Genomic DNA, 57,671 nt, shown 5'->3' on the forward strand with positions numbered 1-57,671 from the left:
CGAGCTCCTTGCGGCCGTAGCCGACGTTCACGCACCAGAGGCCGGCCATCCCGTCGATCACCTTGTTGCCGTCCGAGTCCCACAGGTAGACGCCGTCGGCCTTCACGATCACGCGGCTGCCCGCGCGATTCAGCGCGCCCATGTCGGAGAACGGGTGAATGTGGTGCGCGGCGTCGAGCGCGCGGTATTCGGCGGTCGTGCGCGCCTGCGTCGCACGGGGCGCTGCGGCCGTGGCGCTCGGTGCGGCCGGCTGGATCCAGGCAGATTCGTTGCGGTACGTCATGTTTCCTCCGTGATTCCGTATTCGGTCGGGTGCACGCTCACACGTGCAGCAGCAGATGCCTGCGTTCCCACGAGCTGATCACGCGGAAGAACGCTTCGTATTCAGTGTCCTTCAGCGCCAGGTACGCTTTCACGAACTTGTCGCCGAGAATGCCGGCCAGCGGCGTGCAGGCCGCCATCAGCGAGATGCCCTCCTCGAGATTGCGCGGCAGCTGGTACGGCAGGTTGTAGCCGTCCGACGCGATCGGCTCGGTCGGCGCGAGCTGCTGGGTCAAGCCGAGATAGCCGGCCGCGAGCGTCGCCGCGAACGCGAGGTACGGATTGCAGTCGACACCCGGGATCCGGTTCTCGATACGGCGCGCCGACGGGCCCGACTGCGGAATGCGGAAGCCGACCGTACGGTTGTCGTAGCCCCACTGCACGTTGATCGGCGCGGCCATGAAGCGCGACAGGCGGCGATACGAGTTGATGTACGGCGCGAAGATCGGCATCAGTGCGGGCGTGTACTTCTGCAGCCCTGCGAGATAGCTGTGGAACATCGGCGACACCGCACCGTCCTCGCTGGAAAACAAATTGCGCCCCGTGTGCGCGTCGGCCAGGCTCTGGTGGATGTGCATCGCCGAGCCCGGCTCGTCCTGCATCGGCTTCGCCATGAAGGTTGCATACATGTTGTGGCGCAGCGCCGCCTCGCGCACGGTGCGCTTGAACAGGAACACCTGGTCGGCGAGCGACAGCGCATCGCCATGCACGAAGTTGATCTCCATCTGCGCCGCGCCGACCTCGTGGATCAGCGTCTCGATATCGAGCCCCTGCATCTCGCAGTATTCGTAGATGTCCTCGAACAGCGAATCGAACTCGTTCACGGCCTCGATCGAATACGACTGCCGGCCGGTCTCCGCACGCCCGGTGCGGCCGACGGGCGGACGCAGCGGCAAGTCGGGATCGGCGTTCATGTCGACGAGATAGAACTCGAGCTCGGGTGCAACAACCGGTTGCCAGCCTTTCGCCTTGTACAGGTCGAGCACGCGGCGCAGCACGTAGCGCGGCGAGATCTCGACCGGTGAGCCGTCGAAATGCACGCAGTCGTGGATCACCTGCGCGGTCGGGTCGACGGCCCACGGGATCAGGCAGATCGTCGACGGATCGGGCACGCACACCATGTCGGGATCGGTCACGCCGGTCAGCGTACCGTCCTCCGGATAGTCACCGGTGACGGTCTGCACCATCACGGCCTGCGGCAGGCGCATCGATTCGCCGGATTCGAACTTGTTGCGCGGAATGATCTTGCCGCGCGCAATGCCGGCCATGTCGGGAATGATCGCCTCGACCTCGGTGATGCGGTGCTGTCGCAGGAATTCGCTCAGTTCGGGTTGCATGATCGGCCTCTATCAGTCGACGTCGGATGCGGCCGGTGACGGCATCGCGCCGCCGGCCGCATGAATGCGATGCGTCATGCGCGCGCGACATGCCGCGCCGAATGCCGCGAAGATGTCGCGCGACAGCGGCTGTTCCGCGTAGCGCCATTCGGGATGCCACTGCACGCCGAGCACGAACGCGCGCGCGCCGCGCACGCTGACGGCCTCGACCAGCCCGTCGGGCGCACTGGCTTCGACGACGAGCCCCACGCCGAGTTGCGCGATGCCCTGGTCGTGCAGGGAATTGACCGTCGCTTCCTGCGCGCCGCGCGCGACCCGCTGCAGCAGGCCGCCCGGCGCGAACTGCACGACGTGCGCGGGGCCGTACTGCCGTTCGAGCGGATCGGCGGGCCGCTCGCGGTGATCGTCGAAGCCGGTCGTCGCGTGCAGCCGCTGATGCAGCGTGCCGCCGTAGGCGACGTTCAGCTCCTGCATGCCGCGACAGATCGCCAGCACGGGCACGCCCGCGTCGATTGCCGCGCGGATCAGCGGCAGCGCGGTCGCGTCGCGAGCGGGGTCATGCAGCGTGTCGGGTGCGCTCGCGTCGCCGCCGTAATGATGCGGCTCGACGTTCGAATAGCTGCCGGTCAACAGCAAGCCGTCGATCGCCGCGACGATCGCATCGGCCGGCTGACGCGCGCCGAGCGCGGGCAGCACGAACGCAAGCGCGCCGGCGCCGTCGACGAGCGCGGCCAGGTACTTCTCCCCCGCCGAGTGGTTCGGATGCGCACCGCGCAGGATGCGGTCGGCGGTGACGGCTACGATCGGGCGCGCACGCATGGGCGGCTCTCCGGTAATCGCGCGCGATGCGTCTGCACGCGGGACGTTGAAGGTTCATGCCGACGCCGCACGCATGCGCCACGACGCGGCGCATGACCATGCGCGATCCTGCCGCGCGGACGATGCGGCAACAGGCGGTGCGACCCGGAACGGAAGCGGAAAACGACGCTAGGGCAACAACGATGCGCTGCCGTCGCACTGCACCGCGCTGAACACGTGCGCGGACACGAGATTGAAGCGGCGCAGGCCGCGATGGGAAATGGCGAAGAAACGAGGCGCGCGTAAAAAGGCGGCACGCGTGCCGCGATCAGCATGCCGGAACGGCCCGGCCTGAGGCGGCGCGCCCGCCGACGGACTTCGCGTCCGGCGTATCGAAGGGCTGGCGGCTTTCACGATCGTACTCGACTGACTGATGAATGCAGGACACGTGTCGCGATCAAGCGCATGCGGCAATGCCGCGCGGCGACACGTCGGCAAGGTGTCTCGCAGCGCATTCCGGCGCGGTGCGGCCACGATCGATGGCCCCGCCGCACGTGCGCGCGTGACGACTTCCTGACATTCAGCTTATATCAACTAAAAATTGCGTCAAATTTTCAGGGGCCGATGACGACATCGATCAGACGAAAGCCAAACGAAAAAAAACGGCATCGATCCCGTGGATCGATGCCGTGTTGTGCATTGCATCGGTGCGGCATGCTGCGTGCCGGCGGGCCACGACGCGCCTGCTCCGCCGCGCTGCCGCATCCGTGCGGCCCGCGTTCAACGATGCGCGAGCGCGGTTTCGACGAGCGTCTGCAATAGCGGCACAATCCGCGCCGCACGCACTTCGTCATACGCGTAAGGACGCGTCTCTTCCATGTAGGTGATCTGCGAGAGCTCGAGCTGCAGGGCCTCGACGCCGGTAGCCGGCACGCCGTAGTGACGCGTGATGTAGCCGCCCTTGAAGCGCCCGTTCGCGACCGCCGTATAGCCGCCATGTTCGAGCACGCGTGCGGCCAACGCCTCGGCCAGGCCCGGCGCGGCACTCGCGCCGCTCGACGTGCCGAAGTTGAAGTCAGGCAGGCGACCGTCGAAGAAGCGCGGCACGTGCGAGCGGATCGAGTGCGCTTCCCATACGAGCACGCGGCCGTGCTCGCGCTTCAGGCGTGCCACCTCGCCTTGCAGCGCCTCGTGATACGGCAGCCAGTAGCGATCGCGGCGACGCATGATCTCGTCGTTGCCGGGCAGCGCGTTCGCCGGATACAGCGGCGCCTTGTCGAACGTATCGACCGGCACGAGCCCCGTCGTGTCCTGCCCCGGGTACAGGTTCTCGTTGTCGGGCGGCCGGTTCAGGTCGACGACGTAACGCGCATGCGACGGTACGAGGATCGATGCGCCGAGGTCGGCCGCGAATCCATACAGCCGTTCGAGATGCCAGTCGCAATCGTCGACGAAACGCGCGTCGTCCGTCATCGTCGCGGCGATGTCGTCGGGGATGTGCGTGCCCGCGTGCGGAATCGAGATCAGCAGCGGCAGCGTGCCCTGCTTCAGCGTGAATACAGCCGGTTGTTCAGTCATGTCGCATCACCGTTGGAGGTCTGCCGGCGCACGCTTGCGGCGTGCGCCGGTTGCGCGCATCAGCGCAGCAGTTGCGCCAGTGCGGCGCGGTAGTCGGCATACGCGACGGCTTCGTCGCGATGACGGCGGCCGCTCACGACGCGCTCGCCGCCCGTGTAGACGTCGAGCACCGGCGTGTCGCCGTGCTCCGCGAACACGATACCCGACAACCACGACGTGTTGTCGTGTTCGGCGATCGCCGGATGATCGGGATCGAGCACGAGCCAGTCCGCGCGGCACCCTTCTTGCAGCGCACCGACGCGCCGCCCGCTGGCCTGCGCGCCGCCCGCGAGCGATGCGTCGAACAGGCGATCGGCGACATGCGCCTGCGTGTCGCTCGCCAGCACGTTGCGCGCGCGGTGCACGAGCCGTTGCCCGTATTCGAGCAGGCGCAACTCCGAGCGCCAGTCGACCGACGCGTGGCTGTCCGAGCCGACGCCGATCACGCCGCCTTGCGCGAGATAGTCGACGGCCGGGAACACGCCGTCGCCGAGGTTCGCTTCGGTCGTCAGGCACAGGCCGGCAACCGCGCGACGCTTCGCGAGCGCCGCCGTTTCAGCCGCGTCGACGTGCGTCGCGTGCACGAGACACCAGCGCGCATCGACGTCGAAGCGATCGAGCAGCCATTGCACGGGGCGCGCGCCGTACGCACGCACGCAGTCGTCGACTTCGGCCGTCTGCTCGGCGATATGGATATGCACGGGTGCATCGTCGGGCAGCCCGTCGAGCAGCACGCGCAAGCCGTGCTCGGATACCGCCCGCAGCGAGTGCGGTGCGACGCCGTAGCGCAGCCCGCCGTGCTCCGGCGCCACGCGGCGCATCGCGTCGAGCAGTTCGAGCAGGCCGTCGGGCGTATTGATGAAGCGGCGCTGGTCGTCACGCGGCGGCTTGTCGCCGAACCCGGCGAACTGGTACGACACAGGCAGCATCGTGATGCCGATACCGGCGGCGCGCGCGGCGTCGATCACGCGCGTGCCGAGTTCCGCGATCTGCGGATAGCGCGAGCCGTCCTGCGTGTGATGCACGTAGTGGAATTCGCACACCGACGTGTAGCCGCACTTGAGCATCTCGACATACAGCCAGCGCGCGATCGCGGCGAGCGCGTCGGGCGTGATCTTCAGCGCGAAGCGGTACATCAGGTCGCGCCAGCTCCAGAAGCTGTCGGACGGATTCGCGCGATATTCGGTGAGCCCCGCCATCGCGCGCTGGAACGCGTGCGAATGCAGGTTCGGCATGCCGGGCAGCACCGGCCCGGCCGCATGCGCGGCGCCAGCCGGTGCGTCGGTGTCGGGCGTCACGCCGGTCAGCGTGCCGGCCGCGTCCCACCGCAGCAGTACGTTACGGCGCCAGCCATCGGGCAGGTACGCATGGTCTGCGAACAACAGGGTGTCGGTCATGAGGCTATCCATTCATCCGGCGAAACACGGTCGTGCCGCCGCGTACGACCTGCTCGCACAGCGGCCGGCCGATCCAGTAGGCGAGCTCCGCCAGCGAGCCGACCGACCACGCGGCGAAGTCGGCCTGGCGACCGACCTCGAGCGCACCGTGGCGATCCGCGCGGCCGAGCGCCGCCGCCGCATGGCGCGTGACGCCCTGCAGCACTTCGGGCACCGTCATGCGGAACAGCGTGCAGCCCATGTTCAGCGTCAACAGCAGCGATTCGAGCGGCGACGTGCCGGGGTTGTGATCGGTCGCGAGCGCGATCGGCACGCCGTGCTTGCGCAGCAGCTCGATCGGCGGCAGTTGCGTCTCGCGGATGAAGTAGTACGCGCCGGGCAGCAGCACGGCAACCGTACCGGCTGCCTTCATCGCCTCGATGCCCGCTTCGTCGAGAAATTCGAGGTGATCGGCGGACAGTGCGCGGTAGCGCGCGGCGAGCGCCGTGCCGCCCGCGTTCGACAGTTGCTCCGCATGCAGCTTCACGGGCAGCCCGCGCCGCGTCGCGGCCTCGAACACGCGTTCGGTCTGCGCGAGCGAAAAGCCGATGCGTTCGCAGAATACGTCGACCGCGTCGACGAGCCCTTCGTCGGCCAGCGCCGGCAGCATCCGGTCGCACACTTCGTCGATGTACGCATCCGCACGGCCCGCATATTCGGGCGGCAGCGCGTGCGCGCCGAGGAAGGTCGTGTAGACGGTGACCGGAAAGCGCTCACCGAGCTGCCGCGCGACGCGCAGCATCTTGCGTTCGCTCGCGAGGTCGAGCCCGTAGCCCGACTTGATCTCGATCGCGGTCACGCCTTCGGCGAGCAGCGGCTGCAGGCGTGCCGCGGCCTGCACGAACAGCGTCGTCTCGTCGGCCGCGCGCGTCGCGCGCACCGTCGATACGATCCCGCCGCCCTGCCGCGCGATTTCCTCGTAGCTGACGCCCGCGAGGCGCTGCGCGAATTCGTCGGCACGCGTGCCGCCGTACACGAGGTGCGTATGGCAGTCGACGAGGCCCGGCGTCACCCACGCGCCGTGCAGATCCTCGCGCCGCCAGTGCGCATAACCGTGCGGCAGCGCGGACATCGCGCCGAGCCAGACGATCGTGCCGGTTTCGTCGACGGCGATCGCCGCGTCGTCGATCGTCTCGTCAGGATGGCCGTGCGGACACAGCCTCAGGTGATGCCAGACAGTCGGTTTCATGCGTTCAGTCTCGTTCGCCGATGGCGAGCGACACGGCGAGCAACGCGCCGCTCCCGCTCACGACGACGTCAAACGCACGCCGCGGCCCGTCGAGCCGCAGCGTGTCCATTTCTTCCAGGGTGTAACGCGTGCCGTCGATTTCGACGGCGGCTTCGCCGGCCGCGCAATACAGCAGCACGGTATCGGCATGCTCGATGCGGTGCGCGCCCGCGCGCCACACGTCGAGCGCACCGCGCGCGGCCGAACGGCGCGTCATCAGATTGAAGTCGCGCGTCGCGCCGTCGTGCAGCGTCGCGTCGATCGCCGCTTCACCCGCAAAATCCGCGCGCGCCAGCGGTGCGTCGAGCACGTGGCGTGCGCCGCCTGCCTCGGCGAGCGTCATGCCCGCGCCGGACAACAGCACGAGCGTGCGGTCGATCCCGTCGAAACGCGAGAACGGCCCGGCCGTGCCGACGTCGGCGACGCTCACGCGCCACGCGAACGCGTCGAGCGCGGCGCCCGGCGGGAACGCGCCGATTTCGCGCGTCACGCCGCCGCCGTTCTTCCATGGCGACGCGACGAGATCCGCTGCGCGGATCATCGTCGCAATCGCCGGCGCCTGGTGGAGCGCCGTCATGCTCAGCGGCCGAGCATCGGCAGCTTCAGGCCGGCTTCGCGGGCCGTCTGCTGCGCGAGTTCGTAGCCGGCATCCGCATGGCGCATCACGCCCGTCGCCGGGTCGTTCAGCAGCACGCGGCCGAGACGCTCGTGCGCGTCGGCGGTACCATCGGCGACGATCACGACGCCCGAGTGCTGCGAGAAGCCCATGCCGACGCCGCCGCCATGGTGCAGCGACACCCACGATGCGCCGCCTGCGGTGTTCAGCAGTGCGTTCAGGAGCGGCCAGTCGCTCACGGCGTCCGAACCGTCCTTCATCGATTCCGTCTCGCGGTTCGGGCTGGCGACCGAGCCGGTGTCGAGGTGGTCGCGGCCGATCACGATCGGGGCCTTCAGTTCGCCGTTCTTGACCATCTCGTTGAACGCCTGGCCGAGGCGATAGCGATCCTTCACGCCGACCCAGCAGATCCGTGCCGGCAGGCCCTGGAACGCAATGCGTTCACGCGCCATGTCGAGCCAGTTGTGCAGGTGCGGATCGTCGGGGATCAGCTCCTTCACCTTCTGGTCGGTCTTGTAGATGTCTTCCGGATCGCCGGACAGCGCGACCCAGCGGAACGGGCCCTTGCCTTCGCAGAACAGCGGGCGGATGTAGGCCGGCACGAAGCCCGGGAAGTCGAATGCGTTCTCGACACCCATTTCCAGCGCCATCTGGCGGATGTTGTTGCCGTAGTCGAGCGTCGCCGCGCCGCGTTCCTGCAGCGCCAGCATCGCGCGCACCTGGACGGCCATCGACTGCTTCGCGACCTTCACGATGCTCTGCGGATCGACCTTCTGCGCTTCGCGCCATTGCGCGACGGTCCAGCCTTGCGGCAGGTAGCCGTTGATCGGGTCGTGCGCGCTCGTCTGGTCGGTCACGCAGTCCGGCGTGATGCCGCGCGTGACGAGTTCCGCGAACACGTCGGCCGCGTTGCCGAGCAGGCCGATCGACACCGGCTTGCCGGTGCGCTTCGCTTCCTCGATCATGCCGAGCGCCTCGTCGAGCGTCGTCGCCTTCTTGTCGACGTAGCGCGTCTTCAGGCGGAAGTCGATGCGGGTCTCGTCGCATTCGACCGCGATCATCGAGAAGCCGGCCATCGTCGCGGCCAGCGGCTGCGCGCCGCCCATGCCGCCCAGGCCGCCCGTCAGGATCCAGCGGCCCGACGGATCGCCGTTGAAGTGCTGGTTCGCGACCGAGAAGAACGTTTCGTAGGTACCCTGAACGATGCCCTGGCTGCCGATGTAGATCCAGCTGCCGGCCGTCATCTGGCCGTACATCATCAGGCCCTTGCGGTCGAGCTCGTGGAAGTGATCCCAGTTCGCCCAGTGCGGCACGAGGTTCGAGTTCGCGAGCAGCACGCGCGGCGCATCCTTGTGCGTGCGGAACACACCGACCGGCTTGCCCGACTGGATCAGCAGCGTCTCGTTCTCTTCGAGATCCTTCAGCGACGCGAGGATCTGGTCGTAGCATTCCCAGTTGCGTGCCGCACGGCCGATGCCGCCGTACACGACGAGCGCATGCGGATGCTCGGCGACTTCCGGGTCGAGGTTGTTCTGGATCATCCGGTAGGCCGCTTCGGCCAGCCAGGTCTTGCAGACTTTCTCGCTGCCGCGCGGCGCGCGGATCGTGCGCGTCGGATCGAGACGGGGATCGATGTGTTTCGGATGGTTCATGACGACTGCTCCCGAAGGAAAATGACTATCAAATAGGAATCAGAAATGCCCGGTGAAGCGATAACGGCTGCCGGGATGCCACAGATTCGCCACCGAGGCGACGACGCCCTGCGACCAGGTGCGTCGATGTAAAACCAGACACGGCTCGACGTCGTCCATCCGCAGCTGCTCGCGCCGCTCGGGCGCCGGGGCCGCCGCTTCGATCCGGTACTCGACGCGCTGCAGCGGCGCCGCGCGCATCAGGTACAGGTTCGGCGTCGTGTTCGTGAAATCCTGCTCGGCGTAATCCGGCGCGACCGCCGGATTCACCCATCGTTCTTCGAGCTGGACGGGCTCGTCATTCTCGAAGTGCAGCACCTGCGAATGAAACAGCTTCGTGCGCACGGCGACCTGCATCTCGTCGGCGAGCGCGTCGTCGGCGCGGATCGTGTCGAGGCCGAGCACGCTGGCGTGATACGCATGCCCGCGCGCACCGACTTCCTCCGAGATGCTGCGGATCGCGACCAGCGTCGACTCGTACTTCGGCCGCGCGACGTAGGTGCCCGCACCCTTCATGCGCGTGAGCACCTGCTCGGCCGTCAACTCGCGCAGCGCGCGGTTGACGGTCATGCGCGCCACCTTGAATTCGCGCGCCAGCTCGTTCTCGGACGGCACCTGATCGCCCTCCTCCCACTCGCCTGCGTGGATGCGGGCCAGGATGAAATCCTTGATCTCCTGGTAGACCGGCGCGCTCATGGGCTTACTGTTCCGACGCGAACGAGAACGGCGCGACCTTCGCGAACGCGCGCTCGCCGACCAGCTTGGCGATCACGGCGATGTCCGGTGCGAAGTAGTGGTCGAGCTCGTAGTGCGCGACCTTGCCGCGGATCGTTTCCATCACCGGCGCCAGCTTCGGGCTCGTGTGGTACGGCGCGCGCAGGTCGACACCTTGTGCGGCGGCCAGCAGTTCGATCGCGAGGATGTGCTTCGTGTTGTCCGCGATGTCGGCGAGCTTGCGCGCGGCGAACGTCGCCATCGACACGTGGTCTTCCTGGTTCGCCGAGGTCGGCAGCGAGTCGACCGACGCCGGGTGCGCGAGCGTCTTGTTTTCCGACGCGAGTGCGGCCGCCGTCACGTGCGCGATCATGAAGCCCGAGTTCACGCCGCCGTCCCTCACGAGGAACGGGGGCAGGCCCGACAGCGTCGCGTCGATCAGCAGCGCGATGCGGCGTTCGGCCAGCGCACCGATTTCCGCTGCGGCAAGCGCGAGGTTGTCGGCCGCGAACGCGACGGGTTCGGCGTGGAAGTTGCCGCCCGACAGCACTTCGCCGGTATCCGGGAAGATCAGCGGGTTGTCCGACACGGCGTTCGCTTCGACCAGCAGCACGTCGGCCGCATGGCGCATCTGGTCCAGGCACGCGCCCATCACCTGCGGCTGGCAGCGCAGGCTGTACGGGTCCTGCACCTTGTCGCAGTCGCGGTGCGACTGGTTGATCGGCGAGCCTTCGAGCAGTTCGCGGTACGACGCGGCCGCGTCGATCTGGCCTTGATGGCCGCGCAATTCATGAATGCGTGCGTCGAACGGCTTCACCGAACCGGCAGCCGCGTCGACCGACAGCGCGCCGGCGACGAGCGCGGTGCGGTACAGGTCTTCGATCGCGAACATGTTGTCGAGCGCCAGCGCGGTCGATGCCTGCGTGCCGTTCAGCAGCGCGAGGCCTTCCTTCGCCTGCAGCGTCAGCGGCGCGAGGCCCGCGACGCGCAGACCGTCGAGTGCGCTTGCACGCTCGCCGCGGATGAACACTTCGCCGACGCCCAGCAGCACGGCCGACATGTGCGCGAGCGGCGCGAGGTCGCCCGATGCGCCGACCGAGCCCTTCACCGGGATCAGCGGCAGCACGTCCGCGTTGAACAGCTTGATCAGCGCGTCCATCACTTCGCGACGGATGCCCGAGTGGCCGCGGCCGAGGCTCGACAGCTTCAGCGCCATCAGCAGGCGCACCGACGAGCGTGCCATCGGCTCGCCCACGCCGACCGCGTGCGACAGCACGAGGTTCTTCTGCAGCAGTTCGAGCTGGTCGTGCGGGATGTGCGTGCTGGCCAGGCGGCCGAAGCCCGTGTTGATACCGTAGGCCGGCTCGCCCTTCGCGGCGATGTCGGCAACGGCCTTCGCGCCGGCGTCGATCTTCGCGAAGCTGGCCGGGTCGAGCGCGAGCTGCACGGATTCGCGTGCGATCTGGCGCAGTTGCGGGAGGGTCAGATGGCCGGGGGTCAACGTAATCATGTGAGCAATCCTGTCTAGACAAGTTCGGAATGGATTGAAGTGTAGCCACGCCAACTTGTCTAGACAACCCGTTTTTCACCGATTTCGACTTGGGAGTTTCCCTGATGCCCGGCGCGGCCCGCCGCATCGGCCCGTGTGATCCTGTTATTAACAATTGTTGCAATTATTTTTTCTTTGGCAACATACGGATCACCATTCGCCACGGAGACCGCCATGCCCTTCCCGTCACGACTCGCCGCCCGGTTCGGCCGCCCCCTTCTGTTCGCCGCGTGCGCACTCGCCGGCGGCGCGTCGCTCGCCGCGGAGCCGCTGTCGGGCACGCTCGAGAAGATCCGGCAGAGCAACCTGATCTCGATCGGCCACCGCGAAACGTCGGTGCCGTTCTCCTACGCCGACGCGAACGGCAAGGTCATCGGCTTCTCGCAGGACCTGTGCGACCGCGTGATCGCCGCCGTGAAGGCGCGCACCGGCAAGCCCGACCTGCAGGTGCGCTTCATTCCGGTCACGTCGCAGAACCGCATTCCGCTCGTGCAGAACGGCACCGTCGATCTCGAATGCGGCGTGACGACCAACCTCGCCGCGCGCCATGCGCAGGTCGCGTTCTCGACCACCTTCTTCGTCGCGACGACACGCCTGCTCACGCGCACGACGTCGGGCATCCGCGACTTCCCCGATCTCGCCGGCAAGACGGTCGTGACGAACCAGGGCACGACGTCCGAACGCCTGTTGCGCAAGATGAACGAGGAAAAGAGGATGAACATGCAGATCATCAGCGCGAAGGACTACGGCGAAGGACGCCTCACGCTCGAATCGGGCCGCGCGGCCGCGTACATGATGGACGACGTGCTGCTCGCGGGCGTGCGCCAGCTCGCCGCGAAACCGGCCGACTGGCAGCTCGTCGGCACGCCGCAATCGTCGGAAGCCTACGGGTTCATGCTGCGCAAGGACGATCCGCAGTTCAAGGCGCTCGTCGACGGCGTGCTCGTGCAGCTGATGAAGCGCGGCGAGATCAACGCGCTGTACGACAAGTGGTTCATGAAGCCGGTACCGCCGAAGGGGCTGTCGTTCGACTTCCCGATGAGCGACGTGATCAAGGCGCGCTATGCGGCGCCGAACGACGCGCCGCTCGAATGAGCGCCGCGCGCTGACCGCGGCTCACGCACGCGTCCACGCGACGCACGCCGCATAGCCGGGCGCCGCGTCGAGCCACGCCGCATCGAACGCCGCGACGCCGGCGGCGGGCGCGGCCGGCTCGACGATCGTCGTCGCGGGGGTCGCGACATCGCGCGGCGGTACGACCGCGAACGCGCTCAGCCCGCCGACGATGCCCGTGCCGAGCGCCTTGAGCAGCGCCTCCTTCGCACTCCAGACGCGCATGAATGCGCAGGCGCGTTCGGCCGGCGGCAGGCTGTCGAGATAGGCGGACTCGGCAGGCGCGCAGACTTCGCGCGTCAGCGCCCGCCAGTCGGTCGCGCGGTTGCAGCACTCGATATCGACGCCCACGCGGCCCGCGGGGGCCCACGCAAGCAGCGCATGGTCGCCGGCATGCGATACGTTGAAGTCGAGCGACGCACGATGCGCGCCGTCCAGCGACGGTCGCCCCGATGTATCGACGACGATCGCCACCGCCTGCGGCGCGATGCCGAGGGCCGTGCCGAGCACGTCGCGCAGCGCGGCACGCGTCGCGGCGCTGCGCACCGCATCCTCATGCCGCATGAAGCGTGCGGCCCGCGCGCGCTCGCCGTCGCTCAGTGCCGCATACGCGGGCGACGCAAGCGGCACGCGCCAGTCGAAATCGACGCGCGCGATCTGCACGCCGGCGCGGGCCGCGGCGGGCGGCGCGTCGAGCCGCTGCATGCGCCAGGCGCGGGGGCTTTCAGACGGAGAAGCGGATTCGGGGTGGACGAGCATCGACGTGCGGCGGCCTGTGGAAGGAAACGTCCGATGTTAATCGATCAGGCGGTATGGCGAACCGTTGCAGCCCGCCGGCGTCAATGCCGCTGGCACTGGACGCCGCGCTGGCGCTTGTCGTTCTCGCGACAGGTGCGTGACGTGTCCGCCCTATCACCCGTTCGCGGCAACGCCCGGCACGCCGCTGCCGGACCCACGCCCGCGCGATGCCGGGTGAATCGCATGCACTTTGCCCGGCGCATCGGCCGGCAACGCGCCGTGTTGCAGCCAGTAGAGCGCGAGCGGCCACAGTGTTTCGGCGAAGCGGCTGTGGAAAAACGCGAAATGGCCGATCGCGTCGACGCCGATGTCGGCCGGCGCGATCCGCAGATGCGTGACGTCGCTGCCCGTGTAGTAGCCGACCAGCCGCTCGATCGCCTCGACCGTGCCGAACCCGTCGTCGTCGAGGCCAATCGCGAGCATCGGCGCCGACAGCCCCGCGAAGCGGGCAGGCAACGCGACGCGGCTCGCGGCGGGTTCGGCGAGCGGGCCGCTCGTATAGCCCTCCTCGAAGCGCGCCTGCGAGCGCACCCACGACAGCGCGACGCCGCGCGGCGTGTCCTCCATCCAGCCGAGCCGCTTCGCGGGCACGTAGCCGAACACGGCCGCGAGCACCGGCATCGCGACGTGCCACTTCCACCACATGCGCCGCCGTTCGGCCGGCAGGTAATCGCGCCAGTACGCGTACTGCGCGCCGACCGTCACCGCATGCCGCACGTGGACGTTCGATGCGGCGAGCCCGAGCACGAACCCGCCGATGCTGTGCGCGACGACGTCGATCGGCTGGCCCGGAAACGCGTCGCGTGCGTAGTGCAGCGCGGCCTCGCAATCGAGCCGCCCCCAGTCGAGCCAGTTCGCGCGCAGCTTCGCGAGCTGCGCCGGGCGCGACCCGCCGATGCCGCGATAGTCGTAGACGAGCACGTCGCGCCCCTGTGCGAACAGCCAGGCCGCGAAACGGAAGTAGTAGTCGCAACGCACCGACGTCGCGCAATTGACGACAGTCACGGGCCGCACGACACCGCCGCCGCGATGGCGCCATACATGGCCGCGCAATGCATAGCCGTCGGCCGCGCGCAGCGTCACCGGCTCGGGGGGCAATGCGTCCGCCGCGCGGGTGCCCTGCGTCATTTCGCTGCCTTCGTTCGAAATCGTCATCGTGTCTCCGGTCCCATGCTTCGCGGCCCGTCCGGGTTAGCGTGTCAGCGCCTGCTCTCGCCCATGCTTCGCAGCCGGCCGGGGCGTCGCAAGCCCTATCCTTCACCGCCCGCGCCAGCCTCCATTGAACTTGACGCGCCCCGCGTTCTCAACCAATCTTGCTGCTCCGTTCGCATGAGTCACGCGCATGTCAACGCCGCTCGTCCGCCTCCCGTCGCTCGACCTCGTCCGCGGTTTCGTCGCCGTTGGCCGCCGCATGAGCATCACGCTCGCCGCGCAGGACCTGTGCGTCACGCAATCGGCGGTCAGCCGCCAGGTACACGCGCTCGAAGCGCACCTCGGCGTCGCATTGCTGCAGCGCGGCTACCGGAAGATCGCGTTCACGCCCGAAGGCGAGCGGCTGTTTCGCGTCGCGGATGCGGCACTGCACGGGCTGCAGGACACCGTCGCGTCGCTCGCGGCCACGCGCGAGCGCCAGCCCGTCACGATCACCGCGAGCATCGGCGTCACCGCGCTGTGGCTGCTGCCGCGGCTCGGGCGGCTGCAGGCGCGCCTGCCGGAGATCGACCTGCGCGTCGCCGCGAACGACAAGGTACTCGATTTGCGCGCCGAAGGCATCGACCTCGGCATCCGCTATTGTCCGCGCGACCGCGCGCCGGCCGGCGCGCTGCGCCTGTTCGACGAGATCGTCGTGCCGGTCGCCCATCCGGCGCTCGCGGCGCGGCCCGTCACGAACGCGGCCGCGATCGCCGACCACGTGCTGCTCGAATTCGACGGGCCGCCGCAGCCGCAATTGCAGTGGCGCGCGCACCTGCACGCGGCCGGGCTCGGTGACGCGCGCCCGAAAGGCGTGCTGCGCTTCAACCAGTACGACCAGGTGATCCAGGCGGCGATCGCGGGCCAGGGCGTCGCGCTCGGCCGGCTCGCGCTCGTCGCACCGATGCTCGCGGACGGGCGGCTCGCGGTGCTCGGGCCGCACACGCAGGCGCTGTCGGATACGTACGGCTACTGGCTGTTCCAGCACGATCCGGCCCCGCGCCGCGAAGTCGCCGACGTGCGCGACTGGATGCTCGCCGAAGCGGCCGAATGCGATACCGCGATGCGTGCGCACGGCACGGCGTCGGCGTAAGCCGGCGCGGCCCCCGCGTACTGACCTGACCGCTGCCGGGCACGCCCGCTCCTCCTCCGCGTGCGCCTCATCGCATTCCTGCCACGCATGCCAACCTGACCGAATGATCGCTTGAGCGACGGCGGCCCCGATCGTCTAATCGGATCGAGCGCGGCCGTGTTGCCGCGCGCCTTCATTCGGAGACACGCATGACCCCGATCGAGCACGAAGCCCGCCGCCGCTGGCTGCCCGTCCTGGCCGGCGGCCTGATCATGGGCGCCGCGCTCGGCATCCGCCACGTGCAGGGCCTGTTCCTCGCGCCGGTGTCGCTCGACCACGGCTGGTCGCGCGAAGCGTTCGGGCTCGCGCTCGCGCTGCAGAACCTGATCTGGGGCGTCGCGCAACCGTTCATCGGGATGGTCGCCGATCGCTTCGGCTCGCTGCGCGTGATCGTCGCCGGGATGCTGCTGTATGCGGCCGGGCTCGTCACGATGGCGCATGCGGCGACGACCGGCATGTTCACGGTCGGCGCCGGGCTCGTGATCGGCATCGCGCTGTCGGGCTCGGCGTTCGCCTCGATCTATGGCGCGCTGAGCCGCCTGTTTCCGCCCGACCGGCGCGGCTGGGCGCTCGGCGTCGCGGGCGCGATCGGCGGGCTCGGACAGTTCTGCATGGTGCCCGTCGCGCAGACGCTGATCGGCGGCATCGGCTGGCGGCACGCGTTCATCGCACTGGCGCTCGTCGCGGCGCTGCTTGCACCGCTCGCCATGCTGCTACGCGACCGACCCGCGCAGGCTGCCGGCGCCGCCGGCCCCGACCAGTCGATCGGCGAAGCCGTACGCGAGGCGTTCGCACATCGCGGCTTCTGGCTGCTGAACGCGGGCTTCTTCGCATGCGGCTTCCAGCTCGCGTTCGTCGCGACGCATCTTCCCGCGTACCTGCTCGACCACGGGCTGCCGGCACGCCACGCGAGCATCGCGCTCGCGCTGATCGCGCTGACCAACGTGGCCGGCACCTATGCGTGCGGCCATCTCGGCGGGCTGCTGCGGCGCAAGTACGTGCTGTCGGTGCTGTACCTCGTGCGTGCGCTCACGATGGCCGTGTTCGTCGCAGCCCCCCTGTCGCCCGCGAGCGTCTACGTGTTCGCGGCCGTGATGGGATTCACGTGGCTCGGCACCGTGCCGCTGACGAACGGTGTGATCTCGCAGGTGTTCGGCGTGCGCTACATCGCGACGCTGTTCGGCTTCGTGTTCTTCGGGCACCAGCTCGGCAGCTTCTTCGGCGTCTGGCTCGGCGCGGTGGTGTACGACGCGACGCATTCGTACATGCCGCTGTGGATCGGCTCGATCGCGCTCGGCGTACTCGCGGCGTTGCTGCACCTGCCGATCAACGATGCGCGCGTCGCACGCCCGGCATCGGGCAACGCGGCATGGGCATGATCCGCGCGGCGCTGGCTGCCGGCACGCTCGCATTCGTCGCGTGGTGCGGCGCGGCCTATTTCAGCTCGGACGTCGCGTACGCGCTGCTCGAACACGTCACGTTCTGCAATTGATGCGGCAACCCGGAGCGTACGGTCAGCGGCGCTTCGGCAATGCCGCCAGCGCATCGAGCGCGCGGGCACGCGCGGCCGCATGCTCGACGAGCGGCACCGGATAATCGACCCCGAGCCGCACGCCAGCCGCATCGCGTTCCAGCGGCGACGCGTCCCACGGCGCATGGATCGATGCGTTGTCGAGACCGGCAAGCTCGGGCACCCAGCGCCGCACGTACGCGCCGTCGGGATCGAACTTCTGCCCCTGCGCGACCGGATTGAAGATGCGGAAATACGGCGCGGCGTCGGCGCCGCACCCGGCCACCCACTGCCAGCTCGCCGCGTTGTTCGCGGGATCGGCGTCGACCAGCGTGTCCCAGAACCACGCTTCGCCCGCACGCCAGTCGATCAGCAGATGCTTGATCAGGAACGACGCGACGACCATCCGCACGCGGTTGTGCATCCAGCCGGTCGTCCACAGTTCGCGCAGGCCTGCGTCGACGAGCGGATAGCCGGTCAACCCGCGCTGCCATGCGTGCAGCGCCGCGGGATCGTCACGCCACGGCATCGCATCGAACTGCGCGCGGAAGTTGTCGGTCGCGAGCGCCGGGAAGTGATACAGCAGCGTGTAGCTGAACTCGCGCCAGCCGAGTTCGCTCAGGAATTTGTCGGCGTCCGCGGCAAGCGCCGCGCCGCCTGCGCTCGCGGCACCCTGCACGGCGTGCCACACCTGTCGCGGCGACAGGTTGCCGAAGCGCAGGAACGGCGACAGCCGGCTCGTCGCGGGACGGTCGGGAAGATCTCGTGCATCTACATAGCCGGCAAGCGATGTCGTCAGGAACGCGTCGAGCTGCGCGTGCGCGCCGGCTTCGTCGGGCATGGGCCACGCATCGCGCAGGCCGCCGGCCCAATCCGGCGAATGCGGCCGCAATGCAAGCGCGTCGAGCGCCAGCGCGCGGTCGCGCACGGCCTTCGGCCACGGATGAAACGCGATCCGCTCGGGCTCAGGCAGCGGCACGGCGACCGTGCGATCGCGGCGCGCCGCACGCCAGTACGCGGTGAACACCTGATACGGGGTGCCGCCGCCCGTCAGCACCTCCCACGGCTCGTTCAGCAGGCTGCCGTTGCTGCTCTCGACCGTGACGCCGCGCGCCTTGAGCGACGCCTTCAGCGCCGCGTCCGCGTCGCGCTGCGGTTGCGCATAGCGGCGGTTCCAGTACACGGCTTCCGCACCCGTGTCGTGCACGAGGCGGGCGATCTCGTGCTGCGCGTCGCCGCGCAACAGCAGCAGGCGCCCGCCATGACGCGCGAGCGCCGCATCGAGCCCGGCCAGCGCCCCGTGCAGCCACCAGCGCGCCGCGCCGCCGAGCGCTCGCCCTGCGCCGTCGCCCGTGTCGTCGACGAATACGCACACGAGCGGCCGGCCCGATTCCACCGCGCGCATCAGCGCGGGCTGGTCGGTCACGCGCAGATCGTCGCGGAACCAGACAATCGCGGGAGCAACGGACGACTTGGCAGGCACTGGCACCTCGATGACGAAAGCGGAAAGAGACACGTATTGTCGCGGCTGCGCTGCGTGGTGTCGACGTTCGGCGCGCATGCCGCGCCGGCGCGCCCGTGCCGCCGACCGTCACGGCGATCGCACCACCCTGCCGCCCCGGTAAAACGCCTTAGTCCATTCCGACGATTCTTCGCCGCGTGCGCCGGCCTACGCTCGATGTCGGGTGCGCTGCGCTACGCGGCACGTGCGGGCCGCAAAGGCCCCCGCACGTCCCGATCCGCACCCGTCACGCGCGCCGACCAATGCCGGCGCGGCTCCTTCCGACCGCCGCGACGCTTCCCGCCACCCGGGTACGTGTGGCTTCATCCGATACGCCGTCATGACCAAACCCTCGAATCTCGTCACCTCGATCACCGTCGACATCGACGCACCGGCCTCCGTCGTCTGGGAAGTGCTGACCGATTTCCCGCGCTACGGCGAATGGAACACGTTCTGCGTCGGCTTCGAAACGACCGGCAGGCTCGGCGATGTCGTGCACATGCAGGTGCGCATCCCGGGCACGGAGACCGTGATTCCCGTCAACGAGATCCTCGTCGCGTACGAACCCGAACGCCTGCTGTCGTGGGAGCAGCGCCCGACCGACGACAACAAGGACGCCGCGCGCCGCGACCAGTACATCGATGCGATCGGCGCGGAGCGCTGCCGCTACTTCACGACCGACCAGTTCCTCGGCGTCAACGCGGACACGATCATGCAGCACCACGGCGGGTGGGTAAAACAGGGTTTCGACCAGTGCGCGCGCGACGTGAAGCAGCGCGCCGAAGCGCTCCACGCGGCACGCCGGCGCAACGGCGCGTGACCGGGACCCGCCGATGCCCGATCTGCAAACGCTGTCCGACCATCACGACATCCGCGAGTTGATCGTCGCGTATTCGAGTGCGATCGACACGCGCGACTTCGACGCGCTCGACGCGGTGTTCACACCCGATGCGGCAATCGACTATCGCGCGATGGGCGGCATCGCGGGCCGCTATCCGGAGGTGAAGGCCTGGCTGCGGACCGTGCTGCCGCAGTTTCCGCAGTACCAGCACATGGTCGGCAACCTGTCGATCCGGCTCGACGGCGATACCGCGCGCAGCCGCACGATCTGCTTCAATCCAATGGAAGTCGCGCTGCCGGACGGCGGCACGCAGGTGATGTTTCTCGGGCTCTGGTACGTCGACCGTTTCGCGCGCACCGCGCAAGGTTGGCGCATCGCCGCGCGCGTCGAGGAGCGCTGCTACGGTCACAACGTGCCGGCCGTGCTCGCGGGCGCGACCGGTTGATCCATTCGCGATGCGCGCGTCGTGCGAAGGTGCACGGCGCACGCATCGTCGCAGCCCGCTGCGTCAATCGAGCCGGAACGCGGCCTCGAATCGCTCGGCGAATGCGTCGAACTCGGTTTCCGGCAGATGGTTGATGCCGCCCGCGCGCTTGCGCCCGCCGCCGGTCGGAAAGCCGCGACAGAACTCGTCGGCGCCGAGCGGTCGGCCATCGGGCACGCGCACGCTGACGACGAGCCCGCCGTCCGCGCGCGGCGACAGCACCGCGAGCGCCGCATGCGGCGCGTTGCGCATCCGTTCGTTCGCGAGCATGCCCGTCGCGCGCCGCGCCCACGGATGATCAGGCATCCGGACCAGCGTCGCACCGGGCACCTCGCGCAGCGGCGCGAGTGCGCACGCGCGCGCCATGTCGTCGCGGTAGCCGTCGCGCAGCGCGGCGAACACAGTTGTCTCGCGCACGAAATCGAGCGGGTCGACGCACGGCAGCATCGCATCGGCGAGCGCGGCCGGGTCGAAATGCAGATCGCCGACACACTCGCCGTACGCGTTGTAGTTCAGGTAGAGCCCGAGTTCGGCCAGCGTGTCGCGTTCCGCGTCGTCGATCCCATGCTCGCTCGCAAGCGCGTTCCCGAGCGCCGGCAATTCGTCGCCGAACGCCGCGACGATCGCCCAGCGCACGTGCCGGCCGCCGAGATAACGGTTCACGATCGCGCTCGTGCACACGTCGGCCGCCGTGTCGATATGCGCGTCGAAGCGCGGATCGTCGGGCAGTTCGCCCGCGAAGTGATGGTCGAAATAGCGGACCGTCACGCCATCGCACAGCAGCCGCGCGCACGCATCGCGATTCTGGTCATGCGACACGTCGAGCACGGTGACGATGTCGCCCGCCCGTGCGTCGATCCGCTCGAGCAGCCTGATGTCGCGTTTCACGCCGGTCACGAGCGTGCCGTGCACGCTCTCCGCAAGCCGCAGTTGCTGAAGCGCGCACAGCCCGTCCGCGTCGCCGTTGAATGCAAAGAAGTGTTGTGTGTCGTGGTTGTCCTGCATGATCCTGTGCTCCATCGTCAGGGCATGAAATCGCCGCCGTTCGCGTCGAGCGTCGCGCCCGTCACCGCATTCGCGTAGTCCGACGCGAGGAACAGCGCGGCCCGCGCGCAGTCGTCGTCGGTCGGCAGCTTCGCGAGCGCGATGTTCGATGCGATCGGCGCGATGATCTGCGCTTCCGTCATCCCGTACTCGGCGGCCGCCTGCCGGAAATACGTCTGGGTCGGCACGCCCCACATCCACCCCATGTGAATGCTGTTCGCGCGAATGCCGTGCACGCCGAGTTCGCGCGCCAGGTATTTTGCCGCAACCGCGAGCGCCCCCTTCGATACAGCGTAGCCGCCTTCCCCTGCAAACGGCTTGCGGGTCGCCTGCGTGTTGATCATCACGATCGCGCCGCGCTTGTGCCGCTTCATGTGCGGCACGACTTCCTGCGTGAGCGCCATCGTACCGAACACGTTGGTGTCGAACACCGCGCGCCAGCCGTCGAGATCGGCTTCCTCCACCGGTTCCGGAAACGTGCCGTGCACGAACGCGCTGTTCACGAGCGCGTCGATCCGGCCAAAGCGCTCGACGGCCTGCGTCGCGAGCTGCCGGCATTGCGCGCGGTCGGTGATGTCGGTCTTCACCTTCAGCACGTCGCAGTCGACGCCGAGCGCACGGATCCGCGTGTCTGCGTCGTCGAGCTTGTCCATCGTGCGCGCCGCGACGACCACGCCGCGCGCGCCCTCGCGCGCGGCCTCGACGGCGAGCTTCACACCGAGCCCCGGCCCGATCCCGGAAATCACGACGATCTTGTCCTTCAGCAACATGGGTTGTCTCCTGGTTGTCGTGGGTCTCGCGAGCCCGGCCGTCAGCCGGCCGCCCGCAGGTGCCGCGCGCGATACGCGGCGAAGTCGTGCGCGAGCTGCGCATCGGTGAAGCCGAAGCGCGCGATCGAATAGTCGTGTGCGGCGCGCTTGTCGCGGCCGTTGCGCGCCATCCAGTCCGTCATCGCCGTGCGCTGCCGCGCATCGAGCGTCATCCCGGCAAACGCGTACACGGCCTCGGCAACGCCGAGCGGATTCGACACCGTGTCCTCGAAGCGCACGTCGAGGAAGCGGTCGGCCGGCAGCGCGTCGCGCGCCGCCATCGCCGCGCCGATCGCGCGTGCCATCCCCGCGTTCCACTGCGCGCCGACGGCAAGCGGATCGGGATCGTCCGCATACATCTGCCACAACGTGTGCGCCATGCTCGCCATCGACGGAATCGTCTGCGCCGGATCGCGGTGCGTGAGCACGACCTGCGCACGCGGAAACACCCGGCACAGCACGTCGAGCGCATGCAGGTGCTGCGGCGTCTTCAGCAGCCAGCGCGCGGCCGGCGCGACGCCGCGCTGCGCCTTCTGCCATTGCAGGAACTGCAGCATCCGCTTCAGGTACGTATAGACCGGCGTGAGATCCTGCCGCGCGAGCCACGCCGTGTAGCGCGGTACGTTCGCATACGAATCCATCGCGCACACGAACGCATGCTCCATCAGCATGAACTCCTCGTCGGCGAGCATCGCATCGAGCGGATGGATCGTCAGGATCTGCGGAATGCAGTCGATCATCGTCGCGACCTCGGCCTGCGCACGCGCGATGCGCAGCGTCGGCTCGGCGAGCGTCTCGCCCGCGAGCGGCGCCGGGTAGCGGGTTTCCCACCACGCGGCAGCATGGAAGCGCGGGTCGACGGCCAGCAGGCGCTGCAGCAGCGTCGTACCCGTGCGCGGCAGGCCGACGATCACGAGTGGATCGTCGATTTCGATCTCCGCGATCTCGGGATGACGCCGGAAGTAATCCTCGATGACGAGCCGGTTCGCGAGCTGGCCGACGAGCTTCTCGCGCATCATTTCCGCGCCGCGTGCGGACAGCTTCGCTTCGTCGATCAGCGACGCGCACATCACGTCGAGCGCTTCGCGGTACGGCCCGTCGCCGAATGCGGTCAGTCCACCCGTGCGCGACACGGCTTCGGCGATCAATCCGTCGGGCGCGAGCAGCGTGCGGGTTCGATCCAGCGGCGCGTTCATGCGGCCTCCTTCAGCGTCGCGAGCTTCACGACCCGCGTGCGCGGATGCACAGGCTGCGCGGCGCCGACCCAGCGCCAGCAGATCGTGCCGGTGCGATGTCCGGCCGTATCGAGCCAGTTCGCGTCACCCGGCCGCGCGGCCGCGACGACCACCGTCACGCCGCCGTCCGCATTCCGCCGCGCGCTGTGCTTGTTCACGCAGATATCGAAGTGCCGGTAATCGAGCGATTCCATCCAGTAGTTGTTGAGCTGCACGTTCCAGAAGTCACAGTCGGGCACCGTGTCGACGTCGATCACGAGTGCTTCGTCGTCGGCCAGCGACCAGCACGAGTGGTAGTAATAGATGTTCGGATCGCCGCCGACCGACTGGCACAGCGCCTGGTCGGCCGGCGGCAGCGCGTTCACGTGCGACCGGTAGCTCGCGGCCCAGTCCGCGAACAGCTTCGACGTCTGCTCGACGAACTGCGCGGCGCGCGTGAGGCCGCCCTGCAGCACGCTCGGGTCGAGCGGCGCCGGGCGATCGGCGGCGCCGATACGCTCGATCTTCAGTTGTGCCGGCGTTTCCGCGCGCCGGTCGAGGAAGGTCTGGCGCACCAGCAATGCGTTGGTGCCCGGCTCCATGCGTACCCAGTTGCCCGCGCGCGGCGTTTCGCTCAGCACGATCTCGAAGCTGCCGTCCGGCGCGATCTCGAGCTGCTTCGCGTCGAGAAAGCCCGTCTGCAGCATCTTGCCGTCGGTCTCGTAGCCGCCCTTCTGCGTGCCGAAGCTCAGGTAGGCCACCGTGCCGCGCCGCCCCGTCACGCGATATTCGCAGCGGCCGTCGAGACGCGCGTACTGGTACAGGTTGTCGGGATTGTCGGCGCCGATCTTCGCGGTCTCGTGCGACGGCGAGAAAAACCCGGGCCATGCGCCGTCCGCGAACTCGACGTGCATCTCGAGCGCGATGCGCATCAGCCGGCTCAGGTAGCGGAATCCTTCCGCGCGCGTCAGCGGATCGTCCGGCGCCTCGGCGCGCAGGATCTGTTGTCCGCTGCGTTTCAGGGTGTCGCAGAAATCGGCCCAGGTCTGGCCCGAAAGCAATTGCGTGGCACGTGAGTCGTCCGTCATGTGTTCTCTCCGCCGATGGTCGAGCGCTCACCTTAAGCGTCGCCATCGCGCGCCACTTCGTCCGGGTGGACTAAGGAGAGATCCGCTCCCCCGCCATGCCGCGGCTTAGTCCACCCGGACGAAGATCGGCATGCCGCTCGCCCGATACCGTCGGTGTCATGCACGCAACGCCGCACATGTCGCGCGGCACCGGCATGAAACAAGGAGACGAACGATGTTGACCCACTTGGAGCGGCTGGAGGCCGAAAGCATCCACATCATGCGCGAGGTGGTCGCGGAGAGCGAGAACCCGGTGATGCTGTACTCGATCGGCAAGGACAGCTCGGTCATGCTGCATCTCGCGATGAAGGCGTTCTACCCGGCGAAGCCGCCCTTTCCGCTGCTGCACGTCGATACGACCTGGAAATTCCGCGAGATGATCGCGTTTCGCGACGAGACGGCCGTGCGCCTCGGCCTCGACCTGCGCGTGCACATCAACCCTGACGGCGTCGCGAACGGCATCGATCCGTTCACGCACGGCTCGGCCGTGCACACCGACGTGTGGAAGACGCAGGGGCTCAAGCAGGCGCTCGATCACTACGGCTTCGACGCCGCGTTCGGCGGCGCCCGCCGCGACGAGGAGAAATCACGCGCAAAGGAACGCATCGTGTCGCTGCGCTCCGAGCAGCATCGCTGGGACCCGAAGCGCCAGCGCCCCGAGCTCTGGTCGCTGTACAACGCGCGCAAGCGCAAGGGCGAAAGCCTGCGCGTGTTCCCGATCTCGAACTGGACCGAGCTCGACATCTGGCAGTACATCCAGCTTCACGACATCCCGATCGTGCCGCTCTACTTCGCGAAGGAACGACCGGTGGTCGAGCGCGACGGCGCGCTGATCCTGGTCGACGACGAACGCCTGCCGCTGCGCGAAGGCGAAGTGCCGCAGATGCGCAAGGTGCGTTTTCGCACGCTCGGCTGCTATCCGCTGACGGGCGCGATCGACAGCGACGCGACCTCGCTCGACGACATCCTGCAGGAGATGCGCGAGACGCGCACGTCCGAACGGCAAGGACGACTGATCGACAGCGATTCGGCCGGTTCGATGGAAAAGAAGAAACAGGAGGGATATTTCTGATGGCACACGTTCTCACCGCGCCCGACACGCTCGCGCACCACGCACCCGATGCACGCGCCGCAGACGAAGCACGTGCACCAACCCAGGACCTGCTGCGCTTCATCACGTGCGGCAGCGTCGACGACGGCAAGAGCACGCTGATCGGCCGCCTGCTCTACGAATCGAACATGCTGTTCGACGACCAGCTCACGCAGCTCGAAGCCGATTCGAAGAAGGTCGGCACGCAGGGCGGCGAACTCGATTTCGCACTGCTCGTCGACGGCCTGTCGGCCGAGCGCGAGCAAGGGATCACGATCGACGTCGCGTACCGCTTCTTCGCGACCGCGCGACGCAAGTTCATCGTCGCCGATACGCCCGGCCACGAACAGTACACGCGCAACATGATCACCGGTGCATCGACCGCCGATCTCGCCGTGATCCTGATCGATGCGCGCAAGGGCGTACTCACGCAGACGCGCCGCCACAGTCATCTCGTCGCGCTGATCGGCATCAAGCGCGTGGTGCTCGCGATCAACAAGATGGACCTGGTCGACTACGACCGCGCCGTGTTCGAGCGCATCGACGCCGACTACCGTGCGTTCGCGGCCGAGCTCGGGCTGGCGGAGATCGTCAGCATCCCGATGTCGGCGCTGCGCGGCGACAACGTGATCGCGCCGAGCGCGCGGATGCCGTGGTACGCGGGCCCGGCGCTGATGCAGCATCTCGACACGCTGCCGCTCGCCGCACGCGTGACCAGCGACGAGCCGTTCCGGCTGCCGGTGCAGTGGGTCAACCGCCCGCACCTGAACTTCCGCGGTTACGCGGGCAGCATCGCATCGGGCGAGATCCGCGTCGGCGAGCGCGTGCGCGTGCTGCCGTCCGGCAAGGAGAGCCGCGTCGCGTCGGTGATCACGCAAGGCGGCGAAAGCGACATCGCGTGCGCCGGCGACGCGGTGACCCTCACGCTCGCCGACGAGATCGACATCAGCCGCGGCGACATGATCGCGCGCGCCGATGCGCCGCCCGAGGTGGCCGACCAGTTCGAGGCGACGCTCGTGTGGATGCACGACGCGCCGCTGCTGCCCGGCCGCCCGTATCTCGTGAAGCTCGGCACGCAGACGGTCGGCGCGACCTGCGCGACGCCGAAGTACAAGATCGACGTGAACACGCGCGAGCATCTCGCGGCGCGCACGCTCGCGCTCAACGAGATCGGCGTGTGCAACCTGAGCTTCGACCGGCCCGTCGCGTTCGATCCGTACGACCGCAACCGTCACACCGGGGGCTTCATCGTGATCGACCGCGTCACCAACGACACGGTCGGCGCCGGGATGCTGCACTTCGCGTTGCGCCGCGCGCACAACGTGCACTGGCAGGCCGTCGACGTCGACCGCGCCGCGCGTGCCGCGCAGAAGGCGCAGACGCCGCGCATCGTGTGGCTGACGGGCCTGTCGGGCGCCGGCAAGTCGACGATCGCGAATCTCGTCGAGAAGCGGCTGTATGCGCTCGGCAAGCATACGTACCTGCTCGACGGCGACAACGTGCGGCACGGGCTCAATCGCGATCTCGGCTTCACCGAGGCCGATCGCGTGGAGAACATCCGGCGCGTCGCCGAAGTCGCGCGGCTGATGCTCGACGCGGGGCTCGTCACGCTCGTGTCGTTCATCTCGCCGTTCCGCGCGGAGCGCGACATGGCGCGCGCGATGGTCGGCCCCGACGAGTTCGTCGAGGTGTTCGTCGACACGCCGCTCGCGGTGGCCGAGGAGCGCGATCCGAAGGGCCTGTACAAGAAGGCGCGGCGCGGCGAGCTGAAGCACTTCACGGGCATCGATTCGCCGTACGAGCCGCCCGCGCAGCCCGAACTGCGCGTCGACACGGTCGCCGAGTCGCCGGAAGAAGCGGCCGATCGCATCATCGCCTACCTGCTGCGCGAGCGCGCGGCGTAAGCGCGGCAAGCGGGCAGCCCGGCTGCTGCCGGCCTGCCCGCGTCGCCTACTCCGTTTGGATGACGCGGGCCGCCGGCCGGCCGGTATGCTGGTCCGGGAATCCTTCATCCCGACCAGGAGAACACGAGCATGCCCATCGCGCTGGCGCCCGGCGATCCGATTGCGCACGACGGTTTCGACGACGCGGCGTGGACGGCGCGCGAACTCAGCGCGTGGCTCGGGCTCGTCTATCAGGGCCCGTCGGAGCCGACCCCATGGGCCGGCTTCCTCGAAGCGGTCCGCGCGCGGCTCGACGCGAGCTTCACGACGCTGGTGCTGCGCAACCCCGGCGGCGCACGGCACGGGCTCATCATCAACGCGTCGGCACACGGCCCGCTGCTGCCCGGCGAGCCGTCGTACAGCGAGCAGTTCTACGCGCTGTGCCCGTTTCTCGATCAGCCGCCCGGCCAGGTCTTCACGGCCGACCGGCTGTTCGGCGAAACCGCGTGGCGCGCGCACGATTTCTACCGGCAGTACCTGCAGCCGCTCGACCTGCGCTACATCCTCGGCGCGAACCTGCGCGGCGAACGTGGCGTCGAATGCGCGTTCTTCGTGAGCCGCGCGCACGGCGGCCGCGATTTCGACGCGGCCGAGCGCGCACAGGTGGCGACGCTGCTGCCGCACCTGCAGCGGGCAGTCGAGCTGCACGCGGCGTTCGACGTGCTCGATGCCGAACGCGCGCTGTACGCGGGCACCGTCGACCGGCTCGACGTCGGCACCGCGATCGTCGACGAGGACGGCCGCGTGATCAAGCGCAACCGCATCGCCGAGCGGCTGATCGAGCAGCAGGACGGGCTGTGCGTGCGCCAGGAGCGGCTCCACGCATCGTGCCCGCTCGACGAGCGCCGGCTGCAGAAGGCGCTGCAGGCCGCGCTCGAGCATTTCCGTGCGGGCGCGCTTGCACGCATCGAAGCCACCACGCTGTCGCGCCCCGGCGGCGCGATGCCGCTGAGCGTGCTGCTGCGCCCGCTCGCACCCTACCGCGGCGCCGAGGACCGGCAGCACCGGCCGGCCGTCGCCGTGTTCGTCCGCGATCCGGCGTCGTCGCCGCAGACGTCGCGCGACATGCTGCACCGGTTGTTCCGCCTCACGCCGATGGAAACCGAAATCGCGCTGCTGCTCGTCGACGGGCTGACGCTCGACGAGGCGGCTGCCGCGACCGGCATCACGAAGAACACCGCGCGTGCGCACCTGCGCGGCATCTTCGCGAAAACGGGCGCGACGCGGCAGGCCGTGCTCGTGAAGACGTTGCTCAACAGCGTCGTGTCGATGGCGTAGCAGAGGCGAAGGCAGCCGCCGGACGGGCTGCCCCGCCGACGCCCCCGCGCGCAGTGCGGGCCGCGACCGAATCCGCGGCAATGGGCACCCGCCCATCTCATGTCATACGTCATCAGATATGAATAAGTCACCGATGCGCGTCATGAAATTCCCCAATATCCGGGTGATTTTCGGGTAAACCCGCGACGTCTTCATCGGCACTCAGGCGTACCATGTCATACGACGACATACTACACAAACCGCCCCCCCCCGGATGCCGACGCGGGCTACCGCCCCGTCCGCCGCCGCCCGACCGGAGACACGCTTGAACCCGCCCTCGCCCGCCCTGCCCGGACGCGACCCGCTCGCGTCCGCCGTCTCGAAAGTGAAGTGGCACGTGCTGCCGCTCGTGCTGATCATGTTCATCGCGAACTACATCGACCGCGTGAACGTCGGCTTCGTCGATCGCCACCTCGAGGCGTCGATCGGCATCGGCGCGGCCGCGTACGGCCTCGGTGCCGGGCTGTTCTTCGTCGGCTACGCGCTGTTCGAGGTACCGTCGAACCTGCTGATGCAGCGCTACGGCGCACGCATCTGGCTGGCCCGGATCATGGCGACGTGGGGCATCGTCGCGGCCGCGATGGCGTTCGTGTGGAACGATACGTCGTTCTACGCGCTGCGCTTTCTCCTCGGCGCGGCCGAGGCCGGCTTCTTCCCCGGCGTCGTGCTGTACCTGTCGCAATGGCTGCCGCCGCAGGAGCGCGGCAAGGCAATGGCGATCTTCCTCGGCGGTTCCGCGTTCGCGTCGGTGCTGTCCGGGCCCGTCACCGGTGCGCTGCTGTCGATCCGCGGTTTCGGCCTCGAAGGCTGGCAATGGATGTTCCTGATCGAAGGGCTGTTCTCGGTCGCGCTGTGCGGCGCGAGCTGGCTGCTGCTGAAATCGCACATCCGCGACGCGACGTGGCTCACGGCCGAAGAACGCACGGCGCTGCAGAACGCGCTCGACGACGAGCGCGCGATGCGCGACGTCCGCTCGAACGTGCCGGTGCGCGCCACCGCGCTGCTGCGCGACCCGCAGATCATGCTGTTCTGCTTCCTGTATTTTTCGATCCAGCTGACGATCTATGCGGCCACGTTCTGGCTGCCGACGATCATCCGCAAGATGGGCGGGCTCACCGATTTCCAGGTCGGCCTGTACAACACGATTCCGTGGATGATCGCGATCGGCGCGATGTACGGCTTCGCGGTGCTGTCGTCGAAGTGGAAGCATCCGCAGCGCTGGCTCGCGGTCGCGCTCGTGCTCGCCGCATGCGGGCTGTTCGCGTCGACGTCGCACGATCCGGTGTGGTCGTTCGCGTCGATCTGCTTCGCCGCGCTCGGCTTCAAGGCCGCATCGTCGCTGTTCTGGCCGATCCCGCAGGGCTATCTCGACACGCGCGTGGCCGCGGCCGTGATCGCGCTGATCAACTCGGTCGGCAACCTCGGCGGCTTCGTCGCACCGACGGCCTTCGGCTATCTGAAGCAACATACGGGTTCGATCACGGGCGGGCTGTATGCGCTCGCGGTCGCTTCGCTCGTCGCCGCGGTCGCCGCGCTGTTCGCACGCACCCACCGGCGCAGCGATCCGCCGCGCGGCCTGCCGGCCGACGAATCCTTCACGAACGCTGCGATGCTCCGCCATGCCGAACACTGACCGCCTGACCGTCGTCGTCTCGAATGCCGCCGACGGCGACCTCGCCACCTTCTCGCTCGCGGCCGACGGCGCGCTTGCGCCGCTCACCCGCTATCCCGCGGCCGACGTCGCGATGCCGATCGCCGTGCCGGCCGACCGAGCGCGGCTCTACGTCGCGACGCGCGGCGAACAACCGACGATCGTCGCGTTCCGCGTCGTGCCGGCCACCGGCGCGCTCGTGCGCATCGGCACCACCGCGATCGACGCGAGCCATGCGTACCTGTCGCTCGACCGCAGCGGCCGCTGGCTGCTTGGCGCATCCTACGGCGGAAATTCGCTGAGCCTCTACGACGCCGCGCGCGTGCGCGACGGCGACGGCACGCCGCTGCAGGTCACGGGCGGCATCGCGAACGCGCACGCGGTGATCGTGTCGCCGGACAACCGTTTCGCGTACGTCAGTTCGCTCGGCTCGGATCGCGTGTTCAGCTTCGCGCTCGTCGAGGACGCAGCCGGCCTGCGTGCGCACGAACACGGCGAAACGCGCGTGCCGGCCGGGTTCGGCCCGCGTCACCTGCAATTCACGGATGACGGCCGCACGCTCGTTTGCGTCAGCGAATTCCAGGCCACGCTCGCGACGTTCGCGCGCGATCCTGAAACCGGGCGGCTCGGCGATGCGCATGTGAGCGCGCGCCATCCGGCCGTCGCAGAACTCGCGCAAGGCCATGCGCGGCCGCCCGCGCCCGCCGAACCGTCCGTCTGGGCCGCCGACCTCCACCTGACGCCCGACGAGCGTTTCGCCTACGTCAGCGAACGCACGTCGAGCCGCCTGCTCTGCTATCGCCGCACCGAGGACGGCACGTTCGAACCCGCGCACGCGACCGCCACCGAAACGCAGCCGCGCGGGTTCGCAATCGACCCGTCGGGACGCTGGGTCGTCGCCTGCGGCGAACAGTCGGAATATGTGTCGGTGTATGCGATCGCGCCGGACGACGGCGCACTGTCGCCGCACGCGCGCGTGCCGGGCGGACGCGGGGCGAACTGGGTCGCGATCGTCTGAAGCCGTGACACGCGGCGCATGACGCGGCAGGCCCGCCACGCAGGCCGGCGCGTAACCGCGTTCAGCGCCGCTCACTCGGCGCGACGCCCGTCCAGCGCTTGAACGCCCGCGTGAAATTGGCGCGATCCGTGTAGCCGACGCGCGCGGCGATCTCGTCGACCGGCAGCCGCGTGCCTTCAAGCAACCGCAGTGCGTCGCGCAACCGGATTTCGTCGAGCAGCGTCGAATAGGTCGCGCCGTACTCGGCGAGCTTGCGCTTGAGCGTCCGCGCCGACACATGCAGCTCGCGCGCGACGTCGTCGACCGACGGATAGCCGCCTTCGCCGCAGATGAGCAGGTTGCGCACGCGCTCGACGATGCTTTCCGCATAGCCGAGCCGCGCGAGTTCGGCCTCGCACTGCTGCACGATCATCTGCGCGGTGTGTGCGTTCGCGGTGCCGATCGGTTCGTCGAGCAACGCGGCGTCGCAGCGGATGCGGTTCGCGCTCGCGTCGAAATGGCAGCGCGGCAGCCGCGCGCGATAACGCTCGAACCACGGCGGCTCCGGCCACTCGAAATGGAGTTCGGCACGCGACTGCAGCGTGCGCCCCGGCACCGGATACAGCAGCGAATTGAACAGGATCGCCGTCTCGACCAGGAAGTTCTCGACCGCGAACTGCCGCAGCCGGCCGAGCGGAAACGCTTCGAACACGTCGATGTCGACGATCCCGTCGAGCTGCGCGAGCCGCACCGAAAAGAACGGCACGCGCGTCGGCAGGTAGCGGATGCCGAGCGAGATCGCCTCGCCGAGCGTCGCGCAGCTCATCAGCCCGAAGCCGATCAGTCCCGCTTTCGTCAGGCTGCTGCGCAGGCCGATCTCGATCGCGATCGACGGATCGTCCGTCGCGTCGAGCAGGTTGAACACGATCGCCGCCTGCTGCAGCGGCGTGATGCGCGCATCGGGCTGCGCGAGCCGGTCGCGCTCGACGCCCGAGCCGGCCAGCACGCGGCCGCCGTCGATGCCGCGCTCCTCGGCCAGCATCAGCATGAACAGCGCATACGCGGACGACACCGTCGCCTTGTTCAGCTGGCGCGCGGCATCCGGGACGGACAGGACCATGCGGCGGACTCCGGAGCGGTTTCGGCGGATTGTAGCGTCGCTGGCCCGCAATGACACCGGGGCGAGACTCTAGCCGCGCCGGCCGGCCATCGTGGCCCGAAATGACACCACCATTGGCACCCGCGGCCCTCGCGTGCGGCCCGGTGCGCGCCTATGCTTGTCACATCGGCATTGCGCCCCACCCTTTCCGCAGGAATCCCGGTCGATGAGCCAACCCGCACGAACCGCCTTTCGCAACGACGCGGACAAGGTCGCGTACGTCCGCCGCGAGGTCAACGCCGCGAGCGACGCGATCCGCGCGCGCTTTCCGCTGCTCGACAACCAGAACCTCGTCGGCGCGACCGTGATGGCCGTCTCCGTGAGCGCGATGCTCGCGATCGCGTGGCTCTATGCGCGCGGATCGATCGCGTGGTACGTCGCGCTGCCGCTCGCCGCGTTCGTCACGTCGCTGATCCACGAGCTCGAGCACGACCTGATCCACCTGATGTACTTCAAGAAGACGCCGTGGGCCTATCACCTGATGATGGCGCTGTGCTGGCTCACGCGGCCCGGCACGATCAACCCGTGGACGCGGCGGCGCATGCACCTGCATCACCACAAGGTGTCGGGCGGCGAATCGGATCTCGAGGAATTCGGCATCACGAACGGCGAGCGCTGGGGCGTGAAGCGCCTGCTGATGATCGCGGACGGCATGCTCGCCGTCGTGCTGCGGCCCACCGCGATGCGCCGCAAGGTGAAGCAGTACGTGGCCGCGCAGCCGGTGCAGGATCCGTCCGAGCGCCTGCAGTTACGCGTCGAGCAGGTGTCGTCGTACATGCCGGTCGGTCACGTGTATTACGTGCTGTGGCACGCGTTCATCGTCTATCACGTCGGCGTGTTCGCACTGCGCGCGTTCGGGTACCCGGTGACGGTGCCGGCCATGGTCGAGCGCGTGATGAGCGTCGTCGATTTCCTGGCCGTGGTGTGGCTCGGGCCGAACTTCGTGCGCAGCTTCTGCATCAACTTCGTCAGCTCGAACATGCATTACTTCGGCGACATCGACTCGCGCAACGTGATCCAGCAGACGCAGGTGCTCAACCCGTGGTGGATGCTGCCGTTCCAGCTGTTCTGCTTCAACTTCGGCAGCACGCATGCGATCCATCACTTCGTGGTGCGCGACCCGTTCTACATCCGCCAGCTGACCGCGCGCCCCGCGCATGCGGCGCTGCGTGAAGTCGGCGTACGCTTCAACGACGTCGGCACGTTCGCGCGGGCGAATCGCTGGGGCGGCTATCGTCCGGCGCGCGGTACGCGCCAGGCTGCGGCCGACGCGTAACGCACCGCCTCAACCGTCGATCGGCGGCATCGGCCCTTGCCCGCGGATCCACGACCAGTTCGCAAGCTCGGCCATTTCCTTGTCACCGCGGCTGTCGCCATACGCGAACAACTGTTTCGGCGGCCGGTTGCCCCACCATCCGCGCAACCGCACGACCTTCTGCGGCCCCCAGCAGTTCTCGCCGTCGAGCCGGCCGGCGAAGGCGCCGCGCTCGAACGCCAGCCGCGTCGCGAGCACCGCATCGAAGCCGGCCGTCTTCGCCCACTTCTCCAGATACAGCGACGGCGACGCGCTCACCAGCACGACTTCGTGCCCGCGTGCCCGATGCTCGCGGATGCGTTCGAGCATTTCCGGGCGCACGAGGCTCGGCAGATAGGTATCGACGAACGTGCGCGCCTGCGCATCGAGCGCATCCTCGCGCACCGGCCCGAACGCGAACGATGCGAATTTCGCTTTCGCGTCGCCCCGCGACAGCAGCCCGGCCTTCATCGCAATGATCCACGGCAGCGCGCGCAATCCGGCCCACGCGAAGCGCGGCGTGCCGACCGCGTAGCGGACGAAATGGCGAAAGCTGTCGGTCGTCGTGATGGTGCCGTCGAAATCGAATGCGGCAACGATGCGGTCAGTCATGGAGAATCGGCGGGAAAGCGATGAGATGCCCGGGAAGATAGCAGACTCGCGCCGGTGCACGTGAAATGGCGTGATGCGGCGTAACCGGTGCAGCGAACACGCGCGCCTCGGCGCGCGTGCTCATGCGGTGCGTGCCGTGTGCTCAGCGCTGCGGCCGCGCCGCCAATGCCGCCGGCAGCACGACATTCATCAGGTGATCGGCGCGCGACAGCAGATCGGTCACGCGCTCGTCGAGCCCGCGCAATTGCGCGGGTTGCATGCGGATCTGCTGCACGGCCTGCCCGACGATGTTGCGGCGGTCGAACAGCGTGCGCTCGACACCCGCATCGTCCGGCGCGCGCACGACGTCCGACACCGCACTCAGCGCCGCAAGCAGAACCACGAGGTTTTCTTCCGCGTGGCGGACCTTCGCGGCGAGTGCTTCGGTACGACGCGGGAAGAAGCCGAGCGACTGCTTGAGCGCCCCGATCGCCGCACGGTAGTCGACATGGCCCGTCGCCGCGCCGAACCAGCGTTCGAACATGCCGGCCTTGCGTGTCGCCTGCGCGAGCATGCCGGCCATCATGTCGGCCGCGCCGAGTTCGTTGAATTCGCGCGTCGTGGCCGCAACGGCTTCGACGAGGTTGCCCGCCGTCTCCAGCGCGCCGTCACCGATCGTCGCGATCGTCGCGAGCTTGAGCGGCACCAGTTGCCGGATGTGCCGCTCGATGCGCGGTGCGTAGTCGGGATAGAGATTCGGGAAGCTGGCCTGCGCGGCGCGGAAGCACGCTTCGAGCTGCGGATGGTTCGATTCGCCGAACACCGCGCGGCCGACCGCCTCGGCCGGCGCCGTGCGCACGGCCTTGCCGGATGCGGGCGCAGGCTCGGGCCCGAAGTCGAGCGCCTGCGGCGCGGGCCGCTCGGGACCGCGCGCAACCGGCGCCGCGGCCGCGGGCGGCGCGTCGAACGCAAGACGCCCGGGCGTGCGCTCGGGCGTCGTATCGAACTCGAGCCGCTTCGGCTCGTCGGACGGATTCGTCATCGCTGCTTCCTGCCCGGCGCGGCGGTGTCCCGCCGGCCGGGCTGCCGCCAGTCAGACCGCGCCGCCGTACGCGCGCACGAAGTCGCCCAGGCCACGGTTGTAGCCGGCGCCGACCGCCTTGAACATGAAGTGGCCGTCGCGGCGATAGAAGCTGCCGACCTGCACCGACGTCTCCATCGAGAAGTCCTCCTCGAGCGCGTACTTCGCGATCACCGCGCCCGACACTTCGTCGGCGATCTGGATGTAGCTGTTGCGCACCTGGCCGAAATTCTGGCGACGCGCTTCGGCCTGGTCGATCGTCACGACCACCGAGATTTCCTCGACGTCGGCCGCGAGCTTCGTCATGTCGATGAAGATCACCTCGTCGTCGCCGTCGCCGCTGCCCGTGCGGTTGTCGCCGCTATGCACGACACCCAGGCACTTCGACGCGGGCATCCCGCGCTTCGGGAAATCGTCGCCCGGCTGGATGAAGGTGTCCTTGCGCTCCATCGTGCGCACTTCGCTGTTGTAGAACACGAAGTGCTGATCCGAGATCAGCTTCGGATTGCTCTGCGCGTCGTACTTGCACAGGAACACCGACACGTCGAGATCGAAGTCCGTACCCGTGTCCGTCGCGTTCGCATCCCAACCGAGACCGATGCGGAACTTCTGCGTGCCGGGCGCTTCCTTCGACAGGTTGACGCGACCGCCTTTCGACAAATTGATCATCTGAACCTCTTCTGCTGGAACCGCCGTTGTGCCGGCGGCAATACCGGGCCGCCCTGCGCGGCCCCTCGTTGATGATGTTCGACCCGCGCGTGACGCGGGGTCACTCGCCCGCCACGGCAGTCCGGTCTTCCTTGCGTTGCACGACGATCGACGACCACACGGCCGCCGCGATCATCGCCGCACCGACCAGGCCCGTGATGACCTCGGGCACCTCGAACTTCACGCCGAGGAACATGATCGTTGCGAGCGCACCGATTGCCCAGAATGCGCCGTGTTCGAGATAGCGGTATTGCGCGAGCGTGCCCTTCTTCAGCAGCACGAGCGTCATCTCCCGGATATAGGCCGCGCCGACGCCGAGGCCCAGCGCGATCAGGAAGATGTTGTTCGACAGCGCGAAGGCACCGATCACGCCGTCGAAGCTGAACGACGAATCGAGCACTTCGAGATACATGAACCCCGCGACGCCTTCGCGCACCACGCGCGTACCCGTCTCCTCGCCGCCGATCAGGTCGCCGATGCCGTGCGCGATCACGAAGCTGATCACGCCGAACGCCCCCGCGAGCAGGAAGGCCACCTGCTCGGCCGCCGGCACGTAGAGCGACGCGACGATGATGATGGCGAGCGTCAGCGCCACTTCCAGCGCCGTGATGCGGCCGAGGTGGCTCATCGGGCCTTCCAGGAAGCCGATCCAGTGCTCGTCCTTCTCGGTGTCGAGCATGAACTTGAAGAACACCATCAGCAGGAACGCGCCGCCGAATGCGGATACCTGATGATGCGCGGACGTGAGGATCGACGCGTACTGCGCCGGCGACTCGATCGCGAGCTTCAGCGCGTCCCACATGCCGATGTGGCCGATCACCGCGACGATCAGCAGCGGGAACACGAGCCGCATGCCGAACACGGCGACCGGCAGGCCGAACACCATGAAGCGGTTGCGCCACTTCTCCGACCAGTTCTTGAGGACCGATGCATTGACGACCGCGTTGTCGAGCGACAACGAGATTTCGAGCACCGACAGGACCGCGACGATCAGCATGTCCTTCACGCCGCCGAGGAGATAGGCCGCGATCAGCGCGAGCACCGTGAGCGACAATGGGATCTTGAAGTCTTTCAACATGATGGGGTAATCGAGTTCAGAAAAAGGGGCAGGCGGGACGCGCTTACTTCGCGCGCACCCAGTCGCAGAATTCCTGCGTGATCAGTTGTTCGTAGATCTGTTCGTCGCTGACGTCGAGCGATTCGAGATGCAGGAAGCCGACGTTCGGCATCTCGTCCGCGACTTCCGCGAGGAAGTCGAATTCGCTCGGATCGCCGACGCCGACGAGCGACCAGTACAGCGGGTAGTGCTGCGACTCGGCGAGCAGCTGGCGCACGCGCTTGCGGTCGTTCTTCGGGTTCTGGCCGTCGGTGACGAACAGCACCCATGCGGGCAGGTGGCCGTTCGCCGGCGCGGTGGCGGCCGGCGCGGGCGTCTCGTCCGCACCGCCGAACAGCCGGCTCAGGAAGCCGCGCTTCTCTTCGCGCTTCGACGACGGCTCCGGCGCACGGAAGAAGAAGTCGACGATGTCGTTCATCACCGGCGCGTACTGCGTGCCGCCCCACTTGTCGATCCGCGCGTTGAGCACATGATCGGAAATGTACGAGCCGTAGTTGTCCGGCGTCGCGGTCGGCAGGCGGTCGTAGCCTTCGGTGAAGGTCCACGTATCGACTTCGCCGTTGTCGTCGAACTTCAGTGCAATGCCGAGAATCCGGTCGTGCGTGTCCTGGATCACGCCCGACTGGTACAGCGGCTTCGCGGAGCCGGAGATGTCGAGCGCCGCGCCGACGCGCACGACGGGCGGCTTCAGGATCTGGCGTTTTTCGAGGACGATCGCGACCTTCGCCGCGCGTTTCTCAAGCGTAATCATGCGGTGTTCTCTCGGTTCTTTCAGTTGTGCTTCGGAGCGAATCGGGTGATCAGGTCCTGTTCGAGCTGGCGCAGGCGCGGTGCGTCCTGCTCACGCTGGCGCTTGCCGTCGGCGATGATCTGCGTGATGTCGTCGAATGCGCCGAACAGCTGCTGCTGCGCGTATTCGAACGTGTCGGTCGAGATCACCGGGCGCTGGCCGAGCTTCGCGACTTCCTGCGCGTTCTGGCGGTTCAGGTCGGCCTGCGCGCGGATCGCCTCGTCGGCCGCGTCGTACGTCGCATTGGCGAGCGCCGCCGCGCGCTTCGTGCTGAGCTGCTCGAGGTAGAGCGCGAACGCGTTGGTCCACGCGGGGATCAGCACGGTCTTGATCGTCATGAACTTCGACGTCAGCGTGCGTTTCTGATCCTGCTCCATCCGGATTTGCGGCGCGAGCTGTTTCGACATCAGCATCGCGCGGTCGAGGTCGTCGAGCTTGCTTTCGAGCGCGTCGACCTTGCGCTTCACGTCGAGCAGGCGCTGTGCGGCGAACGCGTCGTCCACCGGTTGCTGGCCGGCCGCGAGATGCGCCCGCAGCGTCGCGAGCGCCGTTTCGCCGTGCGCCTTCGACTGCGCGAGTTCCTGGTGCAGCGCGTAGTTGTCGTTGTACATCCGCTCGAGCTCGTCGATGCCGGCCTTCTGGCGCTGCGCATGGTTCTCGAGCTCGACGACGAGCGTGTCCATCCGCTTGCTCACCGACTCGTATTGCGACAGCAGCTTCTCCTTGGTCGAGCGGAACAGCCGCGTGACCTGCGTGAGCAGCCCGCCCTTGTCTGCGCCGCGCGGGTCGAGCCCCTTGGCGGTCGCGATCAGTTCGTTGAGCTTGTCGCCGAACTGGTCGGCATCGGACGCGCGGACGCTCGCGAGAATCTGCTGCGAGAAGGCCGCGATCCGCGTGCCCTGCGTCGCGCCGAGCTGGTCGATCTCGTCGACGGTGATCAGGCGGACGTTCTCCGCCGGGCGTGCAGCCGGCATGGCAACGGCGGCGGCAGGCATGACGGCGGATGACGAAGACGGGGTGGAAGGACGATCGCTGACCGCATCGGAGTTCTTGTCGTCGAATAGCGGTTTCATGTGGCTACCACGTTTCCTTTTCTGCTTTCTGCTGCGTGTTGTCATGCGCGTGAGGCGCGCATCCGCGATTACCGCCGTGCTCTCTCACGGGCGGCAGACGGACAATAAGGGCGACGACGCGGTGCGTCAAGAGATGCGAATCTTTCAACATCCATACGCTTTGTAATGTATGCGATGGAAGTCTCGATACGGCTCCGGATGACGTGAGGACAAATGCCTTGATGGAGCGTGAATCCGGATTTCTCGGGAAACGTAGGCAGCGAGTAATAGAAAGTGTTTTGAAAGAAATAGCCTCTTTCCATTCCACTGATTGTTACAGATTGCTTAATGCGGCGAGAACCATTGTCGCGATGCATCGGGCGGCGGTGAGTCCGCCGAAGCCAGTCATGCAGACACGCAATGCATTGCGACAATCGTCCTGTGGCGGGTTTTACTCCGAATAGCCCTGCGACGCCGTACTTGCGTCATGCCGACGGCCCCACCACGGCAAGTACGCATTGTTTCCACCGCGTGCGCGGAACCAGTTCTTGCCGGTGTCGATCGGTGTCAGCTTCGACGGTGCGATCACTACCACCGCCGTCGGATGCTCGGTGTCGGTCGTTCCCGCCACGAGCACGTTTCCGCCGAGGTGATTCGCGCGGCCGATCGCCAGCGCGACATCGGTCAAGGCCGCGCCGGCGCCCATGTCACCGAGCAATGCCGATGTATTGAAGGTCTGTGCGTGGAGGTCATATCCCGGCCGCACCTCGGCCAGTGATCGCGACAGCACGGCGGCCCTTGTCGACGCGGCATCGCTGCCCTTGCCTGCGTCGTGAATGACGTAATTCAGTGACGAGGCCGTGACGCCTGCGTTGCTCGCCGCCGCGTCGATCGTCGACGCCCATGCCTGCACCACGCGGCTCGTGCCTTGCTTCGTCTCGAAATCGCCGACATTGCTTCGTGCAGCCTTGCCGATCCACGCCAGTGGTTCGCGCTCGGTGTTCAGATTCGGGCCGGCGAGGAACAGCAACACCATGTTCTCGTTGATCTGTCCGTCTTTCGGCGGAAAATTCGGTGCGTCCCAGTTCATCACCCAGACGCTTTTGTCGGGGTGAGCAGCCAGATAGTCCAGCGCGGCGTTCAGCGACGTGAAACCAGCGTTGCCTTGACCTGACGTCACGTGCACATCGGGTGGCGTATCGTGGCTCCAGAGATTTTTTGCGTACGGGTTGCCGATTTCGAAGATGGTGACAACGCGATCCTGCAAATAAGCCGCTGCCAGTTCAGGGTTCAACCGATCGCCGGGAACTGCCAACTCGACGTGGATGCCAGCCAGTTCTCTCCAGTTCCACCGCCAGCGCGGGCTGACGGTATAGAAGTAGTCGCCGTTCAAAAAATAGCGCGTGCGAAAAAGCACCAGGAGTTTGTCGACATACTTTTCATAGAACCCGGAAAACGACTCACGGCCCCGGTTACCATCCGCAACGATGGATATCGGTTCCAAGGTCGTGTATTTCGCGGGTTTGGTCCGCACCATGTCGTCGTCGCTGTTCGGCTTGACCAGCCCGAGCGTCCACAGCAATTGCCACTCGGTCGGATAGTCACGTCGTTGCAGCGGATTGAGCCATGCAAGTCCGACGACCTGGGCAACGAAGGGCGCTGAGGACTCGCCCTCGACGGCTTGCGTCGATGCGGCGTTCATCTCCGCACGCACCGGCAAGACCAACAGGATTGTCGCCGCCGCGATCACAACGGATCCGACGTGTCTGACAAGAGTGAGACGGGACATGCATATTCCTAATCAAGCTGGTCAGCAATGCGTTGGCTGTCGACCAGCAGGCACCGGAGCCCGGCCGGAACCGGAACCCGCGTCTTCATTCCCAATGGCGAGCACGTCGTGACAACCGTCCCAACGACTCATTCCCGCCCGGACGACGCCAGACTCGAAATCAGCGTCGCGCCACACGAAGTCTTGTGACCATCGAACGCCGCGGGTTTTCCGTCGACGATCACCTGCGGATCGCCTTCGGCGATAAAGCAGGCCTGATGCCCCGAGATCGGGCAGACGCACGTGTCGCCGAGCCGGGCGACCGGCCGCCCCATCACTTCACTGACCGCGCTGCCGGTCACGACCTGGCCGCCGTGGCTCGTCGCGTCGCCGACCCGAATGATTCCGCGCATGCGGGCTCCTTATTCCGAATAGCCCTGCGATGCCTGACGCGCATCGTGACGGCGGCCCCACCACGGCAAGTACGCGTTGTTTTCACCGCGTGCACGGAACCAGTTCTTGCCCGCGTCGATCGGCGTCAGCTTCGACGGTGCGACCACCACCACCGCGGTCGGATGCTCGGTGTCGGTCGTTCCAGCTACGAGCACGTTTCCGCCGAGGTGATTCGCGCGGCCGATCGCCAGAACCACATCAGTCAATGCCGCGCCGGCACCCATGTCGCCGAGCAGCGCCGCCGTGTTGAAGGTTTGCGTACGGAAGTCGTATTCCGGCAGCACTTCCGTCAGCGTTTGCGACAGTGATGCAATCCGCGTCGATGCGGCGTCGCTGCCCTTTCCTGCATCGTGCACGACGTAATTCAACGACGACACGGGTACGCCCGCATTGCTCGCCGCCGTATCGATCGTCGATTTCCAAGCCTGTACCGCGCGGCTGGCGCCTTGCTTTGCCTCGAAATCCTTGACGTTGCTTCGGGCAGCCTTGCCGATCCATGCCAGCGGCTCACGCTCGGTCTTCAGATCCGGGCCGGCGAGGAACAGCACTGCCATGTTCTCGTTGATCTGTTCGTCCTGCGGCGGGAAGCTCGGCGCGTCCCAGTTCATCACCCATGCGCTTTTGTCCGGGTGCGCGGCCAGATAGTCCAGTGCCGCGTTCAGCGACGTGAAGCCGGCGTTACCTTGACCTGACGTCACGTTCACATCGGGCGGCGTATCACGGCTCCATAAATTTTTTGCGGACGGATTCCCAATTTCGAAAATATTAACAATCTGGCCTCGCAAATGTGATGCCGCAAACGCAGGATTGAGTCGGCCAGCGGGAATTGCCAGCTCAACATGCATTCCAGCCAGCTCCCTCCACTTTCTCTGATCATTCGAGCTAACCGTATAAAAGTAATCTTCATTCGTAAAATATCGCGTACGAAAAAGTATCAGCAGCTCATTGACGTATTTTTTATAGAATCCGGAAAATGATTCACGCCCCCAACGACCGTCAGCCACGATGGAAATCGGCTGTAACGTAGAATATTTTTTCGGATTGGTCCGAACCATATCATCGTTGACATTCGGCTTTACCAAGCCCAGCGTCCACAATATTTGCCACTCCGTGGGGTAATCCCTGCGCTGCAGCGGGTTCATCCAGCCAAGCCCGACGACCTGAGCGACGAACGGTTTGGATGCCCCTGCTCCGACAACCGGAATTGCCTTCTCGTTCGATGAGGCAGCAACTGCGCGTGGCCCTGCAATCACCGTTGCAAATGCAAATACCATGATTGCCACAAGTCCCGGAACCAATACTAAACGCTTCATCAGAGTTCCCATACTTAACGATGCTCCTGTCGCCCCATCAGACGAAACCAATATCAAGAATGACGCTCCCAACGCAAGAAGCATCGCAGCGACGGCAATTCCAAATCGGCGCGGCCAGGTAGCAATGACCGACCTCATAAAATGCCCCCGATCTTCAGGAAAAGTCCACCATCTCTTTCATCATGTATCTTGGACGGCATTTTTGCGTACTCTTCGGTAGCGATCCAGTCCCGCAAAAACAATCTATTACACTTCCCGGTTGAAATATATTCCGCCATCTGACCGTTTGGATTGCTACCATCACCGCTATCGTCACCATCGTCGACATCATCACTGCCATCGTCACTGCCATCACCGCCGTCATCATCACCCAGGCCCTTTACGAACCTCCAATCAGCCTGAATTCTGAATTCCTCCAAATCCGCCGCAGTCAAATAGCAAAGTCCAATGGCCACATCGTAAGCCAACGCCTTTTCAGCGTGGTCCTTGTTGGTCATGATGGTCGAATGATTGGTGGGGTTATTCTTGTCCCCGCCGTTCAGAATCTCGAATATCTCCTTGTTCCGCCATTCGGTATATTCAGCGCTCGCTGCGTCCGGATCGTCCTCTCCGACCACCTTTCCGTCCTTGTCGACCCAGCGGCGATTCCCCGATCTCCGCGCCTCCATCCGCAGAATGGAATGATCCTCGTATCGCTGCGCAGCCTCGGATAATGCGTCACCCTTCGCTTTCAGCGGGTCGCCCTCGGCCGTCGCAAATTTTTCTGACTTTTCGTCGAAGTTGTCGTACGGATCGTCATCCCGCTTGTCCTTCTTGCCGGCATCGCGGCCGGCGGACGGCGGATCGTAGCCCTCGTTGAAATCTGCTCCTTCGAGCAGATTCCCGTCCGCATCGCACGCGCCCGATGCTTTGCCGTAGCGCAACGCCTTTGGAAAGAAGCGCGTTTCCTTGTCGAGCATCGGTGCCGTAATCGGGATTTCCCATCCCTCCGGCGGCAGGGCATTGACCTCCATGTGCGACAAGTTGAACAGGTAGAGGGGCGGGCTCGTTACAAACGTGACAAACTTCGCGAGCCAACCTTCATTGGAATGCATGCCTCGCGCAAAACCGTACCGCGCGGGCGGTGACGGCGGATACCAAAACCCCTCCGTCTTGTTCTTGCTGCTACGCCAGTCATTCTCCCAATACTGGTATATCTTCTTGTCACCGCCGACCTCGAAATTCGACGCGAATACGCGTTGCGAGAAAACACCCCACGCGTTCGTCGCACTGATCTCTTCGATACTCATGCCGCGCCAGCCGATCCCCTGAACGGGCAGCGCGGAAATGACCTGATCATGCGGGCAGCAATACAGTGTCACTCTCCCGTAGGTGTTCTTCTGGTACAACCCGTGCGCCTCCCGGTCTTTGGCAGCGCTATACGGCTTCCCCCCGTTCTTCGACGGTCTTGCGTTTTCCATTGCCCGATCGAGATCCTCCGCAGGCATCTCCAGATCGGCCCGAGCGCGCAGGATATCGAAGTACTCCCTCAGTGTTTCCGTGCGCGCAACATAGGTCTCGCGCCCCACATGCCCGTTCTTGTCGCGTACCCCGCGCTGTGCCCAGGTGTCGGTGAAGTTGCTCTCCACGAGGCTGTACGGCGGATTGGCGAGAACATAGGTGTCCGCGACGCAGCGTCCTTTCTTGCCCAACCGGTCCTTCACCTCGGGCAACCGGTCGCCGAGAAATGCGGCGGCGAGACCGATCATGTTGCCCTGGCTGTGGCACACGATCGTGATCGGCACGTCGGCCTGGCGCTTGCGGATCGATTCGACCAGGCGCGCCAGCCGCATTGCACCCAGCACGCCATAGGTACGCGGCGGCGTCGAATAGATCTTGCGATTGCCGACCGAGTTCATGTGCTGGACGGTCAGCCACAGAAAAAGCCGGTCGTGCAGCCCGTCATTCCACAGATCCGGCAGGCTCGAACACCCACCCGCGAACGGCCCGCCCCCCCAGTAGTTCTTCTCGTTGAGCATGATCTTGTCGCCATACTCTTTCAGCTCCTCGGCATTCGCGGCATAACCCCACCGGAAATGAATGACGGGCGAAAAGGACGGATCGGGCTTGATGTACGTCTTCGACGACATTTCCGGATTCAGGAATCCGTCAGACGTCAGGCTTTCGATATAACTGACCGGCGTCATCTGCCCGGCCACCGGCCCAAAATGGAACAGTTGATCGTCATACCGCCCCATGCGCCGGTTCAATCCAGCGCACAGCCCTTTCTCGGCGTCCTTGAACCATTCGCCCTCCGAATTCACCCCGTGAACGAAAATGACGACGCCCGGCAGCGGCATCTGCATCACGCATTGGAGGTCGTTCCGATTGAACAGCGTCGTCCCCGTTCCACCACCCACCGCCATCTTCGACGGGTCGTCCGGGTTCTGCGAAAAGTTGTAGTTGAACATGTTGTTTTTCTTGAAGACTCAGCTCAGGTTCTCGACTTGAAGAAGCGCACCGCCAATTGTTCGAACTGATCGCTGCTGACCGGCGCCAGCTTGCCTTGCTCGTCGGTCTTCCCCTTGATCAACTCGCCCGATGCCTTGCGCACCTCGGCTTCCATCCCTTCGACCGGCTGCCCGTCGGTCGCCCGAACCAGCTTCGGCACCCGCCCCAGCGAACCTTGGTCGAACTTCGGGAAATCGGTGCTCATGCTCGCCGGCCCGGCCCACGTATGCGACGCGGACTTGACGGTGAAACTCCCCGGACACCCGAGCTCGATATCTCCGCCCTGCAGCTTCAGATACGCGCCGCCCGACGTCACGAACACGACCTGCTCGCTGGCCATGCCCGCGAGCTTTCCGCCCCCCGCTGTCATCTGGATGTTTTTCGCGGAATCGATCTGCGTATCGTCGTTCTGGCTCTGCAGCGCTACCTTCCCCTGGTTCGCGATCGCCGAGACCCCTTCGCTGTGCGCGAACATCGCCACGCCATGGCCGGCCTGCAGGTTGATCCGCTGTCCGCTCGTGTACTGCAGGTGATTCTGCGCGACGATATCGACATTGCCGCCCGCATGGGTCGTGACGGTCTTCGGCGTCGCGATGCTGATCCCGGCCGGCGCAGTGATGCCGATCGCCGCCATCGCCGCACCCGACGATTCGCCGCCACCGGCGGCTTCCCCGTTCGGCCAGCCTTTCACCGTGGTCATCAGCGCGTCGTGCGGCTGCGTATCGGGCGCCACGCCCTGATGCTGGCCCGCATAGTCGCCAAGACTCTTGAACAGCTCGACGCATTCCTGCATCAGTTGCAGATACTCGTCCCGCGCCAGGTGGCCGTCGCTCGCGCGCAGCCGTTCCCAGGCCGAGATCAGCATCGCCTTGCCGCTGCGAATCGCCACGTGCGCATCGCTGCGCAACTCGGCGCCCTCGCCGCGCGCCGTACCCTGGCCGTTGTCGCGCGGCTGCGTCAGATAGCCGAGGTTCAGCTGGCTATGCGCATGCTCGCTCGCCAGCTGGCTGCTGATCTGCCCCGGCGTATCGTCGAAGCGGATCTGGTTGTACCGCTGCCCCTTGATTTCCTTCGTCTTCGTGCCGGACAGATAACGGTTGCCCGGCAGCGCGCCGGTGTGGCTGAAGGTCGCCGGCATGTTGGGCCCGTTGGCCAGCACGCCCATCACGACGAGCCGATCCGGATCGCCGCCGATATGGCCGATCAGCACCTCCATGCCGACGCGCGGCAAGGTATTCGCGCCGAAGCTCGGCCCGGCGAGCGCGCAGGCGACACGCACCGGCGCGCTGTCGGTCGGCGTGCCGCTCGTGCCGGCGCCCTGCGCATGCGCGTGATCGTCTGCGTTCAGCCCCTGGATCTGCACCCGGATACGGCCCATTTCATCGCAGAACACCTCTTCCCCGTCGGGGCCGACGACGACGGCCGTCATCGGATGCACGGCCGGCAGGTCGACATGGGGATCGTAGGCCGGGGTCAGCGGCACGCCGCGTCGTACGCACGAGAACGTGTTCTCGTAGCGCCTGTCGTTTTCATCGCCCGGCGTGCTGCTCACGTCGGTCGGCACCGCGTTGAACAGCACGCGGCTTGCCGCGAACAGCGACTGTGCGCGCTCGTTCAGTTCCTTCGGGAGGTTGTTCCGTACACGGTGATGAAGCGACGTGACGACGAACTGCCGCTGCTCGGCCGGCAATGTGTCGAGCTGCGGATGCTCGGCAAGCGCAAACCAGTGGCCGACGGCCAGATCGCGCACATTGCTCACGCCGTCGACGGATTCCGCGCGCAGTTCGTGCGCAAGCATGCGGTCCTTGCCGATCCGGTCGAGATCGGACGACGAATTTCCCGCGTGCGGAATATCGATGACGCTGTCGGCCAGCAAACGCCCGAGATCGTTGCCGCCGTCGCCCTGGTCGACGATCGTCGCCTGTTCGGTTTGCGACATCCGGCCGGTCTTGTAATCCCATGTCGGCCGGACGATCTTGCCGGGGATCAGGCTGCGGCTCGTCGCCCACAGCGTGATCGAGTCGCGCTCTTCGGTGGCGGCATCGCGGTGATAGCGAACGGTACCGGCAATCGTCTCGGGCAACTTCATCGAATCGTCGGCAAAGACCAGCGTATGAACCGGCGTGTCGTTCACGTTGCCGTTCGCCCGCTCGCCGGCCTTGCCTGCCTTGACGAAGACGGTCGCACCGTCGCGCCGCAGCAGCCGCCGGATGAAGTGCGCGTCCGACTCGTTGACCTGTCGCGTGAGTTCACGCGCCGGGTAACGTTCACCTTGCAGGCCGGACAGGTCGAATTCGAATGCGCCCGCCAGCGCCGAGCTGCGCTGGCGCCACTCCTGGAGCAGCACGCCGAGGATGTCGGGCAGGTTCTTGGTGCGGAACAGTCGTGAATTGGTTCGCCGCTCCATCACCGACAGCACGTCGCGAATCGTCAACTGGTAGCAGGTGAGCGAACCGTCCGACTGTCCGGTGCGGACGTCGGTGACGATGCCGTTGATGGTATGGAGACGCCCGCGATCAGTCGTCATCTCGACGGAAACCGGTAGCCCGATGAAGCTGCGGATCGGGAGATCGGCCCGCGCGGACACGCAGGTCAGATGCCCCTCGATGCCCGTCATCAACCCTTCCCGGATATCGGCATACTGGAGCGCAAGCACCTGCTCGAGCGTCTTCTGGGCAGGCCCCCAGTTCATGCGAACCGGTCGATTGTTCTGATCGACCACCCCGGACGCAAATGTGCGTAGCAATTCGGCTGTATTCACAGCGTGACTCTCAGGATCTTGTTTTACTTCGTTGTTCACCGGGAAATCACGCCCGCTGGTCCGTCCTGGGAGTGCCGCCCGCCTGTTTTTTCGCGAGCATATCAAATTTGTCAGGCGAGTGACGAAATTTTGAAAGGTTTTATAGCGCTTTGTGTAATGCTTCTAACCAGATTTAAAATTTCACAATCTTTCGAATTGATCGCGCCTCGTCCGGCGACGCCCGATCGTCGTCATGGCGTCGCTCAGGCAGGCACTTGCCGCATGCCTAGCCGCGGCAACACGAACGGCACCGAGCGGTCACGAATCGTGAAATCCCACCGTCCTTCGATGTCCACGAACGTCGCGCTGAAATGCCGGTCGTCGGCCCACGTCATGTCGTCCAGATGGCACGACGCGTACATCGCGCCGACCGTGCGCCGCGCGAGTTCCTTCAACGGATCCTTCGACACGAGCGTGAACGTGACGGCCTCCTCGAACAGGCAGTCGTAGTCGGTGACGAGCAGATAGGCGGCCGGCGTCTCGAACTGGCGAAGCAGCACATAGCCGGAAACGGTGAGGCCGCAACGTTCGCCGTTCACGAGCACATGGGTGCGTGACGGCCACGTTTCATACGGACCGTCGTGCGTTTCGAGCGTGAAGCGCTCGATCGGCTTCATCGCCGGGCCAGTTGGTGGAGGTCTTGTTCCCGAAGCATCGCCGCGTCAGTTCGCGGCCTTGCGATACAGCGCGACGTAGCCCGCGAGCATCAGCAGCAGCGACCCGCTGACACGGTTCAGCCACTTCTCCCCAGCGGCCTTCCACACGCGCACCGAATGCACGCCGAGCAGTGCATAGCCGGTCATCCCGATAACGTCGATCGCCACGATCGTCGCCGCGAGGATCGCGTACTGCGGCGCGATCGCATGCGACCGGTCGACGAACTGCGGCAGCAGCGCGGACATGAACAGGTAGTACTTCGGGTTGCTCATCGCGACGAAAAAGCTCTTCAGGAACGCGGTCCGGCGATCGGGCGTCGCGTGATCGAGCGCCTGCGCAGCGGCGGAACCGCCGGATGACAGCAGCATCCGTACGCCGACATAGGCGAGCCACGCCGCGCCGGCCAGCTTCAGCGTGACGAATGCCGTTTCCGACGCGTCGAGCAGCATCCCGAGACCGCACCCGACCAGCGCAACGAGTACGACATCGGCCGTGACGGCCCCCAGCATGCCGACCATCGCGTGACGCAACCCGTACCGCGAGCCGTTGCTCATCGCGAGCAACACCGTCGGGCCGGGCGTCGCGACGCCGACGGACAGGATCAGGGCAAAAGCGAGCAAGGCGGACAGCGACATGGCGGGGCGTTCCTGTTGAACGAAGGGCAGGAAAATGCAGGCGGACGGAGCATGATCGCATGTTGGCGCGACCGCCCGCTCGACGGTTGTCTGGCGGGCCGCCGACCTCGCGCCCCGTCCGATTTGCATGGATCGTCGGACGGAGTGGCGAACTGCCCCCAGAGTTTGCTATACTCTCGGTCTTCCGGAGAGATGGATGAGTGGTTTAAGTCGCACGCCTGGAAAGCGTGTATAGGTTAATCGCCTATCGGGGGTTCGAATCCCCCTCTCTCCGCCAGAATTCAATGCCCGCGCCAGCGGGCATTTTCGTTTCCGGGGAGAAGCAAGCCGACAGGTCGGCTGGCGCGGGGGATTCGAAGGGATTCGGTCGGCTACAAGAACGGGGCGACCGTCGCTGCAACCTCTCGAAAAGGAACGGACGGCGAGGTGACGTTTATCTTCAAACGTGACGGCCTCTAGTCGTGGAAGTTGAGCGCAGTCAATCTGCCGATCGACAAATTCGGTTCAAACTGATCGCCAGGAAGCGGCCCCGCCCCTGCGCAGCCGGCCCGCTTCCCCGCTTGATCTGGGCGTGCGGCGCACAGCAACTCCCAAACACCCCACGCTAAAGAAGCGTATTCTCCTGACGATATCCAGGGTTTTATCACCGCGAGTCAGATCCATGCGATTGAGTCCACGGTTCGCCATGCTGGCTGTTGCTGCGACGATGCTGTCAGCTTGCGCGACGGCATTTTCGCCCGCGTCGATCAGCACCACCATCGCGGTGACCGCTCCCCCACCGGTCGAGAAATCGCTGCGCGACGGCGGCTCGTCGACCGACCTGTCGGTCATTGGTCAGCCCGCATCTCCATTCCGCACGCTTCTGTCCGTTCGCGAATGCGCTGCCGCCAAATGCGCGGCGGGAATCGCCAAGCCGACGCTCGCGGTCACGGTCCAGCGCGTGTCGGAAGGACAGGCAGCGATCCGCTTCTCGGTCAACGGAGAGATCGGCAGCAGCCAGACGCTGACATCGCAAGCCGGGAACGCCACGTCGGAAGTAACCATGTCGATCCCGTCCGGCGTGACGCCGATCAACGATCAATTTGCCGTCGATCGGGTCGCGACGATCAAGGTTGGCGAGTTCCGCCACGTGGCCTTGCCGCACGGCATCCGTGCCTATGTCTGCGTCGCCATACCGAACGCCAAAGGCGTGACGGATGGAAGCTGTGATTTCAGCCGGGTGCAGACGACCAAGGGAGCCGAGCTCGGCATTTCAGCGCTCTGACCCACCCGTCATGGCGGCAACACGGAGGGAGCCCGACACGTGAGCAATGCCGAACGACACTCACGTCACGGATGCCGGATGTAATCCACCAGCGCCCGCGTATATTCGTCCGGCTTTCGGTCAAACAGACTCACCACGATCGCCACCGCGAACCCCGCCGGCACCCCGAACACCCCCGAACTGATCGGCTCGATCCCGAACCACGTGCGGCCCGCGAATCCCGTCAACTGCGTGAAGTACGGATAGGTCGACACGATGTAGTACACGCACACCGCCAATCCCGTCACCATCCCCGCGATCGCGCCACGCGTCGTCGTGCGCTTCCAGAACACGCCGAGCACGAGCACCGGAAAGAAGCTCGATGCCGCCAGCGAAAACGCGGCGCCGACGAGAAACAGGATCTTCCCGGTATTGAGCGACGCGACATACGACGCGAACAGCGCGACCCCGAGCAGCAGCACCTTCGAGATCGTCACGCGCCGCTGGCTCGATGCATCGGGCGCGACCATGCAGTAATAGACGTCGTGCGACAGTGCGTTCGCGATCGTCAGCAGCAGCCCGTCCGCGGTCGACAGCGCCGCGGCAAGCGCACCGGCCGCGATCAGCCCCGACACGACATACGGCAGCCCCGCGATCTCCGGCGCGGCCAGCACGACCATGTCCGGCTGCATCTGGATTTCCGACCAGTGCACGATGCCGTCGCGAATCACCTCGACGACGCTGATCAGGTCGGGTTCGAAGTGATGCCATTGCGTGACCCACGCCGGCAATTCGGCGAACGGCCGCCCGACGAGGTTCGCGAGGATCTCGTACTTGATCAGCACCGCGAGCACCGGCACGCTCAGGTAGAACAGCGCGATGAAGAACAAGGTCCACCCGACCGAGCGCCGTGCCGACGCGACCGACGTGGTCGTGTTGTAGCGCGTCAGGATGTGCGGCAGGCTCGCGGTGCCGAGCGACAGGCACAGCAGCAGCGCAAGGAAATTCCGCTCGCGTGGCTTGCGTTCGTCTTCGCTCGCGGCGGGAAACGGCTCGTGCATCGGCACGGGCGGCTCGGCACGCGCCAGCAGATCGTCACGCGCCTGCGTCCATGCGACACGCGCCGCCGCCGGATCGCGCGGGAAGTCCGCCAGCTCGCGCTCGCGCTGGCTGATCTCGCGCAGTGGCCCGTTGTGGCGCCGCAGGTCGGCCAACTGGTCGGCGAGATGCCGGCGGGCGTCCGCATGGGATGCCGGCAGCCGGTCGAGCCGCGTCTGGATATCCGCGGCCTGCCGGCGATACGCGTCGCGCACCTGCTGCTCGTCGAACGCATCGCGCACCTGCGCCTCGCGCGCCGCGACCCGTTCCATCAGCTTGCCGTAATTGAACTGCGGCACGGGGCCGAGCCCGTTCTTCATCGCGATCAGCGACACCGGAATCAGGATCGCGCTGATCAGGATGATGTACTGCGCGACCTGCGTCCACGTGACCGCGCGCATCCCGCCGAGAAACGAGCACACGAGAATGCCCGCGAGCCCGCAGAAGATCCCGATCGCGAAATCGACGCCGATGAAGCGCGTCGCGATCAGGCCGATCCCCTGGATCTGCGCGACCAGGTACACGAACGAACACAGGATCGCCGCACCGGCCGCCAGCGCGCGCACGGCCGTGCTCGAAAAGCGCGTACCGAGAAAATCGGGAATCGTGTAGCGCGCGAGCTTGCGCACATACGGCGCGAGCAGGAACGCGACGAGGCAGAACCCGCCCGTCCACCCCATCACGTAGGCGAGCGCATCGTAGCCGGTCGCGTAGAGCGATCCGGCCAGGCCGATGAACGATGCGGCCGACAGCCAGTCGGCCGCCGTCGCCATCCCGTTGAAGGCAGACGGCACGCGCCGCCCGGCCACGTAGTATTCGACGAGATCGGACGTGCGCGACAGCAGCCCGATCACCGCATACACGGCGATCGGCACGAACAGGAACACGTAGCCGATCCAGACGCCGGAGCCGGTGGCCCGCTCGATCCGCCACATCAGCAGCACGAACCCGAGAAACCCGAGCGTGTAGAGCGCGTAGGCGCGGATCAGTCGGCGCGTCAGCATGGATCAGCGTCCACCGTTCGCGTGGCCGGCGCGTGCCGCATGATCGTCGTACGCACGGCGCAGCGCGCGGTCCGCGCGTTGCATCAGCCCGATGTAGACGACGATCAGCACGAGATACACGAGAATCGCGCCCTGCGCGCCGACGTAGAACGGCAGGCTGAATCCGGCGAAACGGATCCCTGCGAGCGCGGGCCCGAAGAACGGCACGATGAACGATACCGAAAAACCGATCACCATCAGCACCGCGATCAGCGCGACGTTGAAGCGCCAGTAGCGTGCGTGGGCACGCGCGAGCGGCTCGGGAACGGGGGGAGGCGCGGCAGGCGCGGAACGGGTCGGAACGGTCATGCCGTTATGTAACAAAAAGCCCCTGCGCGGGCAATCGGGATTGCCGCGCAGGGGCTCGTGCGCGTGATGCGCAACCGGTACGATCAGCGCACTTCGGCGAGCTGTTCGAGGATGGCCGGGTTCTCGAGCGTGGACGTGTCCTGCGTGATCGCCTCGCCCTTCGCGAGCGAACGCAGCAGGCGCCGCATGATCTTGCCCGAGCGCGTCTTCGGCAGGTTGTCGCCGAAGCGGATGTCCTTCGGCTTCGCGATCGGCCCGATCTGCTTGCCGACCCAGTCACGCAGCGTCTTCGCCAGCGCCGCGGCTTCCTCGCCTTCCGGACGCGAACGCTTCAGCACCACGAACGCGACCACCGCTTCGCCCGTCGTATCGTCCGGACGGCCGACCACCGCTGCTTCGGCCACGAGTTCGTGCGAGACCAGCGCCGATTCGATTTCCATCGTGCCGAGCCGGTGGCCCGACACGTTCAGCACGTCGTCGATCCGGCCCATGATCGTGAAGTAGCCGGTGTCCTTGTCGCGGACGGTGCCGTCGCCGGCCAGATACAGGCGCCCGCCGAGTTCCTCGGGGTAGTAGCTCTTCTTGAAACGCTCCGGGTCGCCCCAGATCGTGCGGATCATCGCGGGCCACGGGCGCTTGACGACGAGGATGCCGCCCTGTCCGTTCGGCACGTCCTGGCCGGTTTCGTCGACCACCGCGGCCATGATGCCCGGCAGCGGCAGCGTGCACGAACCGGGCACGGTCGGCGTCGCGCCCGGCAGCGGCGTGATCATGTGGCCGCCCGTCTCGGTCTGCCACCACGTGTCGACGATCGGGCAGCGCTCCTGGCCGACGTGCTTGTGATACCACATCCATGCTTCCGGATTGATCGGCTCGCCGACGGTGCCGATGATGCGCAGGCTCGACAGGTCGTAGCTCTTCGGATGCACCTTGTCGTCGGCCTCGGCCGCCTTGATCAGCGAGCGGATCGCGGTCGGCGCGGTATAGAACACGGTAACCTTGTGGTCGCCGATCATCTTCCAGAAACGCCCGGCGTCCGGATAGGTCGGCACGCCTTCGAACACGACCTGCGTGCCGCCGCATGCGAGCGGGCCGTACGTGATGTACGTGTGGCCCGTGACCCAGCCGATGTCGGCCGTGCACCAGAACACGTCGGTGGGCTTCCAGTCGAAGGTCCACTTCATCGTCTGCGCGGCCCACAGCAGATAGCCGCCCGTGCTGTGCTGCACGCCCTTCGGCTTGCCGGTCGAGCCCGACGTATACAGGATGAACAGCGGATGCTCGGCGCCGACCCATTCCGGCTCGCACTGGTCGGATTCGCCGGCCGTCAGTTCATGCATCCACAGGTCGCGCTCGGCGTGCCAGTCGATCTTGCCGCCGGTGCGGCGATAGACGATCACGCTCTTCACGGCCTCGCAGCCGCCCAGCGCGATCGCTTCGTCCGCGATGCTCTTCAGCGGCAGCGTCTTGCCGCCGCGCGCCTGCTCGTCGGCGGTGACGAGCGCCGTCGCGCCGACGTCGACGAGCCGCTCGTTCAACGACTTCGCGGAGAAGCCGCCGAACACGACCGAGTGCGTCGCGCCGATGCGCGCGCAGGCCTGCATCGCGACGATGCCTTCGATCGACATCGGGATATAGATGACGACGCGGTCGCCCTTGCCGATCCCGCGCTTCTTCAGTGCATTCGCGAACCGCGATACGCGCGCGAGGAGATCCGCATAGGTGACGCGCGTGACGGTGCCGTCGTCGGCTTCGAAGATCACCGCGACGCGCTCGCCGTTGCCGGCTTCGACGTGACGGTCGAGGCAGTTGTACGACGCGTTCAGCTCGCCGTCGTCGAACCACTTGTAGAACGGCGCGTTGGACTCGTCGAGCACTTTCGTGAACGGCTTGTGCCACGCAAGACCCTCGCGCGCGAGACGCGCCCAGAATCCTTCGTAATCGTTCTCGGCTTCGGCGGCGAGCGCACGATAGGCCGGCATGCCGGAAATGGTCGCCGCCTGTTCGAGCGCCGCGGGCGGCGCGAACTGACGGGTTTCGTGAAGAACCGATTCAATCGCAGACATCGACTACCCCTTGGTGAACATGAATCCTCTGCATGGCGGCGCGATCGTGCGCACCGCGCGTCTTGGCCGGCGCAAGCGCGCCGCTGTCTCCTACCCACCACCCGCGCACGGCCCGAAGGCTGCTGCGCGATGCTGCGCCGCACCACGTCGCACGATGGCGACCGGGCGGCCCGACAGTTCCACAATAAGCGCTCCAACTTACCCGTCACTTACGCGGCACGGCCGTTTCGCCCGTCGGGCGACGCCGCTTGTAGCTTTACGCTGTAACGAGCGCGACCCTACAATCCTAACTGAACTCGCCTTCCGGATTCCAGCTTGAATCGCTACGCTTTCTTTCTCGTGCTGTCGATGCTGTTCGTCGGCAGCAATGTCGGTATCGGTAAATCGATCGTCGTCTTCGTTCCCGTCGCCATCCTCGCCACGCTGCGCTTCGTGATCGCGATCGCCGTGCTGTGGCCGCTGTTCAGCCCGGTGAAAATGCGCACGGTCAAGCGCGGCGAATGGCTGAACCTGTTCCTGCAGGCGTTCTTCGGCACCTTCATGTTCACGCTGCTGATGCTGAACGGCGTGCAGCGCACGAGCGCGGTCGCCGCCGGCGTGATCACCAGCACGATCCCGGCGATCGTCGCGTTGTTCGCGTGGCTGATCCTGCGTGAAAAACCGAACGGCCGTGCGCTCGTGTCGATTGCACTCGCGATCGCCGGCGTCGTGACGATCAACCTCGCGAACGGCAACGCGGCCGGGCACGGCGCGTCGTCGCTGACCGGCAACCTGCTGATCCTGGGCGCGGTGTGCTGCGAATCGATCTACGTGATCCTGTCGCGCCGCCTCACGCAGACGCTCGCACCGATCGACATCTGCGCGTACACGCACCTGTTCGGCCTGTGCCTGATGCTGCCGCTCGGCGCGACGGCCATGTGGCATTTCGATTATGCGAGCGTGCCGGCCGGCACCTGGGCGCTCGTCGTCTGGTATGGCCTGTCGGCCAGCATCTTCTCGTTCTGGCTGTGGATGAAAGGCATCCGGCACGTCCCGGGCAGCCTCGCCGGCGTGTTCAGCGCGGTGCTGCCGGTCGCGGCCGCCGCGTACGGCATCGCGTTCCTCGGCGAGCGTCCGACGCTCGCGCACGGCATCGCGCTCGCGTGCGTCGTCACCGGCATCGTGCTCGCCAGCCTGCGCGTGAAACGCGTGCCGGCTGCCGCCTCCTGATCCGTCCCCGGCAGTGCCGGCGCGTCACTGCAGTCGCGCCGGCCGACGCGTTACAATAGCGCGCCTTTTCAAGATTACCCCCGATACCTGCGCACCGCGCCCGACTGTCCACCATGTCTGCCCCGCATTCGCCCGGCCGCCCCGCGCGTCGCCCGCTTCGCCCGCTTCCCGCGCTGATTTTCATGAGCCGCTGGCTCCAGGTTCCGCTCTACCTCGGCCTGATCGTTGCGCAAGCCATCTATGTGTTCCTGTTCCTGAAGGAAGTCTGGCACCTGCTGTCGCATGCGACGAGCCTCGACGAAATCAGCGTGATGCTCGCGGTGCTCGGCCTGATCGACGTGGTGATGATCTCGAACCTGCTGATCATGGTGATCGTCGGCGGTTACGAGACGTTCGTGTCGCGCCTCGGCATCGAGGGCCACCCCGACGAGCCCGAGTGGCTCGACCACGTGAACGCGGGTGTCCTGAAGGTCAAGCTGTCGATGGCGCTGATCAGCATTTCGTCGATCCACCTGCTGAAGACGTTCATCAACCCCGACCAGCACACGATGCACGCGATCATGTGGCAGGTGATCATCCACGTGTCGTTCCTGGTGTCGGCGCTCGTGATGGCGTGGGTCGACCGCCTGACGACGCACACGCACCCGGCCCATTTCCACGAGCCGCACGCCCACGGCGCGCACGCGCCCGCGGCGAACGAGTCCCGCAAGCCGGCCGACGCAGCCGTCAACGCATAAACGCATTCCCCACAGTCCCCACAGAGTCTCAGCCATGACCGTCATCAAACAGGAAGACCTGATCCAGAGCATCGCGGATTCGCTGCAGTACATCAGCTACTACCATCCGCTCGACTACATCCAGGCCCTCGGCCGCGCGTACGAGCTGGAAGAAAGCCCGGCCGCGAAGGATGCGATCGCGCAGATCCTCACGAACAGCCGCATGTGCGCGGAAGGCAAGCGCCCGATCTGCCAGGACACCGGTATCGTCACGATCTTCGTGAAGGTCGGCATGGACGTGCGCTGGGACGGCGCGACGATGGGCCTCACCGACATGATCAACGAAGGCGTGCGTCGCGGTTACACGCACCCGGACAACGTGCTGCGCGCGTCGATCGTCAATCCGCCGGAAGGCGCCCGCAAGAACACGAAGGACAACACGCCGGCCGTGATCCACTACGAGATCGTGCCGGGCGACAAGGTCGACGTGCAGGTCGCGGCGAAGGGCGGCGGCTCGGAGAACAAGTCGAAGTTCGTGATGCTGAACCCGTCCGACTCGATCGTCGACTGGGTGCTGAAGACGGTCCCGACGATGGGCGCGGGCTGGTGCCCGCCCGGCATGCTCGGGATCGGCATCGGCGGCACGGCCGAAAAGGCGATGCTGATGGCGAAGGAATCGCTGATGGAGCCGATCGACATCCAGGAAATCATCGCGCGCGGCCCGAAGGACTGGGTCGAGGAACTGCGCGTCGAACTGCACGAGAAGGTCAACGCGCTCGGCATCGGTGCCCAGGGCCTCGGCGGCCTGGCAACGGTGCTCGACGTGAAGATCATGGCTGCACCGACGCACGCGGCATCGAAGCCGGTCGCGCTGATCCCGAACTGCGCGGCGACGCGCCACGCGCACTTCGTGCTCGACGGCTCGGGCCCGGCCAAGCTTGAAGCACCGTCGCTCGACGCATGGCCGAAGGTCAACTGGGAACCGAACACGGAAACCAGCAAGCGCGTCG

49 protein-coding genes, 1 tRNA gene and 1 pseudogene (1 of these 51 running past the window's edge) are annotated in these 57,671 nt (G+C 66.6%); 17 read left to right on the forward strand and 34 right to left on the reverse strand.

Annotation, left to right across the window (positions count from 1 at the left end; genetic code table 11):
• The 10 genes and pseudogenes from CFB82_RS12350 to hutH all read right to left on the reverse strand — a co-directional run.
• Positions 1–283: pseudogene (locus CFB82_RS12350) on the reverse strand (aminotransferase class III-fold pyridoxal phosphate-dependent enzyme); the annotation flags it as partial.
• 37 nt (positions 284–320) lie between these two features.
• Positions 321–1,658: a glutamine synthetase family protein gene (locus tag CFB82_RS12355; protein ID WP_069248391.1), complete on the reverse strand. Its 1,338-nt coding sequence runs from the start codon at positions 1,656–1,658 to the stop codon at positions 321–323.
• Between the two features lie 12 nt (positions 1,659–1,670).
• Entirely contained in the window at positions 1,671–2,477 is an 807-nt protein-coding gene (locus CFB82_RS12360; RefSeq protein WP_089484285.1) for a gamma-glutamyl-gamma-aminobutyrate hydrolase family protein, read from the reverse strand.
• A gap of 759 nt (positions 2,478–3,236) precedes the next feature.
• Positions 3,237–4,034 (reverse strand): N-formylglutamate deformylase, encoded by a 798-nt coding sequence (gene hutG / locus CFB82_RS12370; RefSeq protein WP_089484286.1) that lies wholly within the window; start codon positions 4,032–4,034, stop codon positions 3,237–3,239.
• A 59-nt stretch (positions 4,035–4,093) separates the two neighbouring features.
• Positions 4,094–5,470, reverse strand: coding sequence for a formimidoylglutamate deiminase (locus CFB82_RS12375; protein ID WP_089484287.1), 1,377 nt, complete (start codon positions 5,468–5,470; stop codon positions 4,094–4,096).
• Between the two features lie 4 nt (positions 5,471–5,474).
• Entirely contained in the window at positions 5,475–6,698 is a 1,224-nt protein-coding gene (gene hutI / locus CFB82_RS12380) for an imidazolonepropionase (RefSeq protein ID WP_089461285.1), read from the reverse strand.
• 4 nt (positions 6,699–6,702) lie between these two features.
• Positions 6,703–7,314, reverse strand: a complete 612-nt coding sequence (locus CFB82_RS12385; RefSeq protein WP_089445972.1) for a HutD/Ves family protein — start codon at positions 7,312–7,314, stop codon at positions 6,703–6,705.
• 2 nt (positions 7,315–7,316) lie between these two features.
• Positions 7,317–9,005, reverse strand: a complete 1,689-nt coding sequence (gene hutU / locus CFB82_RS12390) for a urocanate hydratase (protein ID WP_069248397.1) — start codon at positions 9,003–9,005, stop codon at positions 7,317–7,319.
• Between the two features lie 39 nt (positions 9,006–9,044).
• Positions 9,045–9,740 carry a histidine utilization repressor gene (gene hutC, locus CFB82_RS12395; protein ID WP_069248398.1) on the reverse strand — a complete coding sequence of 232 codons (696 nt, stop codon included), beginning with the start codon at positions 9,738–9,740 and terminating at the stop codon, positions 9,045–9,047.
• 4 nt (positions 9,741–9,744) lie between these two features.
• On the reverse strand, positions 9,745–11,268 hold the full coding sequence (hutH, locus tag CFB82_RS12400; RefSeq protein ID WP_069248399.1) for a histidine ammonia-lyase: 1,524 nt from the start codon (positions 11,266–11,268) through the stop codon (positions 9,745–9,747).
• Positions 11,269–11,481: 213 nt separating this feature from the next.
• Here hutH and CFB82_RS12405 point away from each other — a divergent pair, with 213 nt between their 5' ends.
• Positions 11,482–12,402, forward strand: a complete 921-nt coding sequence (locus CFB82_RS12405) for a glutamate/aspartate ABC transporter substrate-binding protein (RefSeq protein ID WP_089484288.1) — start codon at positions 11,482–11,484, stop codon at positions 12,400–12,402.
• A 21-nt stretch (positions 12,403–12,423) separates the two neighbouring features.
• Here the strand turns inward: CFB82_RS12405 and CFB82_RS12410 are convergent, their stop codons facing one another.
• Together CFB82_RS12410 and CFB82_RS12415 are read right to left on the reverse strand one after the other, a co-directional pair.
• Positions 12,424–13,179 (reverse strand): 4'-phosphopantetheinyl transferase family protein, encoded by a 756-nt coding sequence (locus tag CFB82_RS12410; RefSeq protein ID WP_089484289.1) that lies wholly within the window; start codon positions 13,177–13,179, stop codon positions 12,424–12,426.
• Between the two features lie 153 nt (positions 13,180–13,332).
• Positions 13,333–14,373 (reverse strand): alpha/beta hydrolase family protein, encoded by a 1,041-nt coding sequence (locus tag CFB82_RS12415; RefSeq protein ID WP_089484290.1) that lies wholly within the window; start codon positions 14,371–14,373, stop codon positions 13,333–13,335.
• A 187-nt stretch (positions 14,374–14,560) separates the two neighbouring features.
• Between CFB82_RS12415 and CFB82_RS12420 the strand changes: the two genes are divergently transcribed.
• The 3 genes from CFB82_RS12420 (at position 14,561) to CFB82_RS43965 (ending at position 17,033) form a co-directional block, all read left to right on the forward strand.
• A complete protein-coding gene (locus CFB82_RS12420) occupies positions 14,561–15,502 on the forward strand; it encodes a LysR substrate-binding domain-containing protein (protein WP_089484291.1) in 942 nt (313 codons plus the stop codon).
• Between the two features lie 188 nt (positions 15,503–15,690).
• Positions 15,691–16,920, forward strand: a complete 1,230-nt coding sequence (locus tag CFB82_RS12425) for an MFS transporter (RefSeq protein ID WP_089484292.1) — start codon at positions 15,691–15,693, stop codon at positions 16,918–16,920.
• Positions 16,911–17,033, forward strand: a complete 123-nt coding sequence (locus CFB82_RS43965; RefSeq protein WP_256990355.1) for a hypothetical protein — start codon at positions 16,911–16,913, stop codon at positions 17,031–17,033. Before CFB82_RS12425 ends, CFB82_RS43965 begins: the two co-directional genes overlap by 10 nt.
• A 22-nt stretch (positions 17,034–17,055) precedes the next feature.
• Here the strand turns inward: CFB82_RS43965 and CFB82_RS12430 are convergent, their stop codons facing one another.
• Positions 17,056–18,534, reverse strand: coding sequence for a cryptochrome/photolyase family protein (locus CFB82_RS12430; protein ID WP_089484293.1), 1,479 nt, complete (start codon positions 18,532–18,534; stop codon positions 17,056–17,058).
• A gap of 358 nt (positions 18,535–18,892) precedes the next feature.
• Between CFB82_RS12430 and CFB82_RS12435 the strand changes: the two genes are divergently transcribed.
• Complete coding sequence (locus CFB82_RS12435) at positions 18,893–19,372, forward strand: SRPBCC domain-containing protein (protein WP_069248406.1); 480 nt, start codon at positions 18,893–18,895, stop codon at positions 19,370–19,372.
• 13 nt (positions 19,373–19,385) lie between these two features.
• On the forward strand, positions 19,386–19,838 hold the full coding sequence (locus CFB82_RS12440; RefSeq protein ID WP_089484294.1) for a nuclear transport factor 2 family protein: 453 nt from the start codon (positions 19,386–19,388) through the stop codon (positions 19,836–19,838).
• Positions 19,839–19,901: 63 nt separating this feature from the next.
• On the opposite strand, the gene CFB82_RS12445 is transcribed toward CFB82_RS12440, so the two are convergent.
• From CFB82_RS12445 to CFB82_RS12460, 4 genes are read right to left on the reverse strand one after another with little or no spacing between them, the layout of a single operon-like run.
• Positions 19,902–20,882: an acetyltransferase gene (locus CFB82_RS12445; protein ID WP_089484323.1), complete on the reverse strand. Its 981-nt coding sequence runs from the start codon at positions 20,880–20,882 to the stop codon at positions 19,902–19,904.
• A 17-nt stretch (positions 20,883–20,899) separates the two neighbouring features.
• Positions 20,900–21,691, reverse strand: coding sequence for an SDR family oxidoreductase (locus tag CFB82_RS12450; RefSeq protein WP_089484295.1), 792 nt, complete (start codon positions 21,689–21,691; stop codon positions 20,900–20,902).
• A 41-nt stretch (positions 21,692–21,732) separates the two neighbouring features.
• Positions 21,733–22,926, reverse strand: coding sequence for a sulfotransferase family protein (locus CFB82_RS12455; protein WP_089484296.1), 1,194 nt, complete (start codon positions 22,924–22,926; stop codon positions 21,733–21,735).
• Positions 22,923–24,032: a DUF1214 domain-containing protein gene (locus CFB82_RS12460; protein ID WP_089484297.1), complete on the reverse strand. Its 1,110-nt coding sequence runs from the start codon at positions 24,030–24,032 to the stop codon at positions 22,923–22,925. Before CFB82_RS12460 ends, CFB82_RS12455 begins: the two co-directional genes overlap by 4 nt.
• A gap of 130 nt (positions 24,033–24,162) precedes the next feature.
• Between CFB82_RS12460 and cysD the strand changes: the two genes are divergently transcribed.
• From cysD to CFB82_RS12490, 5 genes are all read left to right on the forward strand, one after another.
• The gene (gene cysD, locus CFB82_RS12465; RefSeq protein ID WP_174945523.1) at positions 24,163–25,143 is read left to right on the forward strand and encodes a sulfate adenylyltransferase subunit CysD; all 981 of its coding nucleotides are present in this window, start codon (positions 24,163–24,165) and stop codon (positions 25,141–25,143) included.
• Positions 25,143–27,065 carry a sulfate adenylyltransferase subunit CysN gene (gene cysN / locus CFB82_RS12470; protein ID WP_089484299.1) on the forward strand — a complete coding sequence of 641 codons (1,923 nt, stop codon included), beginning with the start codon at positions 25,143–25,145 and terminating at the stop codon, positions 27,063–27,065. The genes cysD and cysN overlap by 1 nt, the downstream gene beginning before the upstream one ends.
• 129 nt (positions 27,066–27,194) lie before the next feature.
• On the forward strand, positions 27,195–28,382 hold the full coding sequence (locus tag CFB82_RS12475) for a helix-turn-helix transcriptional regulator (RefSeq protein WP_089484300.1): 1,188 nt from the start codon (positions 27,195–27,197) through the stop codon (positions 28,380–28,382).
• A 304-nt stretch (positions 28,383–28,686) separates the two neighbouring features.
• Positions 28,687–30,054 (forward strand): MFS transporter, encoded by a 1,368-nt coding sequence (locus CFB82_RS12485; RefSeq protein WP_089484302.1) that lies wholly within the window; start codon positions 28,687–28,689, stop codon positions 30,052–30,054.
• Positions 30,041–31,090 carry a lactonase family protein gene (locus CFB82_RS12490; protein WP_089484303.1) on the forward strand — a complete coding sequence of 350 codons (1,050 nt, stop codon included), beginning with the start codon at positions 30,041–30,043 and terminating at the stop codon, positions 31,088–31,090. Before CFB82_RS12485 ends, CFB82_RS12490 begins: the two co-directional genes overlap by 14 nt.
• A gap of 61 nt (positions 31,091–31,151) precedes the next feature.
• Here the strand turns inward: CFB82_RS12490 and CFB82_RS12495 are convergent, their stop codons facing one another.
• A complete protein-coding gene (locus tag CFB82_RS12495) occupies positions 31,152–32,189 on the reverse strand; it encodes an AraC family transcriptional regulator (protein ID WP_069248416.1) in 1,038 nt (345 codons plus the stop codon).
• Between the two features lie 205 nt (positions 32,190–32,394).
• Between CFB82_RS12495 and CFB82_RS12500 the strand changes: the two genes are divergently transcribed.
• On the forward strand, positions 32,395–33,504 hold the full coding sequence (locus CFB82_RS12500; protein ID WP_089484304.1) for a fatty acid desaturase: 1,110 nt from the start codon (positions 32,395–32,397) through the stop codon (positions 33,502–33,504).
• 9 nt (positions 33,505–33,513) lie between these two features.
• On the opposite strand, the gene CFB82_RS12505 is transcribed toward CFB82_RS12500, so the two are convergent.
• From CFB82_RS12505 to CFB82_RS12565, 13 genes are all read right to left on the reverse strand, one after another.
• Positions 33,514–34,134, reverse strand: a complete 621-nt coding sequence (locus CFB82_RS12505) for an HAD family hydrolase (protein WP_089484305.1) — start codon at positions 34,132–34,134, stop codon at positions 33,514–33,516.
• Between the two features lie 142 nt (positions 34,135–34,276).
• Entirely contained in the window at positions 34,277–35,155 is an 879-nt protein-coding gene (locus tag CFB82_RS12510) for a hypothetical protein (protein WP_089484306.1), read from the reverse strand.
• 51 nt (positions 35,156–35,206) lie between these two features.
• Positions 35,207–35,863, reverse strand: a complete 657-nt coding sequence (locus tag CFB82_RS12515) for a TerD family protein (protein ID WP_039369378.1) — start codon at positions 35,861–35,863, stop codon at positions 35,207–35,209.
• A 100-nt stretch (positions 35,864–35,963) separates the two neighbouring features.
• On the reverse strand, positions 35,964–36,980 hold the full coding sequence (locus CFB82_RS12520) for a DUF475 domain-containing protein (RefSeq protein WP_089445994.1): 1,017 nt from the start codon (positions 36,978–36,980) through the stop codon (positions 35,964–35,966).
• A 43-nt stretch (positions 36,981–37,023) separates the two neighbouring features.
• Positions 37,024–37,770 carry a VWA domain-containing protein gene (locus tag CFB82_RS12525; RefSeq protein ID WP_089484307.1) on the reverse strand — a complete coding sequence of 249 codons (747 nt, stop codon included), beginning with the start codon at positions 37,768–37,770 and terminating at the stop codon, positions 37,024–37,026.
• Positions 37,771–37,790: 20 nt separating this feature from the next.
• Positions 37,791–38,882 carry a toxic anion resistance protein gene (locus CFB82_RS12530; RefSeq protein ID WP_089484308.1) on the reverse strand — a complete coding sequence of 364 codons (1,092 nt, stop codon included), beginning with the start codon at positions 38,880–38,882 and terminating at the stop codon, positions 37,791–37,793.
• Positions 38,883–39,312: 430 nt separating this feature from the next.
• Positions 39,313–40,650, reverse strand: a complete 1,338-nt coding sequence (locus CFB82_RS12535; protein ID WP_089484309.1) for a virulence factor — start codon at positions 40,648–40,650, stop codon at positions 39,313–39,315.
• A 128-nt stretch (positions 40,651–40,778) separates the two neighbouring features.
• The gene (locus tag CFB82_RS12540) at positions 40,779–41,042 is read right to left on the reverse strand and encodes a PAAR domain-containing protein (protein WP_011352637.1); all 264 of its coding nucleotides are present in this window, start codon (positions 41,040–41,042) and stop codon (positions 40,779–40,781) included.
• A gap of 9 nt (positions 41,043–41,051) precedes the next feature.
• Positions 41,052–42,533 carry a virulence factor gene (locus tag CFB82_RS12545; RefSeq protein ID WP_174945521.1) on the reverse strand — a complete coding sequence of 494 codons (1,482 nt, stop codon included), beginning with the start codon at positions 42,531–42,533 and terminating at the stop codon, positions 41,052–41,054.
• Positions 42,530–44,845, reverse strand: coding sequence for a T6SS effector phospholipase Tle3 domain-containing protein (locus CFB82_RS12550; RefSeq protein WP_089484311.1), 2,316 nt, complete (start codon positions 44,843–44,845; stop codon positions 42,530–42,532). Before CFB82_RS12550 ends, CFB82_RS12545 begins: the two co-directional genes overlap by 4 nt.
• A 23-nt stretch (positions 44,846–44,868) precedes the next feature.
• Positions 44,869–47,646, reverse strand: coding sequence for a type VI secretion system Vgr family protein (locus CFB82_RS12555; protein ID WP_089484312.1), 2,778 nt, complete (start codon positions 47,644–47,646; stop codon positions 44,869–44,871).
• 242 nt (positions 47,647–47,888) lie between these two features.
• Positions 47,889–48,302, reverse strand: coding sequence for a hypothetical protein (locus CFB82_RS12560; protein WP_089484313.1), 414 nt, complete (start codon positions 48,300–48,302; stop codon positions 47,889–47,891).
• Between the two features lie 45 nt (positions 48,303–48,347).
• Positions 48,348–48,977: a LysE family translocator gene (locus CFB82_RS12565; RefSeq protein WP_069248425.1), complete on the reverse strand. Its 630-nt coding sequence runs from the start codon at positions 48,975–48,977 to the stop codon at positions 48,348–48,350.
• A gap of 186 nt (positions 48,978–49,163) precedes the next feature.
• Here CFB82_RS12565 and CFB82_RS12570 point away from each other — a divergent pair.
• A tRNA-Ser gene (locus CFB82_RS12570) sits at positions 49,164–49,254 on the forward strand.
• 384 nt (positions 49,255–49,638) lie between these two features.
• The gene (locus CFB82_RS12575; RefSeq protein ID WP_089484314.1) at positions 49,639–50,241 is read left to right on the forward strand and encodes a hypothetical protein; all 603 of its coding nucleotides are present in this window, start codon (positions 49,639–49,641) and stop codon (positions 50,239–50,241) included.
• Positions 50,242–50,306: 65 nt separating this feature from the next.
• Here the strand turns inward: CFB82_RS12575 and CFB82_RS12580 are convergent, their stop codons facing one another.
• The 3 genes from CFB82_RS12580 to acs all read right to left on the reverse strand — a co-directional run bounded on the left by CFB82_RS12580 (position 50,307) and on the right by acs (position 54,736).
• Positions 50,307–52,322 carry a sodium:solute symporter family protein gene (locus CFB82_RS12580; RefSeq protein ID WP_069248432.1) on the reverse strand — a complete coding sequence of 672 codons (2,016 nt, stop codon included), beginning with the start codon at positions 52,320–52,322 and terminating at the stop codon, positions 50,307–50,309.
• A gap of 3 nt (positions 52,323–52,325) precedes the next feature.
• The gene (locus CFB82_RS12585; protein ID WP_089484315.1) at positions 52,326–52,670 is read right to left on the reverse strand and encodes a DUF4212 domain-containing protein; all 345 of its coding nucleotides are present in this window, start codon (positions 52,668–52,670) and stop codon (positions 52,326–52,328) included.
• An 83-nt stretch (positions 52,671–52,753) separates the two neighbouring features.
• On the reverse strand, positions 52,754–54,736 hold the full coding sequence (acs, locus tag CFB82_RS12590; RefSeq protein WP_069248434.1) for an acetate--CoA ligase: 1,983 nt from the start codon (positions 54,734–54,736) through the stop codon (positions 52,754–52,756).
• Between the two features lie 315 nt (positions 54,737–55,051).
• Here acs and CFB82_RS12600 point away from each other — a divergent pair, with 315 nt between their 5' ends.
• From CFB82_RS12600 to CFB82_RS12610, 3 genes are all read left to right on the forward strand, one after another.
• Complete coding sequence (locus tag CFB82_RS12600) at positions 55,052–55,945, forward strand: DMT family transporter (RefSeq protein WP_069248435.1); 894 nt, start codon at positions 55,052–55,054, stop codon at positions 55,943–55,945.
• Positions 55,946–56,058: 113 nt separating this feature from the next.
• Positions 56,059–56,682 (forward strand): TIGR00645 family protein, encoded by a 624-nt coding sequence (locus tag CFB82_RS12605; protein WP_089484316.1) that lies wholly within the window; start codon positions 56,059–56,061, stop codon positions 56,680–56,682.
• 34 nt (positions 56,683–56,716) lie between these two features.
• Positions 56,717–57,671, forward strand: the 5' portion of a protein-coding gene (locus tag CFB82_RS12610) for a fumarate hydratase (protein ID WP_089484317.1). The gene runs 569 nt beyond the window's last position; only the first 955 of its 1,524 coding nucleotides appear in the window; the start codon lies at positions 56,717–56,719; its stop codon lies beyond the right edge, outside the window.

This window comes from Burkholderia sp. HI2714 (assembly GCF_002223085.1).
GTDB classification, from domain to species: domain Bacteria; phylum Pseudomonadota; class Gammaproteobacteria; order Burkholderiales; family Burkholderiaceae; genus Burkholderia; species Burkholderia lata_D.

What these genes read in the sequence shown, in the direction of transcription:
- CFB82_RS12355 (WP_069248391.1), bottom strand. Translation starts at nt 1,658, where the DNA reads ATGCAACCCGAACTGAGCGAATTCCTGCGACAGCACCGCATCACCGAG.
- CFB82_RS12360 (WP_089484285.1), bottom strand. Translation starts at nt 2,477, where the DNA reads ATGCGTGCGCGCCCGATCGTAGCCGTCACCGCCGACCGCATCCTGCGC.
- hutG (WP_089484286.1), bottom strand. Translation starts at nt 4,034, where the DNA reads ATGACTGAACAACCGGCTGTATTCACGCTGAAGCAGGGCACGCTGCCG.
- CFB82_RS12375 (WP_089484287.1), bottom strand. Translation starts at nt 5,470, where the DNA reads ATGACCGACACCCTGTTGTTCGCAGACCATGCGTACCTGCCCGATGGC.
- hutI (WP_089461285.1), bottom strand. Translation starts at nt 6,698, where the DNA reads ATGAAACCGACTGTCTGGCATCACCTGAGGCTGTGTCCGCACGGCCAT.
- CFB82_RS12385 (WP_089445972.1), bottom strand. Translation starts at nt 7,314, where the DNA reads ATGACGGCGCTCCACCAGGCGCCGGCGATTGCGACGATGATCCGCGCA.
- hutU (WP_069248397.1), bottom strand. Translation starts at nt 9,005, where the DNA reads ATGAACCATCCGAAACACATCGATCCCCGTCTCGATCCGACGCGCACG.
- hutC (WP_069248398.1), bottom strand. Translation starts at nt 9,740, where the DNA reads ATGAGCGCGCCGGTCTACCAGGAGATCAAGGATTTCATCCTGGCCCGC.
- hutH (WP_069248399.1), bottom strand. Translation starts at nt 11,268, where the DNA reads ATGATTACGTTGACCCCCGGCCATCTGACCCTCCCGCAACTGCGCCAG.
- CFB82_RS12405 (WP_089484288.1), top strand. Translation starts at nt 11,482, where the DNA reads ATGCCCTTCCCGTCACGACTCGCCGCCCGGTTCGGCCGCCCCCTTCTG.
- CFB82_RS12410 (WP_089484289.1), bottom strand. Translation starts at nt 13,179, where the DNA reads ATGCTCGTCCACCCCGAATCCGCTTCTCCGTCTGAAAGCCCCCGCGCC.
- CFB82_RS12415 (WP_089484290.1), bottom strand. Translation starts at nt 14,373, where the DNA reads ATGACGATTTCGAACGAAGGCAGCGAAATGACGCAGGGCACCCGCGCG.
- CFB82_RS12420 (WP_089484291.1), top strand. Translation starts at nt 14,561, where the DNA reads ATGTCAACGCCGCTCGTCCGCCTCCCGTCGCTCGACCTCGTCCGCGGT.
- CFB82_RS12425 (WP_089484292.1), top strand. Translation starts at nt 15,691, where the DNA reads ATGACCCCGATCGAGCACGAAGCCCGCCGCCGCTGGCTGCCCGTCCTG.
- CFB82_RS43965 (WP_256990355.1), top strand. Translation starts at nt 16,911, where the DNA reads ATGGGCATGATCCGCGCGGCGCTGGCTGCCGGCACGCTCGCATTCGTC.
- CFB82_RS12435 (WP_069248406.1), top strand. Translation starts at nt 18,893, where the DNA reads ATGACCAAACCCTCGAATCTCGTCACCTCGATCACCGTCGACATCGAC.
- CFB82_RS12440 (WP_089484294.1), top strand. Translation starts at nt 19,386, where the DNA reads ATGCCCGATCTGCAAACGCTGTCCGACCATCACGACATCCGCGAGTTG.
- CFB82_RS12445 (WP_089484323.1), bottom strand. Translation starts at nt 20,882, where the DNA reads ATGCAGGACAACCACGACACACAACACTTCTTTGCATTCAACGGCGAC.
- CFB82_RS12450 (WP_089484295.1), bottom strand. Translation starts at nt 21,691, where the DNA reads ATGTTGCTGAAGGACAAGATCGTCGTGATTTCCGGGATCGGGCCGGGG.
- CFB82_RS12455 (WP_089484296.1), bottom strand. Translation starts at nt 22,926, where the DNA reads ATGAACGCGCCGCTGGATCGAACCCGCACGCTGCTCGCGCCCGACGGA.
- CFB82_RS12460 (WP_089484297.1), bottom strand. Translation starts at nt 24,032, where the DNA reads ATGACGGACGACTCACGTGCCACGCAATTGCTTTCGGGCCAGACCTGG.
- cysD (WP_174945523.1), top strand. Translation starts at nt 24,163, where the DNA reads ATGCCGCTCGCCCGATACCGTCGGTGTCATGCACGCAACGCCGCACAT.
- cysN (WP_089484299.1), top strand. Translation starts at nt 25,143, where the DNA reads ATGGCACACGTTCTCACCGCGCCCGACACGCTCGCGCACCACGCACCC.
- CFB82_RS12475 (WP_089484300.1), top strand. Translation starts at nt 27,195, where the DNA reads ATGCCCATCGCGCTGGCGCCCGGCGATCCGATTGCGCACGACGGTTTC.
- CFB82_RS12490 (WP_089484303.1), top strand. Translation starts at nt 30,041, where the DNA reads ATGCCGAACACTGACCGCCTGACCGTCGTCGTCTCGAATGCCGCCGAC.
- CFB82_RS12495 (WP_069248416.1), bottom strand. Translation starts at nt 32,189, where the DNA reads ATGGTCCTGTCCGTCCCGGATGCCGCGCGCCAGCTGAACAAGGCGACG.
- CFB82_RS12500 (WP_089484304.1), top strand. Translation starts at nt 32,395, where the DNA reads ATGAGCCAACCCGCACGAACCGCCTTTCGCAACGACGCGGACAAGGTC.
- CFB82_RS12505 (WP_089484305.1), bottom strand. Translation starts at nt 34,134, where the DNA reads ATGACTGACCGCATCGTTGCCGCATTCGATTTCGACGGCACCATCACG.
- CFB82_RS12510 (WP_089484306.1), bottom strand. Translation starts at nt 35,155, where the DNA reads ATGACGAATCCGTCCGACGAGCCGAAGCGGCTCGAGTTCGATACGACG.
- CFB82_RS12515 (WP_039369378.1), bottom strand. Translation starts at nt 35,863, where the DNA reads ATGATCAATTTGTCGAAAGGCGGTCGCGTCAACCTGTCGAAGGAAGCG.
- CFB82_RS12520 (WP_089445994.1), bottom strand. Translation starts at nt 36,980, where the DNA reads ATGTTGAAAGACTTCAAGATCCCATTGTCGCTCACGGTGCTCGCGCTG.
- CFB82_RS12525 (WP_089484307.1), bottom strand. Translation starts at nt 37,770, where the DNA reads ATGATTACGCTTGAGAAACGCGCGGCGAAGGTCGCGATCGTCCTCGAA.
- CFB82_RS12530 (WP_089484308.1), bottom strand. Translation starts at nt 38,882, where the DNA reads ATGAAACCGCTATTCGACGACAAGAACTCCGATGCGGTCAGCGATCGT.
- CFB82_RS12535 (WP_089484309.1), bottom strand. Translation starts at nt 40,650, where the DNA reads ATGTCCCGTCTCACTCTTGTCAGACACGTCGGATCCGTTGTGATCGCG.
- CFB82_RS12540 (WP_011352637.1), bottom strand. Translation starts at nt 41,042, where the DNA reads ATGCGCGGAATCATTCGGGTCGGCGACGCGACGAGCCACGGCGGCCAG.
- CFB82_RS12545 (WP_174945521.1), bottom strand. Translation starts at nt 42,533, where the DNA reads ATGAGGTCGGTCATTGCTACCTGGCCGCGCCGATTTGGAATTGCCGTC.
- CFB82_RS12550 (WP_089484311.1), bottom strand. Translation starts at nt 44,845, where the DNA reads ATGTTCAACTACAACTTTTCGCAGAACCCGGACGACCCGTCGAAGATG.
- CFB82_RS12560 (WP_089484313.1), bottom strand. Translation starts at nt 48,302, where the DNA reads ATGAAGCCGATCGAGCGCTTCACGCTCGAAACGCACGACGGTCCGTAT.
- CFB82_RS12565 (WP_069248425.1), bottom strand. Translation starts at nt 48,977, where the DNA reads ATGTCGCTGTCCGCCTTGCTCGCTTTTGCCCTGATCCTGTCCGTCGGC.
- CFB82_RS12575 (WP_089484314.1), top strand. Translation starts at nt 49,639, where the DNA reads ATGCGATTGAGTCCACGGTTCGCCATGCTGGCTGTTGCTGCGACGATG.
- CFB82_RS12580 (WP_069248432.1), bottom strand. Translation starts at nt 52,322, where the DNA reads ATGCTGACGCGCCGACTGATCCGCGCCTACGCGCTCTACACGCTCGGG.
- CFB82_RS12585 (WP_089484315.1), bottom strand. Translation starts at nt 52,670, where the DNA reads ATGACCGTTCCGACCCGTTCCGCGCCTGCCGCGCCTCCCCCCGTTCCC.
- acs (WP_069248434.1), bottom strand. Translation starts at nt 54,736, where the DNA reads ATGTCTGCGATTGAATCGGTTCTTCACGAAACCCGTCAGTTCGCGCCG.
- CFB82_RS12605 (WP_089484316.1), top strand. Translation starts at nt 56,059, where the DNA reads ATGTCTGCCCCGCATTCGCCCGGCCGCCCCGCGCGTCGCCCGCTTCGC.